Origin of the sequence: Synechococcus sp. BIOS-U3-1, assembly GCF_014279975.1 — a bacterium.
Classification (GTDB): Bacteria; Cyanobacteriota; Cyanobacteriia; order PCC-6307; family Cyanobiaceae; genus Synechococcus_C.
Map to the genome: position 1 here is coordinate 2591930 of NZ_CP047936.1, position 55236 is coordinate 2647165.

Here is a 55236-nt window from a genome sequence, read left to right on the forward strand (position 1 = left end):
TCTCCACTGTTCCCGGTGAATCAATCGGCAACAGCGGCTGGACTCTGCAAAGCGTCAGCGCTAACGGCGCGGTCATTGAGCGATCGGGTGCAACTCAATCCCTCAGTGTCGGAGGTGCTTTCTGAACACCTTGAGCTCCCTGATTCCCTCCCCTTCCGTGCTGTGGGAAGCCCCCACATCCTCTGTTCTGGCTGGCGAGGAACCTGGCTGGCTGCCGGGCCCATGGCGACTGATGCTGTTGGGAGATGGCAGTCCCACCAGACACCTGCGCTTGCTCACTGGTCACAGCGTGCAAGTGAATTTGATCGCAATGGACGCGGACGACAGCCTCAACGACGCAACCGGCGGAGCACGTCCAGCGGAGGTTCAGGAACTGGAACCACCCCTGCTGCGCCGTCAGGTCTGGCTGAACTGTGGTGACACCACGCTCGCCTGGGCAGAAAGCTGGTGGAACAAAGACGAAGCCGAGCGCAATCTGAGCAACCGTGAGCAGCCGATCTGGCTCAGCCTCACCCAAGGGCGCTCAGAACTCTTCCGTGAGGTGGACGGACTGGCACTCGTCACGGAACCTTGGCTGGAAGAAGGATTTGGCGAACGCGGACCCTTCTGGAGCCGCCATTACCGCTTCTTCCGGCAAGGGAAAGAGCTCACCGTGATCCGTGAAGTGTTCAGCCCTGCTCTTGAGCGCTGGCTGGGCGAAGCGCCAAGACGACCGCTTCATGCAACGTCATGAAGAAAATCAGCGTTTGATGCGGATTTTCACTTGACAACTTGCCGACTGGTGTACTGAAGCAATCATGGCCACATCGGCAATGGTTCCATGGCGACCTCCACCTGGGTAACCCTCAACGATCTGGGCCGCAATTTCGGCATCTCCTCCATCCACTGCGGCCGAGCTCTCGAGCATGAAGGATGGCGGGACCGACAGGGACGTCCCACGGACGCAGCGCTCACAGCAGGTGCCGTTGAACAACGCACGCCACATAGGGGTGGACGTTCGGTGCTTTGGAACGCTGATCTCTGCGCAAACGTCCTGGAGCGATTTGGTTACAGACCCGTGACGCGATCTGAGCGCATCGGCCAATGGACAGATCTACTGGAGGCCATGACGGCTGGCTCCCCGTCGATCACCACCACCGCAGATCAGATGGCTGAAGAGCTGCCCACCGATCTGGTGGAGGACGTCAACCATCAACTGAGCCGACGTGGCTGCAGCTATCAGGTGTGCCGGCCAGTCAGCAGCCGGCACTGAGTTGCTTTTGGATCAGGCCAACCGCAAGGCTTCGGCCTGCTTGCGGGCCTGCTCCAACTGTTCTTTGAGCTTCTCCTCATCCGTGTAGCTGAGGCTGGTGTGCACCAAACGGGCATTGGGCACGTGACGACGCAAGCGCTCAATCACGCGATCAGGCGTTGAATCCCGTACGAGTAGAGCCAGTGCTGCACTGCCCTCAGGCAGGGTTTCAGTGAGCTCCTTGAGAAACTTGTCGTTGATGCCAATGTCACTGAGAGCTCCTGAAGCAGCACCGGCACCGGCACCAGCGGCCACACCAAGCAGCGGGTTGGCGAAGATCAGTCCGATCAGCAGTCCCCAGAAGCTTCCGCCCATCGCACCGGCCGCTGTCGTATTGATGGCCTGACGAAGGTGCACGTGACCATCACTGCCATGTTCAAGGACCACAGCATCCTCGAGGGTGATCAGGTGCTCTTCCTGGATCGCCACCAGCTCAAGCCGAACCTGCTCAGCTTCTTCCACCTTCGGGAAACCAATCACCACAAGATTGCTCATCGTGTTGATGCAATGGTCCCAACCATAGATAGGAATGCGGGCGCTTAATCGCGACGGCGACTGGAACGCGGCAAGGAGCGTCGAGATGACGACCGAGAGGTTGGCGATGAGGCTGTTGGCGGTGAATGTGTTGGCGGAGATGATGTGGGCGAAGACCCAGGATCCACAACGGCATCACGGCTGACAGATCGCTTCCAGCGCTCCACCCGGAAACTATCGTCTTCTGGCCAAACATCCTCACTATCAGACGGCTGCGAAGACGACCTCATAGACGCTGTCGAGGCCACTGGCGGAGGCAACATCGGCTGGCGGCGGGAGAGCGCCTGGAGTGGGCGTTTGCGTCTGGCAGGCGTTGATCGTTCAACTGATGAAGGGACGTCCGCTCGCCCTTGGCGTGCGGACTGCAGACTCTGCGGCCGCTCAGACAGCTCACGCCAGTCATCCTCTTCATCCAACAGCCAGTCGATTCGGTCACCAACCCAACGACCCATCGCGTCCAAGCGGGAGGCGCCATCCAGCCGGTCGAAACTGCGACGCCCCGGCCTGGCCCCCGAAACACCGTCCACGAGCTGACGTCCGGTGTCTAACCACCGGTCAAGCCGCCGGTCCAAGGGATCAGGACTGCGCTGCGAGCGTTGTCGACGTGAATCCATGCTCTGACGTTACCGACGTCTGTGCTGCAACCAACGCTCTCGTTGCAGACCAATCAGAACGATCGAAACACCACCAACCTCCAACACCCAGAGAAAAACCTCCATCCCGCTCAGCTCACCTCCGGTGCAGGTTCGTAGCGAAGCAGACAACTGGCATTCCAGCGACCCCCATGAAGCCGATCGCAGCACAATCGACACGCCGCCTGCCGCATCTTGCGGCGATAGGGAGTTTGGTGCCCGCACTGAGGACAGATCGCGATCCAACGCGGAGAGCTCTGCGGCACAGGAAAGCGATGGCGGACACTGACCTCGAACCGGTTCTGGGCCGCGTTGATGACCTCCATGCGATGCCGAAAGCAAGGTCCATGCCCTTCCTCTCGCTTCAGCACCAGGTCCACCCAGGCGTGGATCATCTCGTGACAGAGGGTGCTTTCCGTGGCCTCTCTCGGCAAAGGGTCCAGCAATGGTCTGGACAACACAATTTCACGCCCGAATGGAGGAGCCACTGCAGGGCCTCGTCGGTAGAGACCAGCTGTACGGCGCAGGCGACCATCACTCCAACGCAACGCCAGCAGGGGTTGATGTCCTTGGCAGAGGGCTCCCTCGAAATGCTCCCGATTCAGGCGATGAAACAGAGGGAGCAGCGGCTCGAGCGGCATGAATGGCGAAGGCCTTGACAACAACGTCGGCCCAGTCTGCCTCCATCCAGCGGTCCGTCAGTCAGACTCTGCACTCACTTGGAAACAGCTGATGGATCTGGGTCTGGTGCGGGAGATCGGGAGCAAGGCCCTCCTGGCCGGTGGAGGCGCCCTGCTTCTTTATTGGACGGTCACGGCCGTGAAGCTGGTCCTCAGCGCCCGCGGCATCAACCCGCTGATCAAGCAGTTTTTCACGCAGGTGGCGGCGGGTCGAGTGGATGCGGCCTATCTGCTCACCACCAAGTCGTACCGGCAGCACGTCAACCGACAGCAGTTCATTCGCTTCCTGGCTGGCCTGAAACTCAACCGCTTTCGCAACCTCAAATCGGGCCGGCCCCGCCTGCAAGAGGGCAGCATGATTCTCACCGTGAAGCTAATCGCGGAAAACAAGGAGGAGATGCCCCTCGACTTCACCTTCACCAAGGCGGAAGACAGCTGGAAAATCGAGCGCATCACCCCCGTCAAGAGCTGATTTGTCCTGCCCGTGACAGCGCCAGCTCCAGACACCGCTCCCAATCAGTTCAGCGAGCGAGCCGCTGAACTGAGGGAACTGCTCACCCGAGCCGCCCACGCGTACTACGTGCTGGATGCTCCCGAGCTGGAAGACGCGATCTATGACCGGCTTTACCGCGAACTGCTGGACCTAGAGACGAATCACCCAGAACTGGTGACCACTGATAGCCCGACCCAGCGCGTGGGTGGAACGCCCTCCGAAGGCTTCACCAGCGTGACCCACCGCATCCCGCTGTTCAGCCTCGACAACGCATTCAGTCCCGAAGAGTTGCGCAGCTGGTACGCACGTCTGCTGAAGGTGCTCGACAGAGAGCCACAAGCGGATACTCCTATGCCAGCACTGGCGATGGTCGGTGAGCTCAAAATCGACGGCAATGCCCTGGCTCTCAGCTACGAGGACGGCGTGCTGATCCGCGGCACCACCCGCGGTGATGGCGAACAGGGAGAAGTGATCACCCCCAATGTGCGCACCATCGCTTCGATCCCGCTGAGGCTGCAACTCGATCCACCACCGCCTTGGGTGGAAGTTCGTGGCGAAGCGCTGATTCCCGATCGCACCTTCGCTGCCATCAATGCCGAGCGGGCAGCGCGGGATGAACCACTGTTCGCCAATCCCCGCAATGCCTGTGCCGGCACCCTGCGCCAGCTCGATCCGAAAGTGGTGGCGGCACGACGGCTGGACTTCTTCGCGTACACACTGCACTTACCGGACGACTGGGATGGGCCACGTCCGACCAGCCAGTGGGAATGCCTCAGCTGGCTGAGAAGCGCTGGCTTCCGCGTGAATCCCAATGCATCCCTTCTGCCGGATCTTGCTGCGGTGGAGACCTTCTTCAACACATGGGACAGCCGCCGTCACGACCTTGACTACGCCACAGATGGAGTGGTGGTGAAGCTCGACGACCTGCGCCTCCAGGACTCCGCAGGCTTCACACAGAAAGCACCACGCTGGGCCATCGCTCTGAAATACCCAGCCGAGGAAGCTCCAAGCCGACTGGTACGCCTCACTTGCCAGGTGGGGCGCACCGGCGTGATCACTCCAGTGGCCGAATTCGAACCGGTTGCTTTGGCAGGAACCAGCGTTAGTCGCGCCACCCTGCACAACGCTGATCGACTGGCGGAACTGGATCTCCACAGCGGCGACACGATCGTGGTGCGCAAGGCCGGAGAGATCATCCCTGAAGTGCTGCGAGTGCTTGCCGAACTCAGACCTGAAGGTGCTCAACCCCTTGACCTTCCCCATCAGTGCCCCAGCTGCAGCTCCGAGCTGGTTCGAGAAAGCGGTGAAGCCGCCACTCGCTGCGTGAACAGCAGCTGCCCGGCAATCCTGCGCGGTGCGCTGCGTCACTGGGTCAGTAAGGGAGCTCTCGACGTGGAAGGAATGGGCGGCAAATTGATCGAACAGCTCGTGGAGAGGGGGCTCGTGCGCGCGATCTCCGACCTGTATCGCCTGGATATCGCGCTGCTGAGCAGCCTGGAACGGATGGGTGAAAAAAGTGCTGAAAACCTTTTATCAGCCATGAAGGCGTCCCGTGCCCAGCCATGGGCACGCCAGCTCTATGGACTCGGCATCCACCATGTGGGCGAGGTCAACGCCAAAGCACTCGCCGCAGCATTTCCAGACGTCGACACGCTTGCCCAAGCAGCCGTTGATCATCCTGAAGCGATCAGCGAGCTGCATGGTATTGGTCTCGAGATCACTCAGAGCCTGCAGCAATGGTTCAACACCGGAGCCAATCAAACGCTGATTCAGCAGCTTCAAGCCGTGGGCCTCTCCCTGGCCACCAGTGAGCAGGAGCGCCAAGACCTGGCAAGCCGCAACAGCACGATCGGAGTGCTCTCTGGCCAAACCGTGGTCCTCACCGGAACGCTTCCCTCCATGAGTCGCACTCAGGCGAAAGAGCTGATTGAAGCCGCAGGGGGCAAGGTCAGTGGCTCCGTGAGCAAAAAGACCTCCTTCGTGCTCGCTGGAGACGAGGCTGGCAGCAAACTCGAGAAGGCCACCAAACTGGGCGTCAGCGTGATCGATGAAGCGGGACTGATCGCCTTGCTCCAATCCATCGACACTTAACAAGCATTGCCCATGGTCAATGCATCCGACCAAGGGATGTGATGGCGGAGACTGAACAGGCAGTTATGTCCAGCATCTAGCCCCAGTGGACTCCTCATCTCCCCGTCGAAGCGTTCTGGACAATTTGTCCGGTGAGTGGAAGATCAACCTCGAAAACCGGATCCCACGCAAGGAGCTCTACCAGGCCCGAATCGCTTCATCCAAGCCCTCACTTGGCTTTTTCGTGCTGCTGCTGTGCGCAGCGGTGATCGCCACTCTGGGACTGATCGCCAACAGCACGGCGGTGGTGATCGGAGCCATGATCGTGGCGCCGCTGATGGATCCGATCCTCAGCCTCGCTTTTGCACTCTCCATCAGCAACAACAAGCTTGCAAAGCGCTCGCTGCTAACGGTTGTGATTGGCGTGCTCACCGTGATCGCCACCGCAGCATTGCTGTCATCACTACTGGATGTCAGTGAGGTGAACCGAGAGATGACCTCCCGCACAGCGCCCAACCTGATTGACCTCGGAGTGGCCGTGGCGGCTGCTGTGGCCGGATCCTTCAGCATGACCCGTGAACGGCTCTCCAATTCACTGGCCGGTGTGGCCATCGCCGTGGCATTGGTGCCACCACTGTGCGTCTGCGGCATCGGCCTGAGCATGGGCAATGAGGTGGTGGCGGTGTTTGGTCGCGGCACGGTGGCCGGTCTCACCAATCAGATCTCCGAAGGCTCCTTCCTGCTGTTTCTGGTCAATTTGATCGGGATCACGGTGGCCAGCCTGTTCATCTTTCTCGTTCAGCGCTATGGAAGCGTCGTTCAGTGTTGGCGCAATCTGCTGGTGTGGCTGGCTCTACTTGGTTTGTTATGCGTTCCCCTGTCTTCAGCTCTGCACGACTTCAGCATCAGGCAGGAAATTGTCAGCAGGTTCGACACCTTCAAAGCAGGTCAGGTCAATCAACTCAAGATCACCAGCAAGAACCCCTATCTGTGGCAGAGGGTGCGCCTGCTGTTCAGCAATGTGCGGGTACTTAACAACAAAGCCGACGTGGATCTGGTCTTCAGCGCACCAAAGGGTGTTCTCAGCGAAGAATTGGCCAATGAGCTCTCCGACACCATCATGAAAAGCGCCAAAGAAGAGTTCAACCTTGATGACGCCAAGATCACGATCAGCGTGATTCCCAATCAGATCAACAAATTCAGCGGTACTTCAGCGCTTCCATCAAGGCAATGAACAACTCAGAGAGAGATCACCCAACCATCTTCAGGTGGATCAAAACGGAGTGCGGTCGAGCCAAATATGCCGACCTCAGCAGCCGCAGCGGATTCGCATCCAAAACCCGGCTGGGTTGGTTTGTTGTAATCGCCGCTCTGCGTGACTGGCGTCTGCCTGATCCTGATCAGACCTCAGGATCCTGAACATCAGCGCCTGGTTCCTGAAGAGCTTTGCGGGCTGAGCGTCCCACCAGCCACACCACACCCACCGTGGCCAGCACTCCCACGACCCGAAGCACCCAGGCCTGCGCGGAGGTCTCTCCAGCCAGCACCTCACCAAAACTGGCAGCGCTGCCGGCCAGAGCACCGAGAGCACAGAACAAAATCGTGCCGGGAATGATCCCGATCAGGCCGAGGTTGTAATCACGCAGGCTCACCTCACTCAATCCGTAAGCCAGGTTCAGCAAAGAAAACGGAAAAGCGGGGGAAAGGCGCGTGAGTAGCACCAAACGAAACCCCTCCCGACTGACGGCCTTCTCAATCGCCAGCAACTTCGGAAAACGACTCAGACGCTGCTGCGCCCAGCCCCTAAGCCAGTTCCTACCAAGAAGGAACGCAGCCTCCGCCCCAAGTGTTGCCCCGGCAAACACGATCAGGCTGCCCCACCAGGGTCCGTACAACGCACCGGCCAGCATCGAAGCCCAGATCCCCGGCAGCAGCAAAGTCACCCAGACGGCATAAAGAGGAATGAACAGCAGGGCTCCTGCGGGCGACTCCAGCCATGCAAGAAGAACGTCGATGTCAATCAGCTGAACGATTGCTTCCATCCTTCATCCATCAATGCCATCACTGTTCTTAGGACCACAGCAACAACACAACCGCACCTCACTGACTCAGACAACTCGTGACATCAGAACACTGACCCAACCCTTATCAGGCTTAGCGTTGAGCCCTTGGAAGGAAGACTTGCAGGCTGCTGTGCAACATCAACGTCTCCGGGCACCACTGATCCGACAGCGCCTGCTGTTGCTGGGGCTTCTCTGCACAGCTGGGCTGCTGAGCTCTTGCAGCACCAGCAGCGGTCGAACCCCAATCAAATTGCTTCGGGTGGCCCGCATCATGCCGACCGATGAGAGAGTCACCCCGACTGACAGTTCCAGGGACCGGAGGCGTTTACGCAGCTTTCAGAACAATCTTTGGGATGTGGTTCCAGGCCTGCGCATCCAACCCGCTCTCTATTCAGAAGCTGCCGTCCAATCGGAACTGGAACGTCAGACCTCGAGCGGACTTGGGCCGGATCTTGTGATGGGCGATGCCCGCCTCATCCAACAACTCTTCGAAGCAAAGCTGCTGGACCCTGTGCCCGTCACAGCAGAACAACGCAACGCCATCGCGCCAGGCTTACTGCAACGCGTCACCAACTCCGGCGGGGAGCTCACAGGTCTTCCTGTCTCTCAGTACCTCCAGCTCGCCTGTTACGACAAACGCAAACTCAAGGAGCCGCCGACAACGCTGGCACTGATGTCCAAACAAAGCGGTGAGGGTCAGGTGTTTGGCATTACCCAGAATTTTGAAGACCTCTACTGGAGCATGAGCGGGTTCAAGGCGGGCAACGCACTGGTGAGCTCCTTGCGAGGCCAACAACCCACTGCCGAACAAAACCAGCGTTTGGTTCGCTGGCTCAGCTGGCTGCGGGATGCCAGCTATCAGCAGAACGTGATGTTCCTCAGGGATCAGGCCACCCTGCGCAAACAGCTGATTAATGGACAACTGCACTGGATCAGCTGCTGGAGCTCACAGTTACCTCAACTGAGAGAAGCGATGAAAGACAATCTCGGCATGACCCTTTTGCCCGCTGGACCCGCAGCTCCGGCCACACCCATCAGCAAACTCCAGGTCTGGGGTCTGGGCCGCAACTCCAGTCGACGCCAGCGGCAGACCGCAGAGGAGCTGATGCAATTCATCGTTCAACCATGGGCCCAGAAGACCTGGTCACTGCGTTTTCGAACCAACTACCCCGTGAATCCAGCAGCGGCCACGATCATTAACCGCCAGATTCCAGGAATCAAGAATCTCTACATCTACACAGGCAAAGAAGAAATCAAAATTGGCGATGAGATTGTGGCTGCCATCGATTCAAATCCAAAACTTGCCAAAAGCATCCAAAACATCCTCAATGATGTGATTTTTGGGGCAAAAACTCCCGCCAAGGGAGCCAAGCGACTGCAGACCGTTTTGAGGTCATCCTCATGATGTCCACCTTCTCTAATCCTCTGATCACGGTGGCTCCTGGAGACATCCTGGTCGAAATGCTCAGTTGGCTGTCCTTTGTGGAGCGCTGGCCTGTTCTGATTCAGTTGATCCTGGTGCTAATCGTGCTGCTGATTGCACGGACACGCAGCATCCTTCTAAGGCGCAACCGACACCTTCAACGCCTGCTCAACCGAGCAGGTCTACATCAACGCTTCCCGGATTCAATCCGCGTGTTGCTGGGGCCCGCTCTATTACTTTTGCTCGCAGGAGTCTTCGCAGTCGTACAAGTTCCCTACGGACTGCTGCGTTACTTCGGACTGCTCTGGCTGGGCTGGAATCTGTTCACTCCCTTAAAAGTGTTGGTGGAAAAAACTAATCCCCGCTTCCCGATTGGAGAAGTGGAAACAACACTATTCAAGCCAATTTATGTGTTCACAGCAACGTTGTCGCTGCTGAGCTTGCTCGGCAGTCAGGAGAATTTAGCAAGAATTGGGATCGCCAATCTCTTCGAAGTTGAGATTACTCTCGGCAAATTGTATACGGCCATTGTGGCGATCTACCTGATCGTCACCATTGCATCCAGGCCAGCAGCACTAATGGCTTGGATGAGCGGTGTGATCTTCGGGGTGCAGAAACGCAATCAGCGCGGGCTGGAGTTGTTATTTCGCTACAGCGTAATCGGCATCGGCATCATCGGCGTGGCTTATTACATCGGCATCAACGGCAACGCCTTTATTGCAATCGCCGGTGGTTTGTCAGTGGGGATTGGTTTTGGCACCAAGGAAATCATCTCCAATTTCATCAGCAGCATCTGGCTGCTATTCGAAGGATCAGTCCGGCCTGGGGAGATCCTGATGATCAACGGTGATCCCTGCACCGTTCGCAAACTTGGTTTGCGCGCCACACAGTTGAAGCGAGGTCGTGATGGAGCCGAACTACTGATTCCCAATCAGAACTTTTTCACCCAGGAGGCCGCGTCTTACACAGCGACAGAAACCTCTAGACGCGACAGCGTGGTGGTGGGTGCTGCCTATCGACACGACCCCGACAAAATTATCGACATCCTGCTGGAGATCGCGGCAGACCATTCCAAGGTGAAGAAGTATCCGCCTGCAGCGGCATTTGTCACTGAATTTGCGGAATCCTCAATCAACTACAAGATGTTGTTCTGGGTGGCAAATCCTCTCGACGCCTTCAACGTGGGCAGTGATCTACGTCGTGCAATCTGGAAACGATTCGAGAAAGAGAACATCAGCATTCCCTTTCCTCAACGTCAGATCTATTCGATGGAGTGGCCTCCCAAAACGCAACAAAGCCTCAGGCCACAGTTGCAAGCTGAGCAGTCAATTGATCACGAACCATCAGACGGCGTGAGCTAAGTTCGCCACTGCGACACACGAGTCTCATGCCAGAGCCTCAACCAGCCGTGAGCTTCCACTTGCAATTCCTTCAGACCAACACTGGATTACTGGTGGGCACGCTGGCGCTTCTGGGTGCCTGGCTCCTGCTACAGCTGCTCAGCCGCCATGGACGCAACATAGGCAGCCAACTTGCAGCAGCAGTCCGTCGACCATTGCTGTTTGGGCTTGGCGTGTCGCTCTATGCCAGCTGGATCATCCATCAGGTCAACCAGGAACTTGAGCTAGGGCTGGTCGCTCAGTCTCAAGTGAACAAGATCTCCACAACACTGGTGATCGCCAGCATCACCTGGGCCCTGATGAATATCGGCCAGACCGTGCTGCGCTCTGCCTCGATGAGGCGATGGATTCAAATCGAGGATCAGCAGGATGAAGCCATGCTGATCAATGTGATGAGCAGGCTCTACACCATTACTGTTCTGCTGATTACCGTTGCGGCCCTGATGGTGAACTTCGGGGTTCCCTCAGCCGCAATTGCCACGATGCTCGGAGGCGCCGGCATCGGCTTCTCATTCGCAACACAGCAGATCAGCCAAAACTTCCTCTCAGGCTTCATGCTGTTTTTCAACCGCCCTTTTCGAGAAGGCGACTGGATCAACGCGAACGATCTGGAAGGGACCGTCGAAAATATTGGCTGGTATTACACGCGAATTCGCACCTTTGACCGACGACCTTTATTCATACCGAATTCAGTATTCGCAACAAATCCGATCCAAAATCCCGGTGAAATGTATAACCGCAGAATTCGCGCCAATATCAGCTTGCGCTATGAAGATCTAGACAAAATTGATGGCATCACGAAAGAAGTACGCCAGCGCCTTCAGCAACATCCAGACATTGATCAAAGTCAGATTATTCTTGTCAACTTCAACGAATGGGATGCGTCATCGATCAACATGATGGTTTACTGCTTCACCAAAACAACAGTATGGAAAGACTGGCTAGACATCCAACAATCGATTTTCCTTGAGATCGCTGGAATTGTTCAACGCAGTGGCGCTGATTTTGCCTTTGATTGCACCACACTATATCCTGCTCCAAATATCGCTCCAAATGCAATAAATACTGCTCTAGGCAGGCAAGAGTAAAAAGGATTCTCTCTCCCAGCAAAGCCTAGAGACTCACCGCACATAGACTGAAACCTGGCAACCAAAACAAAGCATCAATGAATAATTTGCAAGCCATCCAGACAGCTTCTGCTTTGCTTTGCTCATCAAGTTCAAAAATATCCGAATAATCTGAACAAGTGATTGGAGCGCATAAGCCGAACAATTACAATTATGCTCATTTTGTAATTTTTAGCTGATAGATCTAAACAATTATCGATAGCATGGCAAGCAGCAGCGATTAAGTTTGCAATGCTGTTGCCAAGGCGTCCAAAAATCTCGCTGGTCATTGCTGCACTAGCCATTCCAAACCTCTTAATAGGCTGTGGCAAAGGCTTTCAGACACGAAACACACTCTTCATTGCTTATGGCATAGACGAAGTCAACTTCTCGAAGGCAACGAAAACACGCATTGAGGGGAGAATTGCGGAATTCACAGAAAATTTCAAACGGTCTCATCCCGAAGTTCAGGTTGTCTTGTCTGTTTACAAAGGCGGTCGAATTTGGGAAGATATTGTCAGAGATAGCACACTCGATTTAGGCCCAGATCTGATCATTTCAAATGAGATGATCATCAAAAGCCTTCACGAGGAAGGATTTGCAGCTCCGCTTCCAGCTCAAATCGATTGGGATCAGACATACGACCCATTACTAAAAGAAATTGCAAGCACTGATGGCCAATATATTGCAGCACCTTTTTTGACTTTTACACAGGTTGCTTGCTACAACAAAAAAACTGTTCCATCTCCACCTCAAACCATCCAAGAGCTGGAAAAACTCACCGCCAGCGGAACACGTGTCGGCTTATCTTTAGAGCCAGCAATGCTTCTATGGACAGCAGGTTCATTGGGCGCCATCAAAGAGATTAGTGCACTCGGGCTCAATGAAAGCAAAAGCACAGATACAAAAGCAATTCGCTCTTGGCTTGCTTGGCTCCGCAAAGCTGCGTTCTATCAAAATATTTCTTTCTTCAAATCTTATGTACAAAAAGATACTTCACTGATCAACAATGAGCTCGACTGGATCACCTGTCATGCCTCAGAGATTGAAAAAATTCGCAACAAGATGGGGGCCTCTCTTGGAGTGTCTGCACTTCCGAATGGTGCACGAGCTTCGGCCTTCCCCTGGCCTACCTTTGTCTCCTTTGGAGTCGGAATAAATTCCAGCCCAAAACAACGAAATGCCGCTATTAAATATATTCAATCAAGCACGAATGTAATCGTACAAAGGCAGCTCATGCTCCGCAATGTCGACTTTCTAGCGACCAACAAACATGTGTCAATTCCAATTAGCAGCTCGCAAACACTGCAAGCCTTAAACACATCCTTTAACAAGCAGGTTAGAGGATATACGAAGGAGTGGCCTGGGGTCTTGCGCTTTTTAACGGGTCACAAGAATCATCCCAATCGATACCAAGAAGTTAGTTCCGCCCTCGCTGATCTAACCAGTGGCTACTTAAAAGTGGATCAAGCATTAGATGTTATTTCCAACTTCAAACAGGGCAGCGAGCCATGAATGCAATTCTCAAGGAGCTCTCTGCCTGGCTTGGATATCTCGATCGTCAAGCCGTCAGCTGGCAATTGGGATTCATTCTATTGGCCCTCATCGCAGCAACGATCTTGCACAAATACAGGAAGGGCCAACGTGTATCTTCCTCCCTCGACCTGCTCTTTGGTCCCCTACTGCTGCTGATACCCAGCCTTTTACTTAAACTCATTGCTGTTCCCACAGGAATCAGCACTCAATTCGGCTGGATCTGGAGTCTTTGGAACGTCGTGAGCTGGTTAGAGATAAAACTTCAAAGGAGATATAAGGCCTCTCGATTCACACCTTGGTTAGGCAAGGTGGTACGGCCAACCATTCTGGTCGCTGCCATTGTTTATTTTATCGATCGTCTGAGCAGTATTTCATCGATCGCACTCATTCAGATAGGCACCATTCTTGAGGCAGAGCTTGCGATCGGCAATGTTTTTGTATCACTCGTGGGCCTCTATCTAATCTTCGTTTGTAGCCGAACAATCGCCTTTGTGATGGCCTGGCTGTTGCAAACTATTCTGAGAACAAAAACACAAAGTCGCAAACTACTCGAACAACTTATTCAATACCTCATCGTCGCTATCGGCACTTTGTTAATAGCCCTGCAGGCAGGTTTCAACGCCACGGCTTTGTTATGGATCTCAGGTGGTTTGTCCTTTGGCCTTGGTTTTAGCCTCAAAGAAATCATGACTAATCTTCTAAGCGGTATCTGGCTTTTACTCGAAGGTTGGATTCAACCAGGAGAAGTTCTAATGATCAACGGAGATCCCTGCCGAGTTACCAAACTAGGCCTCAGAGCCACTGAATTATCAAGATCACGAGATGATGCGACCCTATTGATTCCCAATTTTACCTTCTTCACAAAAGATGCTGAATCCTTCACCGCTGGAGAAAACGACCGGCGTGAATCGATTCATGTGAGTGCTGCTTACCAGCACGAACCGAAGGCAGTGATCGCTGTGCTTGAAGAAGTTGCTAAAAAACATCAGCGAGTGCTCAAAATGCCGTCACCAAAAGCCTTTGCCATCGACTTCTCTGAATCATCGATCGACTACAAACTCAAGTTTTCAGTTCCTAATCCTCTCGAGGCCTTGTCAATTGGGAGTGAATTAAGGCAGGCCATCTGGGTCGCTTTTGATGACAATGGAATCAAAGCCACCAACTAACTGGAGGCCGAGGTGTAGTGCCGCAACGCGAACAACCAGAACCCCCTGGCAGCAGCAAAAAAGCCGCCAGCCAAGACAAACCCCAGAGCCAGCAAGGGGAGTGAAGCCCGCCCCAGCAGGACCTCTGCAGGCACTGTGGTGAGAAACGCCACAGGAACCACCAAGGTGAACAGCAGCCGCAAGGAGGCGGGATAGGCCTCAAGCGGGTAGCGCCCCGATGCCAGCACGGCCCGCAGCACTTCCGTGGCGTTCCAAGTCTTCACGAACCAGATGCTGGTGGCAGCGATCAGAAACCACAGCGAATAAAGGATCACTGCAGCCACCATCAGCATCAGCATCACGGTGACCAGTACAGCTGGAGTCAGCACAACGCCGGATTGGTGCGCGCCCCAACCGGCCAGGCCAAGGCCCAGAACAACTTCAGACAAACCTGCAGGCGCAAACGTTCGCAACGACACCCAGAACTGACTATCGATCGGTTTAAGCAACACGAAATCAAGGGTGCCCTCGCGCACATAGGTGACGATCGCTCCGAGATTGGGCCTCAGCCAGGCGGTCGTCATGCCGTCGAACACGGTGTAGAAGCCCTGCACGATCAAAGCCTGGTTCCAGTTCCATCCCCCAAGCTCCCGGCCGGGCCCGAAGAAGAGAGACAACAGCAGCAGGCTGCCGCTGAGGCTGAGGACCACGGCCAGCAGCTCCACCACCACATTCAGCTGATATTCCAGCTGGGTGGCCAGAGCAGTACCCCAGAAACGGCGCAAGGTTCGCCAATAGCGCCCCATCTCAGGCCCCCATGGCGCTGTAGCGCCGAACACCGGCTCGCCAGAGCAACAACACCAGCGGCAGCAGCAGCAACACCCAGGCCAGCTGTGCACCAAAGCCTGCAGCCAAATCCACCGGATCGCCCGACAACACCCGAGCTGGAAAATCAATCAGATAGGGAAACGGTGTCCAGCGCACCCAGTTCTGCACAGCAGGCGGGAAAGCCGTGAGTGGAGCCAGCAGTCCGGAGAAAAACAGAAAAGGTAAAAACAGCAACCGCTCCAGCGCCGTGGCCTTCTCACTCCAGAAACACAGCGATGCAATCAGGCTCTGCAGCAAAAAGGCAATGGCAAAGGCCATCCAGGTGGCGATCCAGGCCAGCAAAAATCCTCCCAGCGATGGAATCCAAAAGGCTTGCGGCTGAATCAGAAAAAACAGACCGGCGATACCGGCAGCGAAGGGCAGCCTGGTGAGCTGCTCACCCAGATGCGAGGCCACGTAGCGCCAGAGAGGATGCAACGGTTGAAGCAGATAGGGCGACAACCTTCCCAGCAGTGCATCTTCCTCGAAGGCGTAGACCATCCAGACCACCGAAAACTGACGCACCAGAAAAGCGCTGAGGAAATAACGGTCCAGAGCCACCCCGTCTAATCCCAGTTGAGCTCGCGCGTCACTGCCACTCCAGAGGCTGAGCATGATGAACGGCAGCACTCCAGACAAGGCCCAGAGCGCGATCTCAGCGCGATACTCGAGCATGTGCGCGTACTGACTGCCCAACAGGGCGCGCACAATTCGACGATTGAGCCCGAAGATGCGCATCAGAGGCTTCCCTGGCGAAACAACTCGCCGATCAACTGATCAATCGGAGGGTCATTCACCTCCAGATCGCGCACCTCAAAACGTTCCAGGATCTTTGCCAGAACCCTGGTGAGTGATGCCGGATCCACCCGTAGGTTGACCTCACAATTCTCAAGGCTGTCGAGCCGACCCAACCCGGTGAAGGCTTCTGCAGATGCAGGCTCTTTCAGCTCGAGCCGCACGTGGCGCTCTGGCGCCAGACGACTAGCAAGGCGATCCAGGGCGCCGTCGTGAAACAACTGCCCCTGATGAATCAGCAGCACCCGCGGGCATAGGGCCGTGATGTCGGCCATGTAATGACTCGTGAGTAAAACAGTGGCACCGGTGCGGCGGTTGTAATCGGCAAGAAACTGGCGCACCCGCATCTGAGCATTCACATCCAGCCCCAGGGTCGGTTCATCCAGAAACAGCACCTCGGGTTCGTGCAGCAAGGCAGCAAGCAACTCAGCCTTCATGCGCTGACCCAGCGACAACTTGCGCACCGGACGGGTGAGCTCTTCGCCCAGCTCCAGCAGGTCTGACAGATCGGCGATCCGTCTTTTGGCAACGCGATCCGGAATGCCATACACCGCCGCGTTGACGCGCAACGAATCCATTGGCGGCAGATCCCAGATGAGCTGTTGCTTCTGGCCCATCACCAGCGTGATCCGCCGCAGAAAATCAGGATGCCGTCGTTGGGGTTGATGACCAGCCACCAGCACCTGACCGGAACTGGGATAAATCAGCCCACAGAGCATTTTGAGCGTGGTCGTCTTGCCGGCTCCATTGGCACCGAGGAAACCCACCATCTCCCCGGGAGCGATCTCAAAGGACACATCCCGCACCGCGGACACATCGCGCTGTCGACGGCGCAGAAAATGCCGCAAGGTGCCAGCCAAGCCAGGCTGTTTATCAGCGACGCGGTACGTCTTGCTCAGCCTTTCGACCGTGATCAACGAAGAGTCCAGCGGTCATGGGCAGAGCTTGACGAAGGCTAGGAATCTGAACGGCGGAAGCGACTCAACTGAGATCCTCCAGACGCCTGCGGGCCAAATCAGCCTGTGACTCAGCCTCAGCCAAGTTGGCCTTGCATTCCGCCACTACTGCGGCCGGAGCCTTGTCAGCGAAATTGGGATTGGCCAGTCGACCGGACAAGCCCTTGATCTCCTTCTCGGCCTTGGCGATGTCCTTCTCCAAACGTGCCTTCAGGGCGTCGAGATCCACCAGGCCTTCAATCGGAAGCAACACCTGAAGCTCACCGCTGACGCCAGCCAGAGCCTTGGTCACCGGTGCGGCATCCGCCTCAGACGGCGTCATCACCTGAACCGTTTCAGCTCTGGTGAGCGCTGTGATGTCGGCCATCCCCTGCTGCAGCACCGCAACAAGATCGCCGCGGCCACTCACGAAACGCACCGGAACGGTCTGAGAGGGCTTGAGGCCTGCTACCGCGCGCAGATTGCGCACCACGCGGATCGCTGCGATCAACTCGGCGAATGAAGCCTCGAGATCATCATCCAGCGCTACCTGATCGACAGCCGGCCAGGCTTGTAGTGCCAAAAACGTTGTCTCAGGCTCGGCGGTGACGCTGTGCCACAACTCTTCAGTGAGATGCGGCATCAGCGGATTCAGCATCAGGTGCATCTGGCTGATCACCTTGGCCAGCACCTGCCTGGCAGTGCGCTGGTCAGCGAGAGCTTCTGAGCTGGCGTTGTCACCTGGATTCAGCCTGCGCTTGCTGAGCTCCAGATACCAGTCGCAAACGTCGTTCCAAGCGAACTCATACAACCCCTTGGCCGCTTCCCCCAGGCCATAGCGGTTGTAGCGATCGGCTGTTTCGCGATTCACCCTTGCCAGGCGCGACAGGATCCAGCGATCCGCCAACTGCAGAGCAGCAGAATCTGGATCTCCGAGCTGAGCCGGAGTTTCACCATCCAGATTCATCAACGCGAAGCGGGTGGCGTTCCACAGCTTGTTGGCGAAATTGCGCGCGGCTTCAACGGTGGCGGAGGTGTCCTTCTTGCGGTCGTAGTCCAGCCGGATGTCCTGACCGGCGCCAGCCACTTCCCTCACCAACGCGAAACGCAGAGCATCGGTGCCGTAACGCTCGATCAACAGCAGCGGATCGATGCCGTTGCCGGCGCTCTTGCTCATCTTGCGGTTCTGCTCATCCCTCACCAGACCATGGATGTAGACGTCCTTAAACGGCATCACATCCGTGAAAGCGCCGGCCATCATCGTCATCCGGGCCACCCAGAAGAAGATGATGTCGAAGCCTGTCACGAGGGTGCTGGTGGGATACCAGCGCTGTAGATCGGCACTGTTGGCGTCGGGCCATCCCAGGGTGGAGAAGGGCCAGAGGCCGCTCGAGAACCAGGTGTCGAGGACGTCCTCGTCCTGCTCAATCAGGGCAGCTGAACCGAACTTTTCCCTGGCCTTCTCCAGAGCCTCCGCTTCATTACGTGCCACCACATAAGGGGTGGTGTCGGTGTACTTGCCACCGGTCTCGCTGATCACGAACCAGGCCGGAATGCGATGTCCCCACCACAACTGACGGCTGATGCACCAGTCACGGATGTCCGTGAGCCAGTCGCGATACACCTTCTCCCAGCGCTCGGGAATGAAGCGCGGATCCTGCTTCTCCAGCGCTTCACGACAACGGGCTGCCAACGGCTCTGTCTTCACGAACCACTGCGTGGAGAGCAAGGGCTCCACAGGGACCTTGCCACGGTCGGAATGAGGAACACTGTGGCGATAGTCCTCCACCTTCACCAGCAAACCAAGGTCTTCGAGACCAGCCACCACCGCTTTACGCGCCTCAAAGCGATCCAGCCCCTTGAACTGCCCCGCCTCCTGATTCATGGTGCCGTTCTTGCGCATCACCGTGATCTGGGGCAGACCGTGGCGCTGGCCGATGGCGAAGTCATTGGGGTCATGGGCCGGCGTCACCTTGACGCAACCGGTGCCGAACTCCTTCTCCACATGATCGTCAGCCACGATCGGAATCTCACGCCCCACAAAGGGGAGCGTGAGGGTTTGTCCTACGAGATGGGCATAACGGTCGTCGCTGGGATTCACCGCGACCGCCGTGTCTCCAAGCATCGTCTCGGGTCGGGTGGTAGCCACCTCCAGATAACCGTCACCGCTGGTGAGGGGATAGCGGAAATGCCAGAGATAACCATCCACCTCCTTCATTTCCACCTCAAGGTCACTGACCGCCGAGCCGGAGGCAGGACACCAATTCACCAAATACTCGCCCCGATAGATCAGACCCTGCTCGTGCAGACGGACAAAAGCTTCTTTAACGGCCTCGCTCAGACCTTCATCAAGGGTGAACCGCTGCCGACCCCAATCAACGGAATAGCCGAGCCTGCGCAGCTGATCGACGATGCGGCCGCCGCTTTCGGCCTTCCACTGCCAAGCCCGCTCCAGAAATGCCTCGCGGCCAAGATCGTGACGGGTCTTGCCCTCCTCCTTGAGCTGCTTCTCAAGGATCGTCTGCACGGCGATCGAGGCATGGTCAGTGCCAGGGAGGCAGAGCACATTTTTTCCCGCCAGGCGCTGGTAGCGCACGATCGTGTCGATCAGGGCCGTATTGAAGGCGTGGCCCATGTGCAGGCTGCCAGTGACGTTCGGAGGGGGGATCACCACCGAAAACGGATCCCCAGGCGCCTTGGGGTCGGGATGAAAAGCAGCTTGGTCCTCCCAGGCCTGCTGCCAGCGGGCCTCGGTGCCCACTGGGTCATAGGTCTTGGCCAGCTCGGACACGGGACGCGCGCAACAACAGCGATCCATGCTCGCAAAACAGCGGTCTGAACAACGCGCAGCCGCAACATCAACAACCGGGTCCAGCTAGCAAGCCCGCTAGCCATCGAAAGAGCAGTGGCGAGACAGCCACGATTTTCAAGATCAGAATGGTTCCGTCAATCACCTTTCAATCGTGCGTGCTCCGCTGGCAGCGAGCGTTTTGCTCTCCACCCTGCTGCTCAGCGTCAGCGGGTGCAGTCGCCTCGGTAATCAGCTGCCGGTGATGCTTTACCTGGCGATGGTGATCGACCAGGACAGCGCGATCGACACTGCCACACAGACCGACTTCCGCCAGCGGATTCAACTGATCATCAGCGATTTCCGCAAGATCAAGCCCAACGTGGAAGTGCAAGTCGCGCTGTACAACCGCGCCAATCTCAGCCAGGAACTCCAGCGCCGCAATGCCTCAGGTCTGGGACCTGATCTGGTGGTCACGGATGCCACTCAGGCCAATCAGTTGCTGCGCGACGGGCTCACTGACGAAATTCCTGTTATGGCATTTCAACGCCAACAAACAGATAAAGCCCTGTGGGAGCGGGTGAAGCTCGACGATGGGCGCATCACGGCTCAGCCGATCGTGATCTACCCACAGATCGCCTGCTTCAACCGCGAGATCGTTCAGAACCCTCCCACCAACCTGCAGAAGCTGCTTCAACAGGGCGCATCCGGGACCCGCATTGGGTTGGCGGTGAACTTCTCGGAAGTGCTCTGGACCGCAGGCAGCCTGGGAGCCATGCAAAGCCTGGCCCGCGCCAACGATGACCAGAACCTGAGTGCAGAGGACAACGAAATGCTGGTGGCATGGCTGGCCTGGTTGCAACAGGCCAGTGCCCAGCAGAACATCTCCTTTTTCCAAGACCAGGGGGATCTGGAAACCCTGCTCAACGATGGTGAGCTCGACTGGGTGAGCTGCAACTCCAACAGCCTGCTACGACTCAGAAAACTGATGGGCGACAACCTCGGGGTTTCTCCTCTGCCCAGAGGCTCTGCAGGAACCTCCAGCCCCGTGAATGCCCTGAGGGTGCTGGCACTCGGAGCCAACTCAAGCCCACGCCAACGTGAAGTGGCCGTGAGCCTGGCCCAGTTCATCACCAACCCGATGGTGCAAAGGAATCTGTCGCTGCGCTCCCTCGCTTTCCTGCCGGTGAACCCCGCCGTGGCCGTGCCAGTGCGGAGTTCCCAAACACTGGCCACATTGGTGCAGTCCAGAGAGAATTCGCTGCTGCATGAATCAGCCCTGGCAGGGCTGGCTCACCATCGCAACCTCGATCGTGATGGGGCACAAGTGCTGGTTCCATTGGTATTTGGAGCCTCAAACCCACAATCCAGCCTTGATGCCCTGCTTAAAGCTCTGGGGAGTGAATCATGAGCCAACTGCTCTGGGAAATCCTTGGCTGGCTTGGATATCTGCAGCGAAGTGCTGTCGTCGCCCAAGTGCTGCTGATCGCTGGACTCAGCGTGGGATGGCGGCTGATCAACCCGCAACGCCGGCTTGAAAACCTCTACCCAGCACTGCGATTGCTGGTGGCGCCCATCGCCATGTTGTTGATCGCCTGGCTGATCGAGCTTCCAGGCGGAACAACTGGGCTGGTCAGCTATGCCGGCCTCTGTTGGCTGGGCTGGAATCTGCTCAACCTTTTGAACCGGCTGCTGCAGCTACTGCTTCCTGCCTCCAGCATTCATCAACTTGAAAGTCGTCTGCTCAGACCGCTGTTCCTGGTTCTGGTGGGCCTGAATCTGATCAGCAAGTTCGACAATCCAGCTGATCTCGGCGTGATCAAGCTGGGCAGCCTCTTCGGCGAGATCCTCACCGTGAACAATCTGGTCATCGCCATGGTGGTGACCTATTTGCTGCTCGTGGGCACCAAGCTTCCAGCCGCTGGGGTGGCCTGGGTGCTGCAGAAGCTCCTCGGCTGCAGTAACAGCAGCCGAAAGGCTCTTGAACTGATCATCCGCTACGTGGTCGTTGGCATCGGCTTCACAGCCGTGGGGTTTCACATCGGTCTGAACTCCACGGCTCTGGTCGCCATCGCAGGTGGACTCTCCGTAGGCCTTGGTTTCGGCATCAAGGAAGTGTTCTCCAACTTCATCAGCGGCATCTGGCTGCTGTTTGAGGGGTCAGTACGTCCGGGAGAGATCTTGATGGTGGATGGAGATCCTTGCGAAGTGCGCAAGCTGGGCCTGCGCGCCACCCTGCTCTGGCGAGATCGAGACAACGCGGAACTGCTGATTCCCAATCAGATGTTTTTCACCGCGCAAGCCACCAGTTACACCGCCACCGACCGAATGCGGCGCAGTGAGATCCGTGTTGGCGCCGCCTATCGCCATGATCCCCAGGTTGTGCTGAAGCTCCTTGAGCAAACAGCTCTGGAAGTGCCCAGAGTGCTGAATGATCCAGCGCCGAGGGCGCTGCAGGTGCACTACGGCGACTCCGCCATCGAATACTCACTGCGCTACTGGATCTCCGACCCCATGAGCAACATCGGCATTGTGAGTGAGGTGAACCAAGCAATCTGGACAGCGTTCAAACGGGAGGGGATTGAAATTCCTTTCCCACAACAGGTCAACACCGTTAGTGAGATTCCAGCGTTCAGGAGCGAGCCAAGCGCCGGAGATAGCCCTCCTGGGTCCCCGCATTGATCCAGCCTGTGGCGATGGTTTTGCTGTGCTTCTGCGTCACCCTGCCGCGGTGGATGTGACTGGGACCAGCAGGAAAAATCAGCAGTTTCCCCCGCACCGCCTCCTCGTGATGCCGCTGCCAATGAAACTCCGTTCCGGCCTCAGCCACGGAGTCGCAGTAGAGAATCCAGGCCAGGACGCGATGAACAGGCTCCGTGGCCTCATCGCTGATGGTCCAGTCGCAATGCCACTGACGAAATCCCTCACCGGGCGCGTAGCGCTGCAGATTGAAGATCGGCAACACGAAGAGAGCCTGCTCAGGACAAACCTCACGGAACAGGGGCCGTTCGGCCAAGTAGCGATCCAAACCCGCAGTGACGCCACGGACAATCACCTCCGAGATGGCACAGGACTCAGGATCCTCGCGATCGATGGCCACCAGGCTGATATCGGTGCTCAGCTTCGACGGCTGCTGATCTCCGGCAGGACCGAAGGCGATGCCAGGACGGTGTAAGTCGGTGCGACGATCAAAGAACGCCATCACCGCATCAGCTACGGCTTCGTAGCCGGCATTGCCGTAGTGACCGATCAGGCTGATGTCGTTTTGCTCTGACATCAGCCCTTCCAGGGAATCGTCACCACAGCCTCCAGCTGCTGCCAGCGACTGCGATCCGCAACAACCCGACCAGTCAGTCCCACCCGGTCTAGAGCTGCCGAGAGTCGATCAGCGTCAAGCACGGCAGGGTCCTGGGGAGCCTGCGACAACAGCAAGACCTGCTGTTCAGCTGGATCCGCAAGCACCTGAAGTTCCAGATCCGCAAGCTCTCGCTCAAAGAAGGTTCGACGCAGACGCGAGGTGATGCGTTCACCAAGGGCAGAGGCGAAATGCTCAAGGGTGTCGCGTTCTCCGGACAAGCCGCAATTGAGCGAAAGCCAGATCATCAACTTGGCCCAGCTATCAACAGTCCAGAGCGGCTGAAAACTCTCGCGGTGCTGGCGAATCAGTTCCAGCAGGGCAAAGTCCACAAGCGTGCCCTGCAACTGTTCGGCATCCGGACGACTCATGCTGACCCTCACTTGAAGACATCCTCTCCCCCGGGGGTCAGACTGGTGCTGCGCATCTACGCCTGACCATGACCCTGGATCTCAACGATCCCGAACTCGAGTTCTCGGATCTGGTTTATGCCTATCAGAGCTGGGTGATGGCCATCATCAATGACGAAAAGCTCGAGGGAGAGGAAACCCTTCTCACTGACGAGATCGCTGAAGATGCTCTGAACTCAATGCGTTTCCTGCCTGGTGAGGTAACCAGCGCGATCGAAACCTCGTTAGCGCGGGTCTACGACGTGGATGCGGACGAGCTGGCCAACTTGCTCTTCCCCGAAGACTGAGCGAACCCGCGAAACTGAACGAGCACTGACATCGCCGCATGGGCTGGACCATCGACGACATCCCTGACCTGCGAGGACGGATCGCTCTCGTTACGGGGGCCAATAGTGGTCTCGGCCTCGAGACCACGCGGGCCTTGCTTCGGTCAGGAGCAACTGTGTTGATGGCCTGTCGCAGCAGGCGCAAAGGAGAGGCGGCACGCGCCGAACTGCTGGAGCTGGGGTCTTCTGGCGTCGACCTGCTCGACCTGGACTTAGCTGATCTTGACAACGTCGATGCCTGCTGCCGAGAAGTGCAATCGCGCTACGAGCGATTGGATCTTCTGATCAACAACGCCGGACTGATGGCGCCTCCCCGTCTGCTGAGCCAACAGGGCCATGAAATGCAGTTCGCTGTGAATCACCTTGGCCACTTCGCGCTGACCCAGGCCCTTCTGCCTCTGATGGAGGGCCGTGAGCAGGCGCGAGTTGTCACCGTCACCTCAGGAGCGCAATATTTCGGCAAGATCGCTTGGGACGACCTGAGCAGTGAACAGAACTACGACCGCTGGAAGGCTTACGGCCAGAGCAAGTTGGCCAACGTGATGTTTGCAGTGGAATTGAATCAGCGTCTCGAGCAGTCGGGAAGCACCGTGAGATCGCTGGCAGCCCATCCAGGCCTGGCGAAAACGAATCTTCAACCACTATCCGTGGCATCCAGTGGTGCCTGGCAGGAAGCCCTGGCTTACCGATTGATGGATCCCCTGTTCCAGAGCGCAGCCGAGGGGGCACTGCCGCAGCTATTGGCGGCAACATCCCCATCCGCAAAAGGTGGGGAGCATTACGGTCCCAGTCAGTTTGGAGGACTGCGTGGTGCTCCCAAACAGCAGCCTGTGGCTCGCGCCGCTCGCAACCAGGACCAGAGATCCCGTCTTTGGGCAATCAGTGCCGAACTGATCCAAACCAGAAGCGCAGCGGTATGAGCTAGGAATTCAACATGGAGCAGCCAGGATCCACAGGGACGCAACGGCAGCAATTACTGCTGGAAGAATTGCATAAGAGTCAGTCCGAAATGACCGGCCAGCAGCTCCATCGGTGTCTGGAGGGGCAACCAGGTGCCATGGGACTTGCAACGGTTTATCGCAATCTGCGCAAACTCCATCAACAGGGCAAGGTGCGCTGCCGGCATCTGCCGACAGGTGAAGCGCTCTATGCACCCGTGGATCGAGATGAGCACCATCTCACCTGCGTGAGCTGCGGCAGCACTCAGATCTTGCAGCTCTGCCCGATTCATGAATTGAAAGTGAAGGCTCCAGAAACGGAGAACTTCAAGCTGATCTTTCACACGCTGGAATTCTTTGGGCTCTGCAACAGATGCCATACCAAGGACTGAATCCCACCAATTCCAAATCAAACAAGCCTTAGCCCTGGTGATCCTTTTCAACAGGGTGTGATCAGACTGCTGAACATGCCAAACCGCAATCGGATCACCCAAGAAGCTCCAGTGAAGTCGGGAGGAGAGGGTTGGTTGGTCAATGGTGCACAAAAGCTGCTGGTGCAGTTCAAACCCGACACACCATCAGCCCAGGAGCAGTGGGTCTCCGTCAGAACCTACGGATGGGTGCCACCACATCCCCCCGAGCCTCAGTCACGACGACGAATGCTCAGGCAAAACGCCATCGAAGCTTGGGAGATGATGATCAAGACGGGTTGGCGACGCTGCTCACCGCCAGTCCACTAGAGAGTCGCAGATGTGACTCTCCACAGGAAACATGACTCTCCAGTGACTCTCCACAGGCCCAAGCCTTAGCGAGGCATTGGCATCGGGGGCGCTGCTGATGGCTCAACACGATCAAGCGCAGTGTCCGTAGGCAGTCTGGAGGCGGTGGCTTGAGAAGCAGTCACAAGCCAGACCACCACAGCCAGCACGCTGACCCCTGCAAGAACCCCAAACGCTCGAAGCAGATGGTGCGTGATGTCGTCGGGATGCCGCTGAGGAGAGCTCGATGCCATCAAGACTGTGCGGATGGTTCAGTTCTGGCCAACCCAGATCACCTGGGCAAGCAAATGCGCACTTATTTCCTGAATTGCTGAAGCGTTTGCAGACCGCTCAGAACCAGGGCTAGAGCGAATGGATGCCATCCATCTCTATGACAAGCAGCACTGACCATTCCGAATCCCTGCTGGAGGATGTCGTCGCAGAGGAAATTGCCCTCCAGATTGACCACATCGCTGAGTCGCTGCAACGCGAAGGGTGGCCGATGCCGCTAGTGAAACGTTTCATGCACCGTGCAGTCGAAAACCTGCCTGGGTAACGGGCGGGAAAGTGTCCCGCACTTGGGACAGCCAACGATGAATTTGCTGCGGCGGAACCCATCTGGAAAGGTCCTGAAACCGAACCTGCATGGTCGGCTGTCCTCTCTTCCAGGGAGTTAACAGCAGGCGTAGACCGAACAGGTCCCACTCGGAGACATCCATGACAGCCACAACACTTCAGGCACCCACTGGACTGGTGACTCATGATCTTGAAGGTCACGACAACGTCTACGCCAAGGAGCCACGTATGGAACTTGCAGGACCTGACGCAGGCTGGGGATTCCACGAACGGGCGGAGAAGTTGAACGGTCGCCTAGCCATGCTCGGGGTTATGGCTGCGATCGCAACAGAGTTGATCAGTGGCGAAGGGCTCCTCCACACCATTGGTCTTTAAAGGGGATCCATGCCAGATGTCGATCCTCTACAGATGTCTGGCTGATCAATCGTGAGGCGCAATCCCTCGATACACAGACGTCAATGATTTGACTGCCCCATAGCGCAAGTCCCCCAAGTCGTCATTTGAATAGGATCACCATCTTCGGGAAAGCCGATTAAGTAGACACAGGAGTGTTCATCCTGGGGGACAAGCTTCGTAAGGATCAGGACTTCACCAGGCTTTTCAAGCCAACTTACAAGTTTGATTTTGTCATTGACTGCATTCACGACGTAAAAGGCCGGCTTGGACTCGGTATTTCCGGACAACTCAGTGCGAAAGGTCACGGCCGAGTTTGCTGGGTCCAGATTGAAAATATGATCCGGATCCAAACTGCATCGCAGTTCGTTGGACTGGCCTAAAACTGGAGCAGACAACATCAATGCCAAAATTGGCAAAATAAGCGTGAAGTCGGTCTTCATCCTTGTCAGTCAGATTTACAAGTCTGCACTAATCATTTTTACATCTACAGACAATTCACGAAGACCCTCTTCACGAAAAGACCCTTGCATTAGCCAGATGCATCGCAACGCTCGTGATAGTCGAGAAACTCCCTCACTTGTAGGTCTGGCATATTCATGATCTTTGTCATGAGATCCTGCCTATAGCTGTATAAGCCTTTGCAGCCTTTCAGTGGTTCGAGCAACAGCTCAAGCAAATGGGCTTTGGCACTTGTTCCAGACATTGATTGTCTCATTCAAATTATCCTGTTGATGACAAGGGGTTATCGGATAAGGGATCAGCACAACGAGAGCGCGCTGCTTTGTCCTCAAGCGATATTGCGAGGCTCTCAGCTACGACGCGGTGGCTTCCAACTCAAACAATTCTCATCAGCGGTCAGCGCTGCAAGGCACAAAGATGGCCGAAGGGTAGCTTTCGCTCGGTCCACGATGACCCGCGCCCGGCGACAGTGACAGCGTGAATAGGGGAAAATGTCATTTGCTTAGCCTGAGTTGGGGAGGTCATGCCTCCGAGAATTCCAGCATCGTTGAAACAAGCTGAATTCACATCACCCGAAAGTGTGATCGAACAGGCCATTGAATCCCCCAATCGAGGGGTGAATCGCTAACTAAAATTCTGCATTTTATTGAGGTGGGAACATAATGAATAACGGATCTTGACCGCCGATCTCACCATGCGCATCGCCATCAGTGGATCCCACTCTCTCGGCAAAAGCACCTTGGTCTGGGATTGGGTGAAACGGCATCCCCAATACACACGTGAAGAAGAGCCGTTTCGCGCCCTCGATAGCGAAATGTATGACATCCGATTTCGGCAGGAAAGCAACCGCCTTCACAACGGCATACAGATGTATTACAACGCTAGTCGCGTGAATCTTTATTCCTCAATCAACGACTGCGTGATATTCGACCGTGCTCCGGTGGATTACATCGCATACTCGCAATACACAGCTGACAAGGAAGCAACAGATATTGATGATGCATTTGTGGCAGCAATGGTGCCAAGAGTCAGGGAAACTCTGCAACGGCTTGACCTCTTGGTCTTTATTCCCATGACGGATCGCTGGCCAGTGGAGCTGGAGGATGACGGCATCAGACCTGTCGATCTTCCCTACCGAGCAGAGGTGGATGCGCTCTTTAAACAGATCTACCGAGATGAACGCTTCTCAGTCATACCGGAAATGAATCGGCCGAAGCTGATTGAGCTCTGGGGCTCCCGTGGCCAAAGGCTAGAGCGACTCCAGCAAGCAGCCGCGTCATGCATACCCTGATCGCTTGGGCAAAAGCATGGGGGCCCTGCAACTGAGCATTGCGAGACATGTGTCCCCTGCTTGACAGACACAACAACACATTTCGGAGATGGTGGGTTCAACCGCGATGGATCCAATGTCCAGAAGCAGTTGGCTGAAAAGCCCAACACGATGCTCAGCCGCCTCCACTTGGCAGACATCTCCTCCGCAGTCATCAGAGGAACCAAAGCAACAGGTCGAGATGATCTTGTCGATACCTTCACCTCTCGCCGAGGGGGCAAACAATCTGTCGTGCAAGCCTGTCTCTTAGACCTCTCCTGCAACCCTTAGGCAAGCTCAACAATCAACCGAAGAGGAGCGGTTGATCGGCAACGTTGACCAACCCGACGCTGCAATCCGCATTACGCCGCCGGGTTTGTCGAGACGCACGTGGGCCTTTCATTTCCCCGCGGCGCAATGTTGGCAATTGAATGGGCGCTTCTGTGGCTGCCGATTACTGAACTGGCCACCGTTATGTCCAGCGAGGCAAGGTCCTAAAACCGAACATTCTGAGGCGGCTGTCCCAGCTTCCTAGCGGCGTCGAGCGGTCATAGACCGATTGGGTCCCATTCGGAGACACCAATGACTACTGCAACACTTCTGGCTGATGAGCGGTACTGGCAGAGCCTTGCCGCAGCTCAGATGCGCCGAGAGCGCCTGGCTAAGGCTGAACGCCTGAATGGACGTCTGGCCATGCTCGGCTTCATTGCACTGATCACCAGTGAAACCTTGCTCCACCAAGGGCTGCTGGTGGCGCTGCGTCTCTGATCCGGTTCGATTAAGACTTAGGCCAGATCCACAGGAATTCCGATTCTTTATCGCTGAATCGGACGCCATCCAAAGCTGCAGTACCGAAGTTGAGTCATGGTTGGTCATCGCTGGCCGACTGGACAGCGCAGAAATCTCAAGTTGAATGACTACGACACGGATCCTCAATTTGCGCCCCCTTGAGAAAGGGGCGTTTTTTGTGGAGACCCGGTCAGGCCTCTGAACAGCTGAGCGCCTTGTTGAATGCACTCACGAGTAAGGTCAACATCCTTAATCGAGATGGCAATGCTGCAAAGCCTGTTTTCAGTCGTCCTTGCAGCTGTCATGTGGGTGCAGGTTCCCCAATGGCAAGCCGATTGGTCGCAATGCTCCGTGGACGTTCCTGACGTTGATTGTCATTGGTATGTCGTCGCTCCAGACAACACCTTTGGAGAAGGCTTCAGTTGGGAAAACTCACCATGGTTCAGCGCTGAAGGACTGCTTGATGTTGCAGAGCTGAAAAACACCATGGACACAATCCAGCAGCCAGAATCTGGCTTAGCTCCTGCCTAAGCCACTCCCGAAGTGGACACCGTCTCCCCGATTCAGCGAGCAAAGCCCGATTTCAAATGAGCTCGCTGATTGAAGGGAGATAAATCACACAGCCCAACGACCCCAGTGAGTGGGTGCATAGGCGAAAGATGGCCTCATGCGGTGGCGTCGGTACCCGACAACTCCAACGGGGGAGAGTTGGTGTGTGCGTTGAACCAACTGCTCGTTGTCAGCGGCCTGTTGAGGACCCTGCTCAATCAACAGCGTTTTTGAATGGGTCACAGCAGCAATGCCCAGCGAGAGGGTGAGGAGATAGAGGAAAGCGGACTTCATCGACATGGCTTGTGGGAGTGAATGATTGGGGGTGGCCCCCTCGACTCCTTCAAGATCACAGCCCTTCTGGTGAACCCCACTGCACAGCTCTGGTGCGGTCTCGAAGCAGTTCTGGTGAAAGGCTGGTGAAACCATGAAACCAATCGACCCAACTGGCCTGTTGGAGATCAGGTGGATTCACCATGCAGCTTATTTGCGCCTCCTAAGGCCTTGATCAACTCGCTGCAACCAATCTCGTAATGGCGCTCGTCTCCAAAACGCATTGTTCTGAAGCTGATCAAAAATCATGCATCCCAGCGATTACACCTGAAGAATTCATAAATGAAAAAAATATTGAATCGGAACAACCTTGAATTCTTACAATACAACAAAAAGTCTCAGCCGTAAAACAATACTGGGAGTGATCTAGCTATTTATTACTCATCCAGTCGCAACGCGAAGCCGATTCCACGAATTGTCTGAATAATGCGCTCAGGCTTTACATCTTCAAGCTTTTTACGCAGATAGCGCACATAGACATCAACAACATTCTCATCTCCAAAATAGTCGTCTCCCCACACATTCTGAATGAGCTGAGAACGGCTCATGGCTTGACGCGGATTACGGATGAAACATTCCAAGAGGTCAAATTCTCTTACAGTTAGGTTTAACGGAACACCTGAGTAATCACAACGCCGCTCTGGGCCATTAAGCCGAAGATCACCGAAGCTGAGCTTATCGGGACTGACTGCAGTGCTGCGCCTTAGCAAGGCCTTCACTCTGGCAAGCACCTCACGGATATTGAACGGCTTGGCAATGAAATCATCGGCACCAGCTTCCAAAGCAGCGACGCGATCATCCATTTCATCGCGTGCGGTGATCATGATCACAGGCAAGCGATTACCAGTATCCCTCAGCCTGCGGCACACATCCAGCCCAGTAATGATGGGCATATTCCAATCCAGCAACGCAATTGCGGGATTCGACTCCCGAATCTGCGCCAAAGCTTTTGCCCCATCACCGCAAGCAATCGTATGAAATCCTTCGGCTTGCAGCTCCATTTCCAGAAGCATCAGGATGTTGGCCTCATCATCAGCGATGAGAATTACATCGTCCGCTTTCATCTTTAGCGTCCCTTTGGTCCTATTCTGATGGCCATTGAGACCAAGAAGTCTTTTAATTTAATAAAGAGATGTAATCGGCCATGCTCGTGTTGCTACATTAACTGTTGAATTTTAATGCGTTAGCAAAACTAATAAGTGAAATCGTGGCTTAGCCTTATTTTTGCATGCACTTGCTTACTTGGCTGCTATCGCAGTCAAACCAATTCCGATGAACACAATATTGATCCGTTAAATTCTTCAGCTGATATACGCATTACAGAAGAGCCATATTATGCGCAAGACATTATGAATAAGAAAATGAAAGTTTTTACTTCATACCTTGAAAAAAGCACAGGGCTGAAAGTCAAATACGTGCCTGCGATTAATTATGTCCACGCTCGTCAGCTTCTATTGTCTGGGAAAGTAGATCTTTTGTGGGCAGGCTCTTTGGGTACCTCAAAGGTTTTAGCTGCCAATGAAAATGCAATGCCAATTGCAGCTGAAGTGAAATCATTCATCAATGTTCTACTTGTTGACAGAACACTCATCAAAGAAGTACAGGCCGAACTTAGAAGTGACAATCCGCTTCAAGTATTAAAAAGTAGAAGTGTTGTTTTTGGCTCAAATAACTCAGGCTCATCTTTCCTTACTCCACTGATAGAGATGAAAGCCCAAGGTGTTGATTTAAATGATTTAAAAGGATGCGTACATGAACCAAAGCATGGACATCGAGCCATGTTCATTGGTGATAGCGATCAACAAGACTTTGCTTTTGTGCCTGGCTCGGAGGCAGATCCCTTGAAATACGTTCCAGAACAGGCTCGTTCTGAGGTGCTTGTGGGCTGGGTAAGTGAGATTAAGCGAAACTACTATATTATTGCGTCGCCTGAGTTTTTAGCACCATCAGAAACTAATAAGGTGCAAAAGGTTCAAAATGCGCTTCTTGCTCTCAATCAAGAATCGACTGCAAATGCTGCAGTTCTGGACGCTCTTGGTGGTGTCACTGGTTTTGAACTACCAAAAAGCAGGAGTGATTTAGAATACCTCAATGAAATTACAGAGTTTGCCTCTTTGCTGGGTGACAAGACTCGCTGCAAAAAGAACGGAAAGCAAGAAAGCAATGATATTTCAGAATGACTTCAGGTGTTCACCGAGTTTTCACCAGAAAATCACCAGAAATAGACCCACTACATCAGATAATCTGATAGCAAAGCGGGGTTGAGAGCATTGCAAGCATCGAATCGTGATCCCCAATCATCAACTGCTTCTGCAGGAAGCTGGTCGATTGCTCGAAGATTCTTTCTTACGTCTTTTATTTTAATTGTTGCTCAATCTGGTTTGAGCTTGGCAATATCCGGAAAGATTTGGAAAGACTTTACATCACTCTACCTAGATTCTGTTCTCTCACGCCAAGTTTTGAAGCCCTTGAATCTTGTTGATAATCAATTAGATTTACTCACAGCCCAAGAGGCTATGGAATGCTGTACGAAGGAAGATTATAAGAACTTTTTATCTGGAATCGCCTTGGCTGATGGTAAAGCAGTGATGATTTCTGGTAGTGCAGGCCTTGTTCCAGGCAACGGTGCTGGTCACTACACACCCCAACAGCTGAGTAATTTTGCAAAGCATGCGACTAGTAATGTCAGTCGTTTCGCATTGGTTGATTACGGAACTGATCAGGCAGTAGCAGTAAAGTCTGTCAACTTATCTGGTGGCTCAGAAACTGGGGCTTTAATTTATATTAGGCCAATCTATAGCATGTCTTTGTTTATAACTTTAAGCCGCATACGCTTCCTGTCTGAGATCGTCCTAATGCTTTCTCTGGTGGTTTTACTTGCAATAGCTCTCACCTATATTCTCAGACCAATGCGATCAGTGCGTTCTCGTCTTTCAAATATTCAACTGGACAATCTTGATACTGCATTAATTCCGTTAAATGGTCAGCCTGTTGAGCTACGGCCCATTCTCACTGAGTTTAATCGCATGGTTCAACGATTAGAAACTTCTGCCCAAAATCAAAAGCAATTTGCTTCGACAATATCACATGAATTCAGAACACCACTGACTGTAATCTCCGGATTTATTCAGTCAGTTTTAAACCGCGCAGGAGATCTAGATTCGCGCTATCGCGAGTCTTTACTGATTGCCGACAAAGAAGCTTTTAGGCTCAATAGAATGCTAAGTGATTTATTAGATCTTAGCCGTGCTGATAATCATCAATTCAAAGTCTTGCGTGAGCCTTTTGATTGCATTTTGAGCTGTCGCGAAGCACTGCGCCTTTCGCAATTTGCCTTTCCGAACAACATCATTAAATTAGACGACAGTCGATTTGAAGAATCGGTCTGGGCAATCGGTGATCCAGACCGTCTGGTCAAATGCCTTGAAAACCTGATTGGAAATGCAGTCAAATACTCAGAACCTAAGAGTCTGATAGAACTTGATATTGTTTTAGAAGACCAGCTCGTTCTTTTCAGTGTTCAGGACCACGGTCAGGGAATTCCGGATGATCAACACGCACGAATCTTTGAACGCTTCGTGCGTGCGGATGGGGTCAGCTTGCGCCGTGGAGAAACCAGCTCAGGGTTAGGCTTATCCATCGTTAAAATGTTAATGGAAGGCATGGGTGGCAGTGTGAGTGTGCAATCAGAAGTTGGGGTTGGCAGTCGTTTCATTCTTACTTTGCAGCGTTCATCGAGCCCAAGTAAGTGAATAAATAACAACATTCTCTCAGCACACTTTTAGGCAAATTATGCAGTGATGCTGCTTTTAATCTGTAACTGATCCCTCCGTTGCCCATCAGGATTGTTTCTTGGGCCAGTGATAGCGGCGATCAATCCCCCCACTCTCCTTATCGCTTTGCTGGCCTCAGACTTCCAAACCCATTCACTCAGTTGCCATCAAAGTCGATCCAACAATCAAAAAACCCGCCAGTTGGCGGGTGATGTTTCGCCGAGATGCATTGCGGTGACGAATGAGCGCGGAGATCGAACCTATGACAATCTCCTTGCAAGGCAACATCTAGCTCTAGTCGTTCACTGCATTCTCAGCGATTTACAGAGAGCGCAAGCGCAGATGTGAGTACAGATATGACCTATGACCACCTCTTTGCGTGCGCACGGACCAGACATCAATGCACAGGTCTCTCTGGAGGAGATGGAGGCCCGCAGCCATCGCCACCGTGGCGGGCCAGGTCGAAGTGCTCGCCCCAGGGAATTGGCATGCAAGAGATCAATCAGCCGTCTGTCTGATTCGAGTAAGTTCACCAGGAATTCACCAAAACCGTGCAGTGGGTTTCACCAGACGGGATGTGACCTTAGTGATGTCGAGGGGTCACTAGCCCAGCAGCATTATTCCTACCTGTCATGGCCTGTGCACTCATTTTTGCTTTCACCATTATTGGATTGGTGGCTACACACGCTGAACAAAGATCTCTTGATCGCATAGAGAGCGGGTTACGTAATTCCTCAGCAGGACGCTGATCTCAAGGAATCGGACCGCAATAGATCAATCAGCCGCCAGTCTGAATCAATCGGAATTCACCCAGCGGATCACACCGGAATCCACATCAGCGATCTAGAACAGGTTATAGATCTTCGGATCACGGGCACCGTCGCTGAAAAGATGGTGAAGACGCATCCGCCCAACGAACGAATGTCCCCACGGCGGGGCGATCACCAGACAGAAAACAATCTCGCTACTGCCGACAGCAAAAACCCCGCACTTGGCGGGGCGAGTGAATATTCAGTCGGGAGATCGATAGCGGCTACTCAACGACCCCTGCTTTTCCCTTCAAGGGTTTTGTATTGCTTTCAGCCACCTCGCAATAGCTTCAGGCTTCCCGACAAAAACCCTAATGAGCTTTGATATGCAATAGACAATTCATTCCTTGCTTGGTGATTAATCTACTAATTACAAGATCCGCAGCCTCGTGTGGACTTAGATTGCATGTGGTTGGTTTCCTAATTTCGGCAAGTTTTTTCTCTGGCACTTCAGGGCAAAAACCCTTTTCATTTACAGCTTTTTCAAGTGTTGCTCGATATATCGACTCGTTAAATGGCTGAGGTTTTTGGGCTGAATTACTTACCTCTGACTCTGCTTGAGAAAGTGCTGTTTCAGGCGAAATTCCTGATTTAAGAAAATCACAAAAAGTCTGAGCAACTTTCTTGGCATATTCTGGTGTCGTTCTAGCTGCTGCCGTGCCGCTTTCTAGTTTTTGAGCTAAAGATGGCTCAGTAAACATTGTTATTGTTACTATAAAGGTAGTGCAAGCAATTAAATGGATAAATTTCATTTATTTCGTATGAGTAGAAAGGTCATCCCTCCTCGACCTCTTCACCATCTCCGGAATCAATCGGTTTCACATCACCCATTCGAGTGATCTTTCAGCCGCCTGCCTCCCCCGTTTGGGGTGACCGCTGCAGCCAGCAGAACAGCGATGGTTTCGCCATCGTGGCGTCATGCCAAACAAGGACCGCCCGCTAGTTGATCGCCACGCACCAAAGAAGGGTGTCGGCTGACTCCGACTTATTAATTGGCTAAAGGGGATCGAATTTCCTTGACTCTTCGCCCACGTTTAGCGCTTGATCCATGGTTCCCAGCTCTATCAAAGCCGCTTCTCGATCAACAACGCGATTCGACAACGAAATGCCGTCATTTGAGCAAGCAGTCAAAAGCGAGATAACGCTTAAACAAATGACCAATGCCATAGCTGATAGCGAATGCAGCATGGAACGGAAGCAGGTGCATACATAATGTCGCCCGTGTCCAGCGCGGAATGAGGCCAGTCAATCTGTCCTCAGTCCTATAGGCCCTTGCTTACGCACAACCCAATCGAACCTTAGGAAACGATGCGGAAGTCAGGCGGATGGAAGACCACCTGAACGAGAGAAAGAGACTTACGTCAACCGCTGAACTTCCTGGCTGCGGAAATCTCAGCCTTCAGCTTGGCGGCTGTATAGCTTCGAACTGATCGCCATCAGCATCAGGGATACAAGGCTGATGGACAGAATTACGAGGCTGTCGATGGTCCTTCACCGCGTTTAGAGCGCAATCACTCTCGCAGGGATTTAATCCGAACTGTCCGCCTCAACCTGGACAGACAGCCGATTACTGAGCTGTGCAAGCTGCCTTGTAGAGGCTGAGCGTGAAGCAAGCAGCGCCGAAACTGACGATCAGGACAAAGAGATCAGAGGTGCCGAACATGAGCTTTTTATCTATCAACAAGCATTAAGCGGATTATTGCGGAATGTAAAGCGGATATCCGTAACGGCTTTCGCAGCCCAAACTGAACTTTTCCCGCTGGACAGTGATCTGTTCTTCGTTCTTACGATCAAGCCACTGCGGACATTGAAATGGAACCCATCACTTGGCTGGTCATCACCTGGGCTACCTACGGCACTCATAGAACCACTGCTGCTCTGGAGAAGATCCCGCAAGCTTCCATGGAGCAGTGCATAGAGAATTCCAGGGTGATCCAGAGTTGGCAACCTAAAGCGAGTATGAAGTGTATTGAAGGTGTTCGCGGCTTCTGATCCGCTGCTGCCTTTTAATGAATTCAGGCGTTTGACTTGCTTTAAATAACAGTCCTACATGCTGTAAATCCATTGATTAATGAGTTTATAGATTTATCTACAATGGTAATTAGTCGAAAAAACTCGCATTCTTGCTACCCGATGATTTCGGCTTAATAGTAAAAGGCGTTATCAGATGGGTTTTGATGAACAGGTCCGCCACATGTCGTAGCAACTCTCCAAAGTGCTTTGTGAATCGGTGTTGGATCATATCTCACAAGCTCGGGAAAGTGTTGTTTTAAAAGCTTTGATCCATGCCAAGCGTTGTAATGCGGAATCGATGAATTGATGTGGTGACAAACATGAGTGGATCCTATTCCATGATGCAGCAGATTCAAAATTGGGCCGTATGGGCGATCAACTGTTTGAAGAGCTCCTTTCGACCAAGACCACGTTTCATTTGAGAAATGTGGAATATCTCGATTTGTATGTTGAAGCCAGGTGTATGTTGTAAGCCACATATTGATTACCACGTACGGCAATCCATACAAGCAGACTACCCGAAGCAAGGAGTACTGAATTGATGCCGCGATCAAGAGAGAAATCATGGATAGCAAGCCGATATTGGATCGCGTCATCCACTTCTGGAATGATTTGTGAAAAAGGCGCTTCTTGCTAGTGCTATTGTATTCGCGGTTCCAAAAATGACTCGTAGGTGATTCATATGCTTCCCCTCCAGTCACGCCAAAAAATAGATAAAGCGGCCAGCCAATAATGAGATGGCTGAAGAGAGAAATAATCCCGAAAATGACTGGATTTAGATTTTGCTTCAGCTTTTCTGTGATTTTTCCTGTCGGTGACGTTGCCCTTGACGGTACGTGGGTTTGTCCTTTCTCTAGGTGATTGCAGTGTGCGTGATGCACGGCATGGCTGTGTGCCCAGCTGTAATAAGGCACAAGTAGAATGCTGTGGAGTACAAAGCCCACAACTCCTTCAATGCAACGATTGGGGTGAAAGGCGTGATGACCACATTCATGGGCGATAACCCAGCAGCCCATCGCGACAGTGCCGGTAATGACGCAATAGAGGAGCCACAGGGGAAAGGCTGTTGCAGAAAGTGGGATCTGTGTACCAACGCCAACGGCCAAAATTGAAAGCCCTGCTGACATGGCCAAAGATGTCCAAGCCTTTGCCGGGTTTAGCTTCGAGAGCTCCGGTGGCAGGGTATTGAGTAGCTCCGCTCTTGTGGGATAAAAAAATTGTTTAGGGATGTATTTCGAAGTTGTTTTTGCGGAGCTGATCGTTTCTGTAAATTTCAATATAGGGCCTAGGGTCAAGTCAATAGGTTAGTTCTCATCCCCACAATATAGTTTCCAGTTCCGCCGTCTGTGGGTGCTAGGTATAAGTCTATGATAGATCCTGCTTGTAAGGCTTCCCGACTCGGCTTTCAGGGTGAAGGATAATATCGCTTAAAGGCTATTATTGATTGTTTTGGAAAAGGTAGAAATTGAAGTTGCTGACCTTTTGTTTGATTTTGTGCTCGACGGGATGAAGCTGGCTTTTGTGGAGATCTGTATAACAGTTTGAATGGTATTCTTTTGAGTATTCATTCTTCTATAGGCCATTGGCCAATAATGTGTTTTTCTATTATTCATCCGATTCTATTGAGTTGAACTTCTGCGTACCAAATTCTTTCTGTCCAGGCAATGAGAATGGGCCCTCGCTTCAAACGCTGGGGCCTTTTCTTTTTCTGGCTGACAGCACTCGCGATTAAAGACCTGAGATCGAGAACGTGAGTTGGGGCGATAGGGATACCGCCCCCTTTCCTCTTCAACCAACGAACACATAAGCCTCCAATTTCGGACGGATTGGCTTGTTATGCAATGCGCGATTTGACCGATGCCAAGATCTCGTGCTGGGAGAAAAGTAAGTGCACGAGATCGGAGGCGTTCATGACAGACGACGGTCCAACACAGCAGATCCCAGAAGCAAACTGACTTCTGGCCCCTGCTCCAACAGTCTCATCCATGACCTGGGTTGGTCCTTTGGCGGGCATGACTTGTGCGCCACGCCAATCGACACTCCGCTTGCACCGCCCTAGGTGCCCCAGGAGTTCACAACCCCCCACCTAGAGCCAATGGCCCCAGGGCGCCTCTAGCCAGAAGCTTCGACCCCTTCCTTTCTCTACAAGCGATGGGTTGAACAATGCACAAACGAGCGACTTAGGCCGTCTTTCCATCCGGAAGGGCGGCCTTCCTCTTTGGTGTTAGCTGACCGACCAGACAACCAACAAAAAGCCCCCTCTCACTAGGGGGCTCTCCGATTCAGTTGACCTGAATCGTTTGTTGATTCCAGATCAACCGATGGCAGGTGCTTGCAGAGCCACAGGTGTGGACTCAGCAGCAGCCAGGTCGAGGGGGAAGTTGTGAGCGTTGCGCTCGTGCATGACTTCCATGCCGAGGTTGGCGCGGTTCAGCACATCAGCCCAGCTGATCGTTCCTGCGGATGGCCATGTGGGGTGGTTGATGAACGACCAGAAGGGAAGTATGCAGATTTTGTGATTTTCGTCTGATCAGATAGAGGCCAAGACCACAAATGAATATCGACCTCGTCCGATCGGGGTGGCCTTAGCGGGGCATGTCTCGTTTCGCATGTTCGGTCCCTTGGCGGGTTTCACCGTCACGGGCAGGCCAGCTGGCTGGCGATGGTTGCTTAGTCAACAAAAGCCCACCAATGTCAACTGAAATCCGCAATTGGGATGTCGTCGCCAAAGCGTTAGAAGCAGCTGGTGACACGTCAAGCCAGATGTATGTCCGCGCCAAAGCATTGGCACTCGGCAAGCTTGATCCAATGCCCACCAGCTTCCCTGAAGCTCCGTACAGCATTTCAGCTGTAGCTGGCTGATAACAGCAGACCAAAGCCTCGCAAATGTGAGGCTCACCCTCTCAATTAAAGACATGACTACTTCAACTCAAGCTCAAACTCGATTCGGCTTCAGCAACTTCGCTGAGACCTGGAATGGTCGTCTAGCAATGCTGGGCTTTGTCATTGGCCTTGGCACAGAGCTGGTTACCGGCCAGGGAATCCTCAGTCAGATTGGTTTCTGACCCTGTCCGATCAAGGGCTTATTCGAGCCTGTGAAAAGCGCAACAGGGTTCCCCAGAACTAGGCCTTTTCATATCCGGACTGGGAAGTTCCCACGCGCCATGCCCAACCTCAAATTGCTCTGCGAACGCTTCTTTGTTCAGCTTTTCTTTCCACGCGACGGTGCATCAAGCCACTTCGAGCGTCACGGACACCTGATGGCATGAACTCCCAAAAGCCAGTTCTGAACTGCTTTTTTGAGTGATGTTCGGGAATGGGCGATACGGGGATCGAACCTGTGACAATCTCCTTGTAAGGGAGGTGCTCTACCGCTGAGCTAATCGCCCCATGAGCCAATTCTGCCTGATCGAGGCAGGCTGGAACAGCTCAACTTGAATTGATGTGGCCTCAGGGCGAGACCATGATCGGGCCACCCTGACCTGGTGCCTGCCCATTGGCCTGCTGACGGTATGGTGGTTGGGATGGATCAACGGTGCTCTAACAGCGCTGGCCTTCCTGGTGGGAGGCCTCTGGTTATCGCCAGACCTTGACGTGCGCTCGACCGCACTCAGGCGCTGGGGGGTTTTGGGTGCGATCTGGTGGCCCTATCGACGCCTGCTTCCACATCGATCCATTTTGTCCCACGGCCCCCTGATTGGCATGGCACTGCGGTTGGCATGGCTATCAACTCTGATGCTGTTGATCTGGACAACCACTGCCTCACTGCTTGCACCTGCCATTCCGACCCCATCCCAGGCATGGCCAGCAATGGTTGCGGTTTTAAGGCAACATCCCCGAACTTTGATCGGCGTCCTTCTGGGTTTGGAAAGCAGCGTATGGCTGCATCTGATTCTGGATGGGGATCCATTGCCTGCAGAGTTGGCAAAACCCTGGCGGAGGCATCGACGTCGGTGAGAGGGTGACCACAAGCGTGTGCGGTTTTCATGGCCTCAGCCTCCGACGTGTTCCAGCACCAGGACCCCCTGCGCCGGCTGGAGAACTTGGTAGCTCGGTTACGCCATCCCGCAGAAGGCTGCCCTTGGGACCTGGAACAGACTCACCAGTCACTCACGCCCTACGTGCTGGAAGAAGCCCATGAGGTGGCCGATGCAATCCGTCACGGCGATGACCAACACTTGAAGGAGGAGCTCGGTGACCTACTGCTGCAGGTGGTGTTGCATTCACGGATCGCCGAAGAAAGCGACCGATTCGATCTGGATGCCGTGGCAGCCGGTATCAGCGAAAAGCTGATCCGTCGCCATCCCCATGTCTTTGCTGACGCCAAAGCCCGCGATAGCGAAGCTGTCCGGATCAGCTGGGATGCCATTAAGGCGCAGGAAAAAGCTGTCTCAGTCTCGGCATCTCCCCTCAGCGATCAGCTCGCCAGCAAGGTGCGTGGACAGCCAGCCCTTTCTGGGGCGATGACTATCTCCAGAAAAGCGGCAAAGGCTGGATTCGAATGGGAGGACATCGCCGGCGTCTGGAGCAAGGTGAATGAGGAACTCCAGGAGCTCAAGGACGCCATCTCTTCAGGCGATAAAGCTCATGCGCAGGAGGAACTTGGAGATGTGCTGTTCACCTTGGTCAATGTGGCGCGCTGGTGTGAAATCAGCCCGGAGGAAGGACTGGCAGGAACCAATCAACGCTTCCTGGATCGCTTCTCACGGGTGGAAGCAGCCCTGGACGGTGATCTGCGCGGTCACAGCATCCAGAAACTGGAGGGGCTATGGCAGCAGGCCAAGCAAGCCATCCGGAGCGAATCTCAGGATCAGGAACGCTGATCAGCTGAGGGATGGTGAGTATGCGATTGATTCATCAATCCACCTCCAAGACAGCTTCCTTAATTACACCTGAACTAAGGAATTCATCTGAACCAATCTCTAATCATCCAGTGAGGGCCTGCCTTGCCGACGACGTTTGAGCTCGCTGCGCTTGCCTTTGGCATCCAGCCGGCGTTGAACAGCAGAACGCCCCGGTCGTGTGGGCCTGCGCTTCGGCGGCGGCGGCTTGAGTCCTTCTCTCAGCAAGTCCGCCAGTCGCGCCATGGCCCTCTGACGGTTCTGCCACTGGGAACGCTCCTCAGCAGCAACCACCCTCAGACAGTTCCCCTCCAGACGCGACGCCAATTGCTGCCGCAACCGGGCCTTGCGAAACGGACCCAGGACCTTGGAACTCTCCAGGTCAAATCTCAACTCCACTCTGGAATCGGTGGTGTTCACCCCCTGCCCGCCAGGACCCGAAGACCTGGAGAACCGCCACTGCAACTCAGCGGCTGGAATCACCAAACGGTCATTGATCGGCAGATCCTGAATCACGCTCCGACTCCAGCGAGCACTGAAAGTGATCTCGCCAGTCTGGGTCCGTTGCGGGGCAACGATGAACCAACGCTGTTCTTAGCTGGAGGAAGGAATCCTCCACAACCTTCATGACAAAGGCATCCACGGCCAATGGCGGTTGGATCGATGAACACCATGAAGGGGTTCGTTATGGCCTCGCGGGACGAGTGCTGTTGGACGAGCAAAGCGACTTTCAGCGCATCACCGTGATTGAGAGCGAGCGCTACGGCAAAGGGCTGCTGCTGGACGGTTGCTGGATGACCGCAGAGCGCCAGGAACGGCACTACCACGAATCACTGGTGCATCCGGCTCTTTGCGGTGCCGCGGCCAACGAACGGATCCTCGTGATTGGCGGTGGCGACGGCGGTACCGCCCGAGAATGCCTTCGCCATCCTGGCGTCCAACATCTCGACATGGTGGAGATCGATGGCCGGGTGGTGGAACTCAGTCAGAAGCACCTGGCTTCAGTGGGTGGAGGCTGCTGGCAGGACCCCCGCTTTCACCTCACGGTGGGTGATGGCATTGCCTGGGCCGCGGACTGCCCTGATACCAGCTACGACGTTGTGATCGTGGATGGTTCCGATCCGGCAGGGCCCGCCGAAGGTTTGTTCAACCGCAGTTTCTTCAAGCACTGCCGGCGCATCCTCAGGCCTGGAGGCGTCTTCGCCACCCAGAGCGAATCACCAGAGGCCTTCCGGCAGGTTCACATCGATACTGTTCGCTTGCTGAAGGATGTCTTCGGCCATGCCGACCCCCTTTACGGCTGGGTGCCGATGTACCCCAGCGGCTGGTGGAGCTGGACTTTCGCGGCAGTAGAGGGGCCCCACTACCGCAACGCCATCCCGGAGCGGGCAGCAACCATCGCCGCAGGCTGCGAGATCTGGAGCCCTCGATGGCAATCCGGTGCCTTTGAAACGATGCCTGCCTTCATCGAACGGGAGCTCTTGGCGTGAGCATCCCGAGTCATCCACTGTTTGATCGAGAGGGGGCGATCTACATGGGCGCCAGCCGGGATCCGAAAGGTTGCAAGGTGGGCCTGTTCGGCGTGCCTTACGACGGCACGACATCCTTCAGGCCCGGCACCCGTTTTGGACCTGCAGCCGTGCGGGACGTGAGTACAGGTCTTGAGACCTACTGCCCCCAGCTCGACCTTGACCTCGAAACCATGGCCTACGCCGACCTCGGAGCAATCGAGATCCCCTTCGGTGCCCCTGAGCCGGTGCAGGAGGCCGTTCACAACGCAACGGGCCATGTCCTGGGCCTGCAGCTCAAGCCGTTGATGCTGGGCGGAGAACACTCCATCAGTTCTGGAGCTGTCGCCGCTGTCGCCGAACAGCATCCGGATCTGGCACTCGTGCAGCTCGATGCCCACGCAGATCTCCGCCATGAATGGCTGGGATCGCGCCACAGCCACGCTTGTGCCATGAGGCGCTGCCTGGAAGTGCTTCCCAGTCGGGAGCTGCTGCAGATCGCCATTCGCAGCGGCACCAAAGAAGAGTTCTCAGAACTACGCAGCAGCGATCGCCTGGTCCCCTTCAATCAGATGGTTTCCCGACTGCAGAATTGGCGCGGCAAGCCTCTTTATCTGACCGTAGACCTCGACTGGTTTGACCCGGCCGTGATGCCGGGCACAGGGACCCCCGAACCAGGAGGCTTTCTCTGGCAACACTTCGCCGAACTAGTGAGCGAATTACGACACCACAACCTTGTCGGAGCTGATGTTGTTGAACTGGCTCCTCAACTAGACCCGAGCGGCATCAGCAGCCTGCTGGCAGCCAAGGTGACCCGCAGCCTGCTGTTACTGATGGCTCAATAGAAGTGAGCAGCCTCCAGACGCTGCTCCCGCAGTCGTCGGTGCTGACCACTGAGCAGGCTGAGCACAAGTGTGGGATGCCCGTGAATCAGCTCCAAAAAACTGTTGCGATCTAGCCGAAGAACATGAACTGGCGTGATCGCGCGCGCCGTTCGGCTGTGATGTGCATCTTCAGCCACTAAGTCTTCATAGAAGAAGACCTCTCCATCCCCATAGCGAAGGCGGTCACGAGCACCGGTCGTGAGCTCTACAAGTCCGCGCTCAATGGCGTAAAGGGCCGTCGCCGATTCACCCCGCTCGAACAGGATGCTGCCCGTAGGCAACAGCAACTGATCAACGTTGCGATGCTCAGCGATGAGCTGAACAGCGGTCGGCATGGGTGTAGAGACCGACAACGGAGAAGCAAATATTGTTCAGTCTCTTCATTGTTGCGAGCGGTTGGAGGGTTGTTGTAACTGAACCGACACACCCTGTCGGTTCACAACACTTGGGCTCGCTCTCCTGACTGGCCAAGACCATGCACAGATGATCCAAGATCAAGCTGTCGATCACCTCCGAGGAGAGGCTGATCGGGGGACACGAGGCCAGGGAGCACCGGAGCACGAGCTGTCCAGTGATGGCACCAGATCACCCTTGCAAGCTCAACGTGCACCGTGAGATCCCGCAGCCTGCACCATCCACCACCCCCGCCGCCCTGTGCAGGGATGCAGTGCTGACAGGACTGGCAGGACGACTGGGTCAGAAGGCTTTTTGTGCGTAGTTAATTACGCTAAGGACCCTTCCTATGGAGGTCGACGCTGGAGGCGCAATCTGCGGCTTTGCTTCCACTTCCGACGCAAACAGGAATCGAATCCATAGGATCCGATACGAACGCTTGATCTCCGTCATGGATCTGCAACGCACTCCACTCCATGACCTCTGCCGAGAGGCCAAGGGCCGCATGGTTCCTTTTGCAGGCTGGGAGATGGCAGTGCAGTTTTCAGGGCTGATCGCCGAACACACAGCCGTGCGTGAAGCCGTCGGGATGTTCGATATCTCCCACATGGGCGTGCTTCGGATCGAAGGCAGCAACCCCAAGGACGCACTCCAGACTCTGGTGCCAACAGACCTGCACCGAATCGGAGTAGGGCAGGCCTGCTACACCGTGCTGCTGAATGACAACGGCGGCATCCGTGACGACCTGATCGTCTACGACCAGGGAGAAACTGCATCAGGCGACGGCACCTTGCTGGTGGTGATCAATGCAGCCTGCGCTGATACCGATACGGCCTGGTTGAAGCAGCAGCTGGAACCCCGCGGACTGCGTGTTCAAGATGAAAAAGGAGACGGCGTGCTGCTTGCCCTACAGGGTCCAAAAGCGATCGCAATTCTCGAAACACTCAGCGGAGAGTCTCTGCATGAGCTACCACGCTTTGGCCATCGCCTCTTACGACTGCAAGGGCTGAGCGAACAAGTGTTCTGTGCCCGAACCGGCTATACGGGAGAAGACGGAGCTGAACTTCTGCTGAGCCGGACAGACGGACGCAAACTCTGGGAGCAATTGCTGGAACTGGATGTCGTGCCCTGCGGGCTGGGAGCACGAGACACCCTGCGTCTAGAGGCCGCCATGCACCTCTATGGCCAAGACATGACCGCCAGCACGAACCCATTCGAAACAGGCCTGAGTTGGCTCGTCCATCTCGAGATGCCGCAAGACTTCATTGGACGCAAGGTTCTGGAGCAGGTCGCCGCCAATGGAGCCTCCCAACGGTTGGTGGGACTGAAGCTTCAGGGACGAGCCATTGCCCGGCATGACTACCCAGTGCTGCATAACGGGGAAACGGTGGGGGTCGTCACCAGCGGCAGCTGGTCACCCACATTGGAGGAGGCCATCGCCCTTGCCGTTGTGCCCAAAGAACTGGCCAAAGTCGGCAGCGAAGTTGGCGTGGAGATCCGAGGGCAGGTGCAACCGGCCACAGTGGTGAAGCGACCCTTCTACCGACGTGGATAAAGGGGCCCGAGCTATGGGAAAATCGCCTGTCACCAGCTGATAGATCCCATGCGCAGCAATGGTTGCGGCGACCTGCGCAAGCAGCACATTGACCAACAAGTGCAGCTCTGCGGCTGGGTAGATCGACGCCGCGACCACGGCGGTGTGATTTTCATTGACCTGCGCGACCGCACCGGCACCGTGCAAATCACGGTGGACCCCGACCTGGGTGCGGAAGCTTTTGCTGTGGCCGAACATCTGCGCAGCGAAACCGTGCTGCAGGTGAATGGCAAGGTGCGAGCCCGCCCAGATGAATCTCTCAACGACAAGCTCGCAACCGGCGCTGTGGAAGTACTGGCAAGCGGTATCGAGGTCTTGAACAGCGTGAAAGGGAACCTTCCCTTCCCCGTTTCCGTGCACGACGAGGAGAACACTCGCGAAGAACTGCGCCTGCGCTACCGCTATCTGGATCTGCGCCGCAAGCGCATGAACGACAATCTGCGGCTGCGGGCCCAGACCATCCAGGCGGCCCGCCGCTTCCTAGAGGAGCAGAGCTTCATTGAGGTGGAGACTCCTGTGCTGACGCGCTCCACACCGGAAGGCGCTCGTGATTACGTGCTACCTAGCCGCGTATGTGGCGGCGAATGGTTCGCCTTGCCGCAGTCACCTCAGCTGTTCAAGCAATTGCTGATGGTGGGCGGCATCGAGCGCTACTACCAGGTGGCCCGCTGCTTCCGCGACGAAGACCTGCGCGCCGATCGCCAGCCGGAATTCACCCAGCTGGACATCGAAATGAGCTTCATGGATCAGGAACAGATCCTGGAGCTCAATGAATCGCTGATCTGCGCCATCTGGAAGGCAGTGAAAAACATCGAGCTGCCGAGACCCTTCCCGCGAATGACCTGGCATGACGCCATGGAGAGATACGGCACCGACCGGCCTGATACCCGTTACGGCATGGAGCTGGTGACCGTTTCGGACATCGTTCAGGACATGGGGTTCAAAGTGTTCAGCGGCGCGGTGAAGTCCGGCGGCGCAGTGAAGGTGATTGCGGTGCCAGGCGGCAACGACGCCATCTCCAACGTGCGCATCAAGCCCGGTGGAGATGTGTTCAGTGAGGCCCAGGCCGCTGGAGCCGGTGGTCTGGCCTTCATCCGCGTGCGCGAAGGGGGAGAGATCGACACCATCGGTGCGATCAAAGACAACCTCAGCGACGCACAGAAGCAGGAGCTGCTCAGTCGCACCGAAGCCCAACCAGGCACACTGCTGCTGTTCGGTGCCGGTGACACCGCGACCGTCAACAAGGCCCTCGACCGAGTGCGTCAGTACCTGGCCAAAGAGCTGGGAATGGTCCAAGCGGACCGGGACAACAACCAGTGGAACTTCCTCTGGGTTGTGGATTTCCCGATGTTCGAGTTCAACAGCGATGAAAATCGTTTTGAAGCTCTGCATCACCCCTTCTGCGCTCCAAACGCCGAAGATCTGGGCAACGACCCATCGGAGTGGGTCAAAACACTGCCGAAAGCGCGCGCTCAGGCCTACGACCTCGTGCTTAACGGACTCGAACTGGGTGGTGGCTCGCTGCGCATCCATGACTCTTCCCTGCAGCGAAAGGTGCTGGAGACCGTGGGTCTGCCCATCAAGGAAGCCCAGGAGCAGTTCGGCTTTCTGATGGATGCGCTAGACGCCGGGGCTCCTCCACACGGAGGCCTGGCCTTCGGCGTCGACCGGATGGTGATGTTGCTGGCTGGCGAAGAATCGATCCGTGACACGATCGCCTTCCCCAAGACCCAACAAGCGCGTTGTCTGATGACCAACGCTCCCGGCGGTGTTGCCAACAAACAGCTTGAGGAGCTGCATGTGTCCAGCACCTGGGTTGAAGAAGACATCGAGGACACGAACTAGAACCCGAACAGAAACCGGCGGTTCGGAGCACTGCAGCCTCAGAGCATCAACCCTGGAAGGACACTGAGCCATCCAGGGTTTCTTGGCCAAACACGCGCGATCGACGGGGCATGCCCCGATCCGCTGGAGCGGTGGCAACGACCTGCTGCGCCTGTACCTGCAGGACATCGGTCGAGTCGACCTGCTCACCAGCGAGGAAGAAGTCACCCTCTCTCGTCTTGTTCAGGCGCGGGAAAAACTGCTGGTCCAGGAGAGGGATCTCAGCAATCGCCATGCCGCAATCCGAATCCTGTTGGATCTCGAGGAACTGCAGCTGCGCGAAGCCAATCAAGTGAGCCACTGGCCCACACGTCAGGAATGGGCACGGGCGGCTCAGTTGCCCCTAGAGGAACTCAGTCGTCAGCTGAATGAGGGTTACAGCCTTTGGGCCGAGGAAGTGGGCCTTGAGGCCAAGGAACTACAACGAAGGCTTCGCGAGGGACGCAGGGCCCGCGACCGGATGATCCAGGCCAACCTGCGGCTTGTGGTCGCGGTCGCCAAAAAGTACCAGCAACGGGGCATGGAGCTGCTGGATCTGGTTCAGGAAGGCACGCTTGGTCTTGAGCGGGCGGTTGAGAAGTTCGACCCCACCCGAGGCTTCCGCTTCAGCACTTACGCCTACTGGTGGATCCGACAGGGCATGACCAGGGCCATCGCCACCCAGAGCCGAACGATCCGCCTGCCGGTGCATGTCACCGAAAAACTAAACCGCATCAAACGTGTCCAGCAGGAGATCGCCACTGAAAAGGGACGACTGGCATCGGTGAGTGATCTTGCCAAGGAGCTGGGTCTGAGCGAAGAAACAGTGCGCATGACGCTGATGCGGGTTCCTCGATCGGTCTCCCTGGAAACCAGGGTCGGCAAGGACCAGGACACCCAGCTGGGAGACCTACTGGAAGACGGCAGTGCCACGCCTGAGCAGACCCTCACCCGCGATTCCCTCCATGACGACCTGGAGCACTTGCTGGATGAGCTCACACCGAGGGAGGCTGAAGTGATCCGCAGCCGTTTCGGACTCGAAGATGATCACCCGCGCACCTTGGCTGAAATCGGTGAAGCCATGGCGTTGTCGCGGGAAAGAGTGCGCCAGATCGAGACGCGCGCTCTGATCAAGCTGCGCCAACCGCAGAGACGATCCAAGGTGAAGGACTACATCCTCGGCCTGGATTCCTAACCCCAACAACCGTTATCCCAAGCACTCCATGGCCAGCGCGCCCCAGATCAACATCGGTATCCCTCAGGAACAGCGCGAAGAGATCGCAGCTGGTCTGAGTCGCTTACTCGCTGATACCTATGTGCTTTATGGGAAAACACATGGGTTCCACTGGAACGTAACCGGTCCGATGTTCAACACCTTGCATCTGATGTTCATGGACCAGTACACCGAGCTGTGGAACTCCCTGGACGAGATCGCGGAAAGGATCAGGGCTCTCGGCGTGGTGGCCCCCTACGGAGGCTCGACCCTTGCCGGACTGGCATCCATCAAGGAAGTCACCGAGCAGCCTGCTGCGCTCGACATGGTGCGGGAGCTGGTGACTGGCCATGAAGCCGTAGCCAGAACCGCTCGCAGCATCTTTCCTTTAGCGGAGGCCGCGAGTGATGAGCCCACCGCTGATCTGCTGACACAGCGCCTGCAGATTCACGAAAAAACCGCCTGGATGCTCAGGAGCCTGCTGGAGGGCTGACCCTTCACAAGACCTGGACGCCTTGGTGCGATGGGTACATTGAAGAAACGACCAGGGGTTCATGGCCAAGTTCGTCTTCGTCACCGGTGGTGTCGTCTCCAGCATCGGCAAAGGAATCGTGGCCGCCAGCCTTGGTCGCCTGCTCAAATCGCGTGGCTACAGCGTTTCGATCCTGAAGCTCGATCCGTACCTGAATGTGGACCCAGGCACGATGAGCCCGTTCCAGCATGGCGAAGTCTTCGTCACAGAAGACGGAGCCGAGACTGACCTCGACCTGGGTCACTACGAACGCTTCACAGATACAGCGATGTCACGCCTCAACAGCGTGACCACCGGTTCGATCTATCAGTCGGTGATCAACAAAGAGCGCCGCGGTGATTACAACGGTGGCACGGTGCAGGTGATCCCCCACATCACCGGTGAGATCCGCGAACGGATCCAACGCGTGGCCGCCAACAGTGGCGCCGATGTGGTGATCACCGAAATCGGCGGCACCGTGGGTGACATTGAGTCGCTGCCCTTTCTGGAAGCGATCCGTGAATTCCGTGGCGATGTGGGTCGCAATGACCTGGCCTACATCCACGTCACCCTGCTGCCGTTTATCGGCACTTCTGGAGAGCTGAAAACCAAACCCACCCAGCACTCCGTGAAGGAGCTGAGATCGATTGGCATCCAGCCCGATGTGCTGGTCTGCCGAAGCGACCGGGACATCAACCCAGAGCTCAAACGCAAGATCGGCGGCTTCTGTGGAGTGCCTGAACGAGCCGTCATCCCTTCCTTAGACGCCGACAGCATTTATGCCGTGCCATTGACCCTCGAGGACGAAGGTCTCTGCCGTGAAGTGCTCGATATTCTGCAACTGGAGGACCATGACAGCGACATGGCCGGTTGGGCCCAGCTAGTCCACCAGATGCGCAACCCAGGTCCAACCGTCAAAGTGGCGCTAGTCGGCAAGTACGTGCAGCTCAACGACGCCTACCTCTCGGTTGTCGAAGCGCTTCGCCACGCATGTCTGGCGCAAAATGCCTCACTTGATTTGCACTGGGTCTGCGCTGAGCAGATCGAGAACGACGGAGCCGAAAGCCTGCTGAAAGGAATGGACGCCGTCGTGGTGCCGGGCGGCTTCGGCAACCGGGGTGTTGACGGCAAAGTGGCCGCAATTCGCTGGGCAAGAGAACAACGCGTGCCTTTCCTGGGTCTTTGCCTCGGCATGCAAACGGCGGTGATCGAATGGGCACGCAATCAGGCCGGTCTCACGGATGCATCCAGTGCTGAGCTCGATCCGGAAACCCAGCATGCAGTGATTCACCTGCTTCCAGAGCAGCAAGATGTTGTTGATCTGGGCGGCACCATGCGTCTGGGCGTTTACCCCTGCCGAATCGCCGAAGGCTCGATGGCCGAACGTCTCTACGGCGATCAAGTGGTCTACGAACGCCACCGGCACCGTTATGAATTCAACAACGCTTACCGCACCCTGTTCCTGGAGTCGGGCTATCGCATCAGCGGCAGCTCACCGGATGGCCGGCTGGTGGAACTGATCGAGTTGCCGGGTCATCCCTTCTTCACGGCCTGCCAGTACCACCCTGAATTCCTGTCGCGCCCGGGCAGGCCACACCCTCTGTTCCGCGGTTTGATCGAGGCCGCCCAGCAGCGTCTGCCCTCGAGTCCCAGCGAAGCTCTACGTCAACAGGGTTCAGCCATCAGCAGCCGCGACTTCCCCGAATCCAGCCGCAACCCTTGAGCATTGCCGAGACCAAGAACGGCCTGCCGTTGGTGGAAACCTTCCACTCCTTGCAGGGAGAAGGTCTGCATGCAGGTCGCAGCGCTTTTTTCATCCGGCTCGGTGGCTGCAAGGTGGGCTGCAGCTGGTGTGACACCAAGCATTCCTGGTCGGCAAATATGCACCCACAACGAAGCGTCGATGACCTTGCGCAGGATGCCTTACAGGCAGCCAAAGCTGGAGCAGCGTTTGTGGTCATCACTGGCGGGGAACCACTGCATCACCCACTCGAACCGCTCACCAGCGCCATCCGCAGCAGTTGTTCGTTACCCATCCACCTCGAGACCAGCGGCGTCGATCCCCTCAGCGGCAGCCCCGACTGGATCACGCTCTCGCCGAAACGACACAAACCACCAAGACAGGATCTGCTCAGCTGCTGCCATGAACTGAAGGTGGTCGTTCATGAATCTGCAGATCTGCTGTTCGCCGATGCAGTAGCCGCTCAAGCTCCACAGGCTCACTGGCTCGTGCAACCGGGATGGGACAGCCATGAAGGCCAAGAGCTGGCAGTAACCAAAGCACAGGGAGATGGACGCTGGCGGCTGAGCCTGCAAAACCACAAGTGGCTTGGCGTGCGCTGAATCGATACAACTGCGGAATCAAATCCGCTTGCTATGCAGCGCAACAATCTGCAGCTGATCGGAGCCATGGCGACGGGGATCGCATGGGCCTTTGTCGGTATGGCAACGACCATCTGTGCACAAGATCTCCCTCCAGAAAAGGTTCCTGAACGCACCGGTGTTTCCAATCTGGCCTTACTCAGCCAATCCCGCCCACGACGGCTACCCGAATCGCACCGCCCGTTCCGAAAAGGGGAAACGCTGCGTCTGGTGTATCCATTAGCTCAACCTGCGGAGGAGGTTCAGCCCTATGGCTGGCGCTACTCAGACCATCGCCAACGCTGGCGCATGCACGTGGGCCATGACCTGATCGCTCCTGCGGCAACGCCGGTTCTGGCCATGCTTTCAGGACGAGTGCAACTGGTGCAGTCGATCAGCGGCTATGGACTCACGGTGCTGCTCGACCATGGCCGGGGCTGGCAAACCGTGTATGCCCATCTTCAGAGCTCTGACATCCATGTCGGTCAGCTGGTGCAAGCCGGTGACAACATCGGTCGCGTGGGACGCAGCGGCTCCGCCAGCACCGACCATCTGCACGTGGAGCTCAGACGACTGGAGGGTCGCCAGGCCTTTGCCCTGGACCTTGGCCCACTACTGCCCCACTAATGCCGGATCTAGAGCTTCACGGCGTTCTGTTGACGCGTCTCCGCTTTCCAGACCCGCCAGCGCAGTTGCAAGGTCTCGGGCAAATCGACAACGATTGGCCAGGAGGCGTTGTAAGGAACGAGGTAGGGCTGCTTGCCCAGCGATAGGAAGGAACTCCTGCTCGACTGATCATCAAGACAGGCCATCTTGGAGCTGATCACAGCAACTGGACCTTTCACTTCGAAGAGAGCCTTACCGGATGCCTTGGGCAGCATGCGCATGGTCATTCCAGAGCCTGAAAGGCGCTTGGTGTTGCAATCAAGCGTGACCGTCTGGCCCACGATCAACTGAATCCGCCAGTCGATTGGTGATGCAGAGATGATTGGATCTGCACTCTTGGGCAGCAGACCCGAAGGCTGAATTACCCAACGTTTAAGGCCTGGGGCTGGCTGCGGATAGCCACTCAGATTCAGACGCGGAATCGCAACACCGGGCTGCGCAGCCAAAGCGGAGAGTGATAGAGCAGCTCCAAAGCAGGCGATCGGCTTCAACTGCTGATGCGGAGGCTTCGTCATCACCCCATGGGCAACAGAATGCTCAGCATGACCGATTTCACCTCGATTGCCCTCTTATCAGGCGGACTTGATTCGGCCACAGCGGCAGCTCTAGCGATTGAAGCGGGCGGGCGAGTGATCGGGCTCTCCTTCGATTACGGACAGCGCCATCGACGTGAACTGCAGGCAGCAAATACCATCGCCGAAGCTCTGAACCTGGCCGAGCACCACACCATCAGCGTGAACCTGGCCAGTTGGGGGGGGTCATCGCTGACGGATCAACAACAGGCATTACCGACCCATGGGCTGCAGGAGGGAGTCATCCCCAACACCTACGTGCCTGGAAGGAACACGGTGTTCATCAGCATCGGCCTCAGCCTGGCTGAGGCCCGCAACGCAGACCGCCTCGTTCTTGGAGTGAATGCCGTGGATTACTCGGGGTATCCCGATTGCCGGCCCGACTATCTGGAGGCTTTCCAGACCCTTGCCAACCTCAGCAGCAAAGTGGGCCGGGAAGGACATGGCCCCCGGCTCTGGGCACCACTGGTGACATGGAGCAAGCAACGGATCGTGGAGGAAGCCCTGCGCCTGGGCGTGCCCATCGAGTCGACCTGGAGCTGCTACAGCGGTGGGAGCAAGCCGTGCAGCGTCTGCGACAGCTGTCGCATTCGTGATGCCGCCCTGCGCGATGCCGGCCGCCCCGATCTTTGCAGCAGCGAAAGCCGATGACCCTGTTGCGCAGCCGTCTGCCCTGGCTGGAGCCGACCTTGGTCGCTGAAAACCTAGCTCACGTTCACGGTGAGAACGGCCTGATCTGGCTCGATGGAGATGGCAGCGAACTTGGACGCCACATCACCCTGGCGGTTGATCCTCTGGAGCAGCACTGCTGCCGAGGGCTGCCGGGTGATCCAGGAGCGTCCAATCCCTTCACAACGCTGCGGCATCTCAAGGACGGACACTGGACTGGATGGCTCAGCTACGACGCAGCCGCCTGGACGGAACCCGGCAACCCCTGGCGTCGCGATGTGATGGCAACCCTCTGGATCGCACGCCACGATCCTGTGCTGCGATTTGATCTCAAAGCCAGAGAAATCCATCTGGAAGGGGTTGACCCCATGCGCCACGCGGCCATGGCCAAAACACTGGAACGCCTGACACCAAACAAGATCACTTCATGGCAAGAGAAGACGCTTGGATGCAGCTGGCATCGGCACAGTGACCGCTCCACATACAAAGCCGGCGTCAGCAAAATCCGTGAGCTGATTGCCAGCGGCGATCTGTTCCAGGCCAACCTCACCAGCTGCGCAAGCAGCACTCTCAGAAACAACGTCAGCAATCTGGAGCTGTACGGACGATTGCGCGATCAATGCCCCGCTCCCTTCAGCGGTCTCCTCGTTGGTAGCGGTGCTGCCACAGGTGAAGCGATTCTCTCCACCTCCCCGGAACGCTTTCTGCAGGTAGAGCCAAGCGGAGCAGTGCAGACAAGACCAATCAAAGGAACCCGGCCACGCCATGCCGATCCCTGCATCGACGACGACCTGGCAGCGGACTTGGTCTGCAGTGCCAAGGATCGCGCCGAAAACGTGATGATCGTGGACTTACTGCGCAACGACCTTGGTCGTGTCTGCCGGCCTGGATCGGTGCAGGTGCCTGATCTTGTACGGCTCGAGAGCTATGCCCGCGTGCACCATCTCACCTCCGTTGTCACCGGTCAGCTGCGTGCGGGCGCCAGCTGGGTGGATCTACTGGAAGCCAGCTGGCCAGGAGGCTCGATCACGGGAGCACCCAAACTGAGGGCCTGTCAACGGCTATACGAACTGGAAGCTCAAGGCCGTGGACCCTATTGCGGATCGATTCTCCACCTCAACTGGAACGGCCACTTCGACAGCAACATCCTGATCCGCACCCTGCTGCGTAAAGACACGCAGCTACGGCTCCATGCCGGTTGTGGAATTGTGGCTGACTCCGATCCAGAAGCGGAAGCAGACGAACTCGACTGGAAACTGCTGCCCTTGCTGGAGGCACTTAGATGACCTCAACAATCCTTGGCTGGCATAACGGCGAGTGGGGCAGCGCCGATGCACTGGGCATGCCGCTCACGGATCGCGGTCTGCAGCTTGCGGATGGATTGTTCGAGACGGTGCTGATCCAGGACGGAAATGCCCAGCTGCTGAGTGAACATCTGCAGCGGTGGCAGCACGGCGCAGCACGACTCGGCATGGCAGCTCCTCCCGCTCGCCCCTGGCTGGAGGACTTGGTTGGTGAAGCCATCACCCGTGCTGCTCTCAACAGAGCAGGCACAACGGGGGCGATGCGTCTCAACTGGAGCCGAGGCAGCATTGGTGGCCGTGGAATCG

Annotated in this window: 62 protein-coding genes, 1 tRNA gene and 1 pseudogene (2 of these 64 only partly in view); 42 read left to right on the top strand and 22 right to left on the bottom strand. The window is 55.7% G+C overall.

Going from position 1 to position 55236, the window contains the following annotated elements; translation table 11 throughout:
* From SynBIOSU31_RS13970 to SynBIOSU31_RS13980, 3 genes are all read left to right on the top strand, one after another.
* Positions 1–125: the end of a hypothetical protein gene (locus SynBIOSU31_RS13970; RefSeq protein WP_186490987.1), read on the top strand. 634 nt of this gene lie to the left of the window's left edge; the window shows 125 of its 759 coding nt (coding positions 635–759); its start codon lies beyond the left edge, outside the window; it ends in the stop codon at positions 123–125.
* A 14-nt stretch (positions 126–139) separates the two neighbouring features.
* Positions 140–733 carry a chorismate lyase gene (locus tag SynBIOSU31_RS13975; protein WP_186493130.1) on the top strand — a complete coding sequence of 198 codons (594 nt, stop codon included), beginning with the start codon at positions 140–142 and terminating at the stop codon, positions 731–733.
* A gap of 87 nt (positions 734–820) precedes the next feature.
* Positions 821–1252 carry a hypothetical protein gene (locus tag SynBIOSU31_RS13980; protein WP_186490989.1) on the top strand — a complete coding sequence of 144 codons (432 nt, stop codon included), beginning with the start codon at positions 821–823 and terminating at the stop codon, positions 1250–1252.
* 12 nt (positions 1253–1264) lie between these two features.
* Here the strand turns inward: SynBIOSU31_RS13980 and SynBIOSU31_RS13985 are convergent, their stop codons facing one another.
* The 3 genes from SynBIOSU31_RS13985 to SynBIOSU31_RS13995 all read right to left on the bottom strand — a co-directional run bounded on the left by SynBIOSU31_RS13985 (position 1265) and on the right by SynBIOSU31_RS13995 (position 3098).
* Positions 1265–1786: a DUF1269 domain-containing protein gene (locus SynBIOSU31_RS13985; protein WP_186490991.1), complete on the bottom strand. Its 522-nt coding sequence runs from the start codon at positions 1784–1786 to the stop codon at positions 1265–1267.
* A 44-nt stretch (positions 1787–1830) separates the two neighbouring features.
* Positions 1831–2439 (bottom strand): RNA helicase, encoded by a 609-nt coding sequence (locus SynBIOSU31_RS13990; protein WP_186490993.1) that lies wholly within the window; start codon positions 2437–2439, stop codon positions 1831–1833.
* Positions 2440–2549: 110 nt separating this feature from the next.
* Positions 2550–3098, bottom strand: coding sequence for a SprT family zinc-dependent metalloprotease (locus SynBIOSU31_RS13995; RefSeq protein WP_186490995.1), 549 nt, complete (start codon positions 3096–3098; stop codon positions 2550–2552).
* A 91-nt stretch (positions 3099–3189) separates the two neighbouring features.
* On the opposite strand from SynBIOSU31_RS13995, the gene SynBIOSU31_RS14000 reads away from it, so the two are divergent.
* The 4 genes from SynBIOSU31_RS14000 (at position 3190) to SynBIOSU31_RS14015 (ending at position 7119) form a co-directional block, all read left to right on the top strand.
* The gene (locus SynBIOSU31_RS14000) at positions 3190–3609 is read left to right on the top strand and encodes a hypothetical protein (protein WP_186493131.1); all 420 of its coding nucleotides are present in this window, start codon (positions 3190–3192) and stop codon (positions 3607–3609) included.
* A gap of 12 nt (positions 3610–3621) precedes the next feature.
* Complete coding sequence (gene ligA, locus SynBIOSU31_RS14005) at positions 3622–5721, top strand: NAD-dependent DNA ligase LigA (protein ID WP_186490997.1); 2100 nt, start codon at positions 3622–3624, stop codon at positions 5719–5721.
* Between the two features lie 85 nt (positions 5722–5806).
* Complete coding sequence (locus tag SynBIOSU31_RS14010; RefSeq protein ID WP_186490999.1) at positions 5807–6934, top strand: TIGR00341 family protein; 1128 nt, start codon at positions 5807–5809, stop codon at positions 6932–6934.
* Positions 6931–7119: a hypothetical protein gene (locus SynBIOSU31_RS14015; protein WP_186491000.1), complete on the top strand. Its 189-nt coding sequence runs from the start codon at positions 6931–6933 to the stop codon at positions 7117–7119. The genes SynBIOSU31_RS14010 and SynBIOSU31_RS14015 overlap by 4 nt, the downstream gene beginning before the upstream one ends.
* Here SynBIOSU31_RS14015 and SynBIOSU31_RS14020 read toward each other — a convergent pair.
* Complete coding sequence (locus tag SynBIOSU31_RS14020; protein ID WP_186491002.1) at positions 7101–7742, bottom strand: TVP38/TMEM64 family protein; 642 nt, start codon at positions 7740–7742, stop codon at positions 7101–7103. The genes SynBIOSU31_RS14015 and SynBIOSU31_RS14020 overlap by 19 nt on opposite strands.
* Positions 7743–7755: 13 nt before the next feature.
* Between SynBIOSU31_RS14020 and SynBIOSU31_RS14025 the strand changes: the two genes are divergently transcribed.
* From SynBIOSU31_RS14025 to SynBIOSU31_RS14045, 5 genes are all read left to right on the top strand, one after another.
* Complete coding sequence (locus SynBIOSU31_RS14025; RefSeq protein WP_255477273.1) at positions 7756–9168, top strand: extracellular solute-binding protein; 1413 nt, start codon at positions 7756–7758, stop codon at positions 9166–9168.
* On the top strand, positions 9165–10547 hold the full coding sequence (locus SynBIOSU31_RS14030) for a mechanosensitive ion channel family protein (protein ID WP_370593637.1): 1383 nt from the start codon (positions 9165–9167) through the stop codon (positions 10545–10547). Before SynBIOSU31_RS14025 ends, SynBIOSU31_RS14030 begins: the two co-directional genes overlap by 4 nt.
* A gap of 194 nt (positions 10548–10741) precedes the next feature.
* Positions 10742–11674 carry a mechanosensitive ion channel family protein gene (locus tag SynBIOSU31_RS14035; protein WP_370593638.1) on the top strand — a complete coding sequence of 311 codons (933 nt, stop codon included), beginning with the start codon at positions 10742–10744 and terminating at the stop codon, positions 11672–11674.
* A gap of 270 nt (positions 11675–11944) precedes the next feature.
* A complete protein-coding gene (locus SynBIOSU31_RS14040; protein WP_186491006.1) occupies positions 11945–13207 on the top strand; it encodes a hypothetical protein in 1263 nt (420 codons plus the stop codon).
* Positions 13204–14394 (top strand): mechanosensitive ion channel family protein, encoded by a 1191-nt coding sequence (locus SynBIOSU31_RS14045; protein WP_186491011.1) that lies wholly within the window; start codon positions 13204–13206, stop codon positions 14392–14394. The genes SynBIOSU31_RS14040 and SynBIOSU31_RS14045 overlap by 4 nt, the downstream gene beginning before the upstream one ends.
* Here SynBIOSU31_RS14045 and SynBIOSU31_RS14050 read toward each other — a convergent pair.
* The 4 genes from SynBIOSU31_RS14050 to SynBIOSU31_RS14065 all read right to left on the bottom strand — a co-directional run bounded on the left by SynBIOSU31_RS14050 (position 14391) and on the right by SynBIOSU31_RS14065 (position 19761).
* A complete protein-coding gene (locus SynBIOSU31_RS14050) occupies positions 14391–15179 on the bottom strand; it encodes an ABC transporter permease (protein ID WP_186493136.1) in 789 nt (262 codons plus the stop codon). The genes SynBIOSU31_RS14045 and SynBIOSU31_RS14050 overlap by 4 nt on opposite strands.
* Position 15180: 1 nt before the next feature.
* On the bottom strand, positions 15181–15978 hold the full coding sequence (locus SynBIOSU31_RS14055) for an ABC transporter permease (protein ID WP_186491017.1): 798 nt from the start codon (positions 15976–15978) through the stop codon (positions 15181–15183).
* Positions 15978–16952, bottom strand: coding sequence for an ABC transporter ATP-binding protein (locus tag SynBIOSU31_RS14060; protein ID WP_186491018.1), 975 nt, complete (start codon positions 16950–16952; stop codon positions 15978–15980). Before SynBIOSU31_RS14060 ends, SynBIOSU31_RS14055 begins: the two co-directional genes overlap by 1 nt.
* A gap of 64 nt (positions 16953–17016) precedes the next feature.
* Complete coding sequence (locus tag SynBIOSU31_RS14065) at positions 17017–19761, bottom strand: valine--tRNA ligase (protein ID WP_186491026.1); 2745 nt, start codon at positions 19759–19761, stop codon at positions 17017–17019.
* A gap of 172 nt (positions 19762–19933) precedes the next feature.
* Between SynBIOSU31_RS14065 and SynBIOSU31_RS14070 the strand changes: the two genes are divergently transcribed.
* Both SynBIOSU31_RS14070 and SynBIOSU31_RS14075 read left to right on the top strand, forming a co-directional pair.
* Positions 19934–21169: an extracellular solute-binding protein gene (locus tag SynBIOSU31_RS14070; RefSeq protein WP_255477274.1), complete on the top strand. Its 1236-nt coding sequence runs from the start codon at positions 19934–19936 to the stop codon at positions 21167–21169.
* On the top strand, positions 21166–22440 hold the full coding sequence (locus tag SynBIOSU31_RS14075; RefSeq protein ID WP_186491027.1) for a mechanosensitive ion channel family protein: 1275 nt from the start codon (positions 21166–21168) through the stop codon (positions 22438–22440). The genes SynBIOSU31_RS14070 and SynBIOSU31_RS14075 overlap by 4 nt, the downstream gene beginning before the upstream one ends.
* Here the strand turns inward: SynBIOSU31_RS14075 and SynBIOSU31_RS14080 are convergent.
* Positions 22391–23017, bottom strand: a complete 627-nt coding sequence (locus tag SynBIOSU31_RS14080; RefSeq protein WP_186493139.1) for a 2OG-Fe(II) oxygenase — start codon at positions 23015–23017, stop codon at positions 22391–22393. The two genes, SynBIOSU31_RS14075 and SynBIOSU31_RS14080, sit on opposite strands and share 50 nt — an antisense overlap.
* A 17-nt stretch (positions 23018–23034) precedes the next feature.
* Positions 23035–23484: a protein phosphatase gene (locus tag SynBIOSU31_RS14085; protein ID WP_186491028.1), complete on the bottom strand. Its 450-nt coding sequence runs from the start codon at positions 23482–23484 to the stop codon at positions 23035–23037.
* Between the two features lie 68 nt (positions 23485–23552).
* On the opposite strand from SynBIOSU31_RS14085, the gene SynBIOSU31_RS14090 reads away from it, so the two are divergent.
* From SynBIOSU31_RS14090 to SynBIOSU31_RS14105, 4 genes are all read left to right on the top strand, one after another.
* Positions 23553–23810 carry a hypothetical protein gene (locus SynBIOSU31_RS14090; RefSeq protein ID WP_186491030.1) on the top strand — a complete coding sequence of 86 codons (258 nt, stop codon included), beginning with the start codon at positions 23553–23555 and terminating at the stop codon, positions 23808–23810.
* A gap of 38 nt (positions 23811–23848) precedes the next feature.
* On the top strand, positions 23849–24769 hold the full coding sequence (locus tag SynBIOSU31_RS14095; RefSeq protein WP_186491032.1) for an oxidoreductase: 921 nt from the start codon (positions 23849–23851) through the stop codon (positions 24767–24769).
* 14 nt (positions 24770–24783) lie between these two features.
* Complete coding sequence (locus tag SynBIOSU31_RS14100; protein WP_186491033.1) at positions 24784–25179, top strand: Fur family transcriptional regulator; 396 nt, start codon at positions 24784–24786, stop codon at positions 25177–25179.
* Between the two features lie 75 nt (positions 25180–25254).
* Positions 25255–25527 (top strand): DUF1651 domain-containing protein, encoded by a 273-nt coding sequence (locus SynBIOSU31_RS14105; RefSeq protein ID WP_186491034.1) that lies wholly within the window; start codon positions 25255–25257, stop codon positions 25525–25527.
* Between the two features lie 65 nt (positions 25528–25592).
* On the opposite strand, the gene SynBIOSU31_RS14110 is transcribed toward SynBIOSU31_RS14105, so the two are convergent.
* Positions 25593–25799, bottom strand: coding sequence for a hypothetical protein (locus SynBIOSU31_RS14110; protein ID WP_186491036.1), 207 nt, complete (start codon positions 25797–25799; stop codon positions 25593–25595).
* 137 nt (positions 25800–25936) lie between these two features.
* On the opposite strand from SynBIOSU31_RS14110, the gene SynBIOSU31_RS14115 reads away from it, so the two are divergent.
* Together SynBIOSU31_RS14115 and SynBIOSU31_RS14120 are read left to right on the top strand one after the other, a co-directional pair.
* Positions 25937–26101, top strand: coding sequence for a hypothetical protein (locus tag SynBIOSU31_RS14115; RefSeq protein WP_186491038.1), 165 nt, complete (start codon positions 25937–25939; stop codon positions 26099–26101).
* Positions 26102–26262: 161 nt separating this feature from the next.
* Positions 26263–26496: a chlorophyll a/b-binding protein gene (locus tag SynBIOSU31_RS14120; protein WP_186491039.1), complete on the top strand. Its 234-nt coding sequence runs from the start codon at positions 26263–26265 to the stop codon at positions 26494–26496.
* A gap of 80 nt (positions 26497–26576) precedes the next feature.
* On the opposite strand, the gene SynBIOSU31_RS14125 is transcribed toward SynBIOSU31_RS14120, so the two are convergent.
* On the bottom strand, positions 26577–26957 hold the full coding sequence (locus SynBIOSU31_RS14125; protein WP_186491041.1) for a hypothetical protein: 381 nt from the start codon (positions 26955–26957) through the stop codon (positions 26577–26579).
* Between the two features lie 695 nt (positions 26958–27652).
* On the opposite strand from SynBIOSU31_RS14125, the gene SynBIOSU31_RS14130 reads away from it, so the two are divergent.
* The 3 genes from SynBIOSU31_RS14130 (at position 27653) to SynBIOSU31_RS14140 (ending at position 29605) form a co-directional block, all read left to right on the top strand.
* On the top strand, positions 27653–28267 hold the full coding sequence (locus tag SynBIOSU31_RS14130; RefSeq protein WP_255477275.1) for an AAA family ATPase: 615 nt from the start codon (positions 27653–27655) through the stop codon (positions 28265–28267).
* 600 nt (positions 28268–28867) lie between these two features.
* Positions 28868–29053: a chlorophyll a/b-binding protein gene (locus tag SynBIOSU31_RS14135; protein ID WP_186491043.1), complete on the top strand. Its 186-nt coding sequence runs from the start codon at positions 28868–28870 to the stop codon at positions 29051–29053.
* Between the two features lie 285 nt (positions 29054–29338).
* Complete coding sequence (locus tag SynBIOSU31_RS14140) at positions 29339–29605, top strand: hypothetical protein (protein WP_186493143.1); 267 nt, start codon at positions 29339–29341, stop codon at positions 29603–29605.
* Between the two features lie 84 nt (positions 29606–29689).
* On the opposite strand, the gene SynBIOSU31_RS14145 is transcribed toward SynBIOSU31_RS14140, so the two are convergent.
* The 3 genes from SynBIOSU31_RS14145 to SynBIOSU31_RS14150 form a co-directional block, all read right to left on the bottom strand.
* Positions 29690–29923: a hypothetical protein gene (locus SynBIOSU31_RS14145; RefSeq protein WP_186491045.1), complete on the bottom strand. Its 234-nt coding sequence runs from the start codon at positions 29921–29923 to the stop codon at positions 29690–29692.
* Between the two features lie 49 nt (positions 29924–29972).
* Positions 29973–30101 carry a hypothetical protein gene (locus SynBIOSU31_RS14860; protein ID WP_255477276.1) on the bottom strand — a complete coding sequence of 43 codons (129 nt, stop codon included), beginning with the start codon at positions 30099–30101 and terminating at the stop codon, positions 29973–29975.
* A 232-nt stretch (positions 30102–30333) separates the two neighbouring features.
* Complete coding sequence (locus SynBIOSU31_RS14150; protein WP_186491046.1) at positions 30334–31020, bottom strand: response regulator transcription factor; 687 nt, start codon at positions 31018–31020, stop codon at positions 30334–30336.
* A gap of 135 nt (positions 31021–31155) precedes the next feature.
* Here SynBIOSU31_RS14150 and SynBIOSU31_RS14155 point away from each other — a divergent pair, with 135 nt between their 5' ends.
* Both SynBIOSU31_RS14155 and SynBIOSU31_RS14160 read left to right on the top strand, forming a co-directional pair.
* Positions 31156–32136 carry a PhnD/SsuA/transferrin family substrate-binding protein gene (locus SynBIOSU31_RS14155; RefSeq protein WP_186491047.1) on the top strand — a complete coding sequence of 327 codons (981 nt, stop codon included), beginning with the start codon at positions 31156–31158 and terminating at the stop codon, positions 32134–32136.
* 90 nt (positions 32137–32226) lie between these two features.
* Positions 32227–33708: a sensor histidine kinase gene (locus tag SynBIOSU31_RS14160; RefSeq protein ID WP_186491048.1), complete on the top strand. Its 1482-nt coding sequence runs from the start codon at positions 32227–32229 to the stop codon at positions 33706–33708.
* 1141 nt (positions 33709–34849) lie between these two features.
* On the opposite strand, the gene SynBIOSU31_RS14165 is transcribed toward SynBIOSU31_RS14160, so the two are convergent.
* From SynBIOSU31_RS14165 to SynBIOSU31_RS14175, 3 genes and pseudogenes are all read right to left on the bottom strand, one after another.
* On the bottom strand, positions 34850–35290 hold the full coding sequence (locus SynBIOSU31_RS14165) for a hypothetical protein (protein ID WP_186491049.1): 441 nt from the start codon (positions 35288–35290) through the stop codon (positions 34850–34852).
* Between the two features lie 1392 nt (positions 35291–36682).
* Positions 36683–37828, bottom strand: a complete 1146-nt coding sequence (locus SynBIOSU31_RS14170) for a fatty acid desaturase (protein WP_186491050.1) — start codon at positions 37826–37828, stop codon at positions 36683–36685.
* A gap of 1037 nt (positions 37829–38865) precedes the next feature.
* Positions 38866–39000, bottom strand: a pseudogene (locus tag SynBIOSU31_RS14175) (photosystem II q(b) protein); the annotation flags it as partial.
* 242 nt (positions 39001–39242) lie between these two features.
* Here SynBIOSU31_RS14175 and SynBIOSU31_RS14180 point away from each other — a divergent pair.
* Positions 39243–39413, top strand: a complete 171-nt coding sequence (locus SynBIOSU31_RS14180; RefSeq protein ID WP_186491051.1) for a hypothetical protein — start codon at positions 39243–39245, stop codon at positions 39411–39413.
* Between the two features lie 53 nt (positions 39414–39466).
* Positions 39467–39616, top strand: coding sequence for a high light inducible protein (locus tag SynBIOSU31_RS14185; protein WP_186491052.1), 150 nt, complete (start codon positions 39467–39469; stop codon positions 39614–39616).
* A gap of 252 nt (positions 39617–39868) precedes the next feature.
* On the opposite strand, the gene SynBIOSU31_RS14190 is transcribed toward SynBIOSU31_RS14185, so the two are convergent.
* A tRNA-Val gene (locus SynBIOSU31_RS14190) sits at positions 39869–39940 on the bottom strand.
* A gap of 55 nt (positions 39941–39995) precedes the next feature.
* Here SynBIOSU31_RS14190 and SynBIOSU31_RS14195 point away from each other — a divergent pair.
* Together SynBIOSU31_RS14195 and mazG are read left to right on the top strand one after the other, a co-directional pair.
* Complete coding sequence (locus tag SynBIOSU31_RS14195) at positions 39996–40508, top strand: metal-binding protein (protein WP_186491054.1); 513 nt, start codon at positions 39996–39998, stop codon at positions 40506–40508.
* 29 nt (positions 40509–40537) lie between these two features.
* Positions 40538–41374, top strand: coding sequence for a nucleoside triphosphate pyrophosphohydrolase (gene mazG, locus SynBIOSU31_RS14200; protein WP_186491058.1), 837 nt, complete (start codon positions 40538–40540; stop codon positions 41372–41374).
* Between the two features lie 99 nt (positions 41375–41473).
* On the opposite strand, the gene arfB is transcribed toward mazG, so the two are convergent.
* Positions 41474–41908: an alternative ribosome rescue aminoacyl-tRNA hydrolase ArfB gene (gene arfB / locus SynBIOSU31_RS14205; RefSeq protein WP_186491059.1), complete on the bottom strand. Its 435-nt coding sequence runs from the start codon at positions 41906–41908 to the stop codon at positions 41474–41476.
* Between the two features lie 110 nt (positions 41909–42018).
* Between arfB and speE the strand changes: the two genes are divergently transcribed.
* On the top strand, positions 42019–42882 hold the full coding sequence (gene speE / locus SynBIOSU31_RS14210) for a polyamine aminopropyltransferase (protein WP_186491061.1): 864 nt from the start codon (positions 42019–42021) through the stop codon (positions 42880–42882).
* A 44-nt stretch (positions 42883–42926) separates the two neighbouring features.
* Positions 42927–43745 (top strand): agmatinase, encoded by an 819-nt coding sequence (speB, locus tag SynBIOSU31_RS14215; protein WP_186493145.1) that lies wholly within the window; start codon positions 42927–42929, stop codon positions 43743–43745.
* On the opposite strand, the gene SynBIOSU31_RS14220 is transcribed toward speB, so the two are convergent.
* Complete coding sequence (locus SynBIOSU31_RS14220; RefSeq protein ID WP_186491063.1) at positions 43739–44119, bottom strand: cyclic nucleotide-binding domain-containing protein; 381 nt, start codon at positions 44117–44119, stop codon at positions 43739–43741. The genes speB and SynBIOSU31_RS14220 overlap by 7 nt on opposite strands.
* Before the next feature lie 239 nt (positions 44120–44358).
* Here SynBIOSU31_RS14220 and SynBIOSU31_RS14225 point away from each other — a divergent pair, with 239 nt between their 5' ends.
* The 8 genes from SynBIOSU31_RS14225 to SynBIOSU31_RS14260 all read left to right on the top strand — a co-directional run bounded on the left by SynBIOSU31_RS14225 (position 44359) and on the right by SynBIOSU31_RS14260 (position 52346).
* The gene (locus SynBIOSU31_RS14225) at positions 44359–44502 is read left to right on the top strand and encodes a hypothetical protein (protein ID WP_186491064.1); all 144 of its coding nucleotides are present in this window, start codon (positions 44359–44361) and stop codon (positions 44500–44502) included.
* Positions 44503–44628: 126 nt separating this feature from the next.
* Entirely contained in the window at positions 44629–45732 is a 1104-nt protein-coding gene (gene gcvT / locus SynBIOSU31_RS14230) for a glycine cleavage system aminomethyltransferase GcvT (RefSeq protein WP_186491066.1), read from the top strand.
* A gap of 48 nt (positions 45733–45780) precedes the next feature.
* Positions 45781–47616: an aspartate--tRNA ligase gene (gene aspS, locus SynBIOSU31_RS14235; RefSeq protein WP_186491068.1), complete on the top strand. Its 1836-nt coding sequence runs from the start codon at positions 45781–45783 to the stop codon at positions 47614–47616.
* An 82-nt stretch (positions 47617–47698) separates the two neighbouring features.
* Positions 47699–48829: an RNA polymerase sigma factor, RpoD/SigA family gene (locus tag SynBIOSU31_RS14240; RefSeq protein WP_186491069.1), complete on the top strand. Its 1131-nt coding sequence runs from the start codon at positions 47699–47701 to the stop codon at positions 48827–48829.
* 28 nt (positions 48830–48857) lie between these two features.
* Entirely contained in the window at positions 48858–49340 is a 483-nt protein-coding gene (locus SynBIOSU31_RS14245; RefSeq protein ID WP_115125810.1) for a Dps family protein, read from the top strand.
* A gap of 61 nt (positions 49341–49401) precedes the next feature.
* Positions 49402–51081, top strand: coding sequence for a CTP synthase (locus SynBIOSU31_RS14250; RefSeq protein WP_186491071.1), 1680 nt, complete (start codon positions 49402–49404; stop codon positions 51079–51081).
* 2 nt (positions 51082–51083) lie between these two features.
* Complete coding sequence (locus tag SynBIOSU31_RS14255; protein ID WP_186493146.1) at positions 51084–51701, top strand: 7-carboxy-7-deazaguanine synthase QueE; 618 nt, start codon at positions 51084–51086, stop codon at positions 51699–51701.
* 33 nt (positions 51702–51734) lie between these two features.
* Entirely contained in the window at positions 51735–52346 is a 612-nt protein-coding gene (locus SynBIOSU31_RS14260) for a M23 family metallopeptidase (RefSeq protein WP_255477277.1), read from the top strand.
* An 8-nt stretch (positions 52347–52354) separates the two neighbouring features.
* Here the strand turns inward: SynBIOSU31_RS14260 and SynBIOSU31_RS14265 are convergent, their stop codons facing one another.
* Positions 52355–52900: an ecotin family protein gene (locus SynBIOSU31_RS14265; protein WP_186491073.1), complete on the bottom strand. Its 546-nt coding sequence runs from the start codon at positions 52898–52900 to the stop codon at positions 52355–52357.
* A 27-nt stretch (positions 52901–52927) separates the two neighbouring features.
* Between SynBIOSU31_RS14265 and queC the strand changes: the two genes are divergently transcribed.
* The 3 genes in view from queC to SynBIOSU31_RS14280 are tightly spaced (each overlapping or abutting the next) and all read left to right on the top strand, a layout consistent with a single transcriptional unit that may run on beyond the window.
* Positions 52928–53608 (top strand): 7-cyano-7-deazaguanine synthase QueC, encoded by a 681-nt coding sequence (gene queC / locus SynBIOSU31_RS14270; protein WP_186491082.1) that lies wholly within the window; start codon positions 52928–52930, stop codon positions 53606–53608.
* Complete coding sequence (locus SynBIOSU31_RS14275) at positions 53605–54912, top strand: anthranilate synthase component I family protein (protein WP_186491084.1); 1308 nt, start codon at positions 53605–53607, stop codon at positions 54910–54912. Before queC ends, SynBIOSU31_RS14275 begins: the two co-directional genes overlap by 4 nt.
* A protein-coding gene (locus SynBIOSU31_RS14280) for an aminotransferase class IV (RefSeq protein WP_186491086.1) crosses the window boundary here: on the top strand, positions 54909–55236 show its 5' end (the start). It continues 509 nt past the right edge of the window; only the first 328 of its 837 coding nucleotides appear in the window; its start codon is at positions 54909–54911; its stop codon lies off the right edge, out of view. Before SynBIOSU31_RS14275 ends, SynBIOSU31_RS14280 begins: the two co-directional genes overlap by 4 nt.

Coding starts and splice junctions, on each gene's coding strand:
- SynBIOSU31_RS14150 (WP_186491046.1), bottom strand. CDS start 31,020: ATGAAAGCGGACGATGTAATTCTCATCGCTGATGATGAGGCCAACATC.
- SynBIOSU31_RS14075 (WP_186491027.1), top strand. CDS start 21,166: ATGAGCCAACTGCTCTGGGAAATCCTTGGCTGGCTTGGATATCTGCAG.
- SynBIOSU31_RS13995 (WP_186490995.1), bottom strand. CDS start 3,098: ATGCCGCTCGAGCCGCTGCTCCCTCTGTTTCATCGCCTGAATCGGGAG.
- SynBIOSU31_RS14260 (WP_255477277.1), top strand. CDS start 51,735: ATGCAGCGCAACAATCTGCAGCTGATCGGAGCCATGGCGACGGGGATC.
- SynBIOSU31_RS14275 (WP_186491084.1), top strand. CDS start 53,605: ATGACCCTGTTGCGCAGCCGTCTGCCCTGGCTGGAGCCGACCTTGGTC.
- SynBIOSU31_RS14165 (WP_186491049.1), bottom strand. CDS start 35,290: ATGAAATTTATCCATTTAATTGCTTGCACTACCTTTATAGTAACAATA.
- SynBIOSU31_RS14115 (WP_186491038.1), top strand. CDS start 25,937: ATGACAAGCAGCACTGACCATTCCGAATCCCTGCTGGAGGATGTCGTC.
- SynBIOSU31_RS14045 (WP_186491011.1), top strand. CDS start 13,204: ATGAATGCAATTCTCAAGGAGCTCTCTGCCTGGCTTGGATATCTCGAT.
- SynBIOSU31_RS14040 (WP_186491006.1), top strand. CDS start 11,945: ATGCTGTTGCCAAGGCGTCCAAAAATCTCGCTGGTCATTGCTGCACTA.
- SynBIOSU31_RS14015 (WP_186491000.1), top strand. CDS start 6,931: ATGAACAACTCAGAGAGAGATCACCCAACCATCTTCAGGTGGATCAAA.
- SynBIOSU31_RS13985 (WP_186490991.1), bottom strand. CDS start 1,786: ATGAGCAATCTTGTGGTGATTGGTTTCCCGAAGGTGGAAGAAGCTGAG.
- SynBIOSU31_RS14135 (WP_186491043.1), top strand. CDS start 28,868: ATGACTACTGCAACACTTCTGGCTGATGAGCGGTACTGGCAGAGCCTT.
- SynBIOSU31_RS14860 (WP_255477276.1), bottom strand. CDS start 30,101: ATGGTGAATCCACCTGATCTCCAACAGGCCAGTTGGGTCGATTGGTTT.
- gcvT (WP_186491066.1), top strand. CDS start 44,629: ATGGATCTGCAACGCACTCCACTCCATGACCTCTGCCGAGAGGCCAAG.
- SynBIOSU31_RS14095 (WP_186491032.1), top strand. CDS start 23,849: ATGGGCTGGACCATCGACGACATCCCTGACCTGCGAGGACGGATCGCT.
- SynBIOSU31_RS14105 (WP_186491034.1), top strand. CDS start 25,255: ATGCCAAACCGCAATCGGATCACCCAAGAAGCTCCAGTGAAGTCGGGA.
- SynBIOSU31_RS14145 (WP_186491045.1), bottom strand. CDS start 29,923: ATGTCGATGAAGTCCGCTTTCCTCTATCTCCTCACCCTCTCGCTGGGC.
- SynBIOSU31_RS14125 (WP_186491041.1), bottom strand. CDS start 26,957: ATGAAGACCGACTTCACGCTTATTTTGCCAATTTTGGCATTGATGTTG.
- mazG (WP_186491058.1), top strand. CDS start 40,538: ATGGCCTCAGCCTCCGACGTGTTCCAGCACCAGGACCCCCTGCGCCGG.
- SynBIOSU31_RS14245 (WP_115125810.1), top strand. CDS start 48,858: ATGGCCAGCGCGCCCCAGATCAACATCGGTATCCCTCAGGAACAGCGC.
- SynBIOSU31_RS14055 (WP_186491017.1), bottom strand. CDS start 15,978: ATGCGCATCTTCGGGCTCAATCGTCGAATTGTGCGCGCCCTGTTGGGC.
- SynBIOSU31_RS14220 (WP_186491063.1), bottom strand. CDS start 44,119: ATGCCGACCGCTGTTCAGCTCATCGCTGAGCATCGCAACGTTGATCAG.
- SynBIOSU31_RS14050 (WP_186493136.1), bottom strand. CDS start 15,179: ATGGGGCGCTATTGGCGAACCTTGCGCCGTTTCTGGGGTACTGCTCTG.
- SynBIOSU31_RS14100 (WP_186491033.1), top strand. CDS start 24,784: ATGGAGCAGCCAGGATCCACAGGGACGCAACGGCAGCAATTACTGCTG.
- SynBIOSU31_RS14185 (WP_186491052.1), top strand. CDS start 39,467: ATGACTACTTCAACTCAAGCTCAAACTCGATTCGGCTTCAGCAACTTC.
- SynBIOSU31_RS13980 (WP_186490989.1), top strand. CDS start 821: ATGGCGACCTCCACCTGGGTAACCCTCAACGATCTGGGCCGCAATTTC.
- SynBIOSU31_RS14000 (WP_186493131.1), top strand. CDS start 3,190: ATGGATCTGGGTCTGGTGCGGGAGATCGGGAGCAAGGCCCTCCTGGCC.
- queC (WP_186491082.1), top strand. CDS start 52,928: ATGACCGATTTCACCTCGATTGCCCTCTTATCAGGCGGACTTGATTCG.
- SynBIOSU31_RS14110 (WP_186491036.1), bottom strand. CDS start 25,799: ATGGCATCGAGCTCTCCTCAGCGGCATCCCGACGACATCACGCACCAT.
- SynBIOSU31_RS14140 (WP_186493143.1), top strand. CDS start 29,339: ATGCTGCAAAGCCTGTTTTCAGTCGTCCTTGCAGCTGTCATGTGGGTG.
- aspS (WP_186491068.1), top strand. CDS start 45,781: ATGCGCAGCAATGGTTGCGGCGACCTGCGCAAGCAGCACATTGACCAA.
- SynBIOSU31_RS14265 (WP_186491073.1), bottom strand. CDS start 52,900: ATGACGAAGCCTCCGCATCAGCAGTTGAAGCCGATCGCCTGCTTTGGA.
- SynBIOSU31_RS14090 (WP_186491030.1), top strand. CDS start 23,553: ATGACCCTGGATCTCAACGATCCCGAACTCGAGTTCTCGGATCTGGTT.
- SynBIOSU31_RS14180 (WP_186491051.1), top strand. CDS start 39,243: ATGTCAACTGAAATCCGCAATTGGGATGTCGTCGCCAAAGCGTTAGAA.
- SynBIOSU31_RS14025 (WP_255477273.1), top strand. CDS start 7,756: ATGCCATCACTGTTCTTAGGACCACAGCAACAACACAACCGCACCTCA.
- SynBIOSU31_RS14120 (WP_186491039.1), top strand. CDS start 26,263: ATGACAGCCACAACACTTCAGGCACCCACTGGACTGGTGACTCATGAT.
- SynBIOSU31_RS14085 (WP_186491028.1), bottom strand. CDS start 23,484: ATGAGTCGTCCGGATGCCGAACAGTTGCAGGGCACGCTTGTGGACTTT.
- SynBIOSU31_RS14225 (WP_186491064.1), top strand. CDS start 44,359: ATGGCACCAGATCACCCTTGCAAGCTCAACGTGCACCGTGAGATCCCG.
- SynBIOSU31_RS14030 (WP_370593637.1), top strand. CDS start 9,165: ATGATGTCCACCTTCTCTAATCCTCTGATCACGGTGGCTCCTGGAGAC.
- SynBIOSU31_RS14250 (WP_186491071.1), top strand. CDS start 49,402: ATGGCCAAGTTCGTCTTCGTCACCGGTGGTGTCGTCTCCAGCATCGGC.
- SynBIOSU31_RS14020 (WP_186491002.1), bottom strand. CDS start 7,742: ATGGAAGCAATCGTTCAGCTGATTGACATCGACGTTCTTCTTGCATGG.
- SynBIOSU31_RS13990 (WP_186490993.1), bottom strand. CDS start 2,439: ATGGATTCACGTCGACAACGCTCGCAGCGCAGTCCTGATCCCTTGGAC.
- speE (WP_186491061.1), top strand. CDS start 42,019: ATGACAAAGGCATCCACGGCCAATGGCGGTTGGATCGATGAACACCAT.
- speB (WP_186493145.1), top strand. CDS start 42,927: ATGGGCGCCAGCCGGGATCCGAAAGGTTGCAAGGTGGGCCTGTTCGGC.